This window comes from Thioalkalivibrio sp. ARh3 (genome assembly GCF_000377265.1).
GTDB classification, from domain to species: Bacteria; Pseudomonadota; Gammaproteobacteria; order Ectothiorhodospirales; family Ectothiorhodospiraceae; genus Thioalkalivibrio; species Thioalkalivibrio thiocyanoxidans.
On the sequence record NZ_KB897947.1, the window covers coordinates 886,102 to 941,858 of the forward strand.

General features: G+C 66.9%; 57 protein-coding genes (2 of these 57 only partly in view). 32 read left to right on the forward strand and 25 right to left on the reverse strand.

The genetic code is table 11. From position 1 onward, the window contains the following. The 3 genes from C995_RS0104205 to C995_RS0104215 form a co-directional block, all read left to right on the forward strand. A protein-coding gene (locus tag C995_RS0104205) for an FAD-dependent oxidoreductase (RefSeq protein WP_018863744.1) crosses the window boundary here: on the forward strand, positions 1-1,215 show its 3' portion. It extends 45 nt beyond the left edge of the window; only the last 1,215 of its 1,260 coding nucleotides appear in the window; its start codon lies beyond the left edge, outside the window; its stop codon occupies positions 1,213-1,215. Next, positions 1,212-2,405 (forward strand): FAD-dependent monooxygenase, encoded by a 1,194-nt coding sequence (locus tag C995_RS0104210; RefSeq protein WP_018863745.1) that lies wholly within the window; start codon positions 1,212-1,214, stop codon positions 2,403-2,405. Before C995_RS0104205 ends, C995_RS0104210 begins: the two co-directional genes overlap by 4 nt. Positions 2,406-2,962: 557 nt before the next feature. Beyond that, positions 2,963-4,042, forward strand: a complete 1,080-nt coding sequence (locus tag C995_RS0104215) for a porin (RefSeq protein ID WP_018863746.1) — start codon at positions 2,963-2,965, stop codon at positions 4,040-4,042. Positions 4,043-4,443: 401 nt separating this feature from the next. On the opposite strand, the gene C995_RS0104220 is transcribed toward C995_RS0104215, so the two are convergent. From C995_RS0104220 to C995_RS0104245, 6 genes are all read right to left on the reverse strand, one after another. Continuing rightward, positions 4,444-5,184 (reverse strand): secretin N-terminal domain-containing protein, encoded by a 741-nt coding sequence (locus C995_RS0104220; RefSeq protein WP_026278938.1) that lies wholly within the window; start codon positions 5,182-5,184, stop codon positions 4,444-4,446. A 61-nt stretch (positions 5,185-5,245) separates the two neighbouring features. Next, positions 5,246-5,728, reverse strand: a complete 483-nt coding sequence (locus tag C995_RS0104225; RefSeq protein WP_018863748.1) for a hypothetical protein — start codon at positions 5,726-5,728, stop codon at positions 5,246-5,248. A gap of 243 nt (positions 5,729-5,971) precedes the next feature. Further along, positions 5,972-6,430, reverse strand: a complete 459-nt coding sequence (locus tag C995_RS0104230; RefSeq protein ID WP_018863749.1) for a GNAT family N-acetyltransferase — start codon at positions 6,428-6,430, stop codon at positions 5,972-5,974. 204 nt (positions 6,431-6,634) lie between these two features. Next, positions 6,635-7,858, reverse strand: coding sequence for a cyclopropane-fatty-acyl-phospholipid synthase family protein (locus C995_RS0104235; protein WP_018863750.1), 1,224 nt, complete (start codon positions 7,856-7,858; stop codon positions 6,635-6,637). Next, positions 7,858-8,628, reverse strand: a complete 771-nt coding sequence (locus C995_RS0104240) for a DUF1365 domain-containing protein (RefSeq protein WP_018863751.1) — start codon at positions 8,626-8,628, stop codon at positions 7,858-7,860. Before C995_RS0104240 ends, C995_RS0104235 begins: the two co-directional genes overlap by 1 nt. Positions 8,629-8,637: 9 nt before the next feature. After that, on the reverse strand, positions 8,638-10,023 hold the full coding sequence (locus C995_RS0104245; protein WP_018863752.1) for an NAD(P)/FAD-dependent oxidoreductase: 1,386 nt from the start codon (positions 10,021-10,023) through the stop codon (positions 8,638-8,640). Positions 10,024-10,270: 247 nt separating this feature from the next. On the opposite strand from C995_RS0104245, the gene C995_RS0104250 reads away from it, so the two are divergent. From C995_RS0104250 to C995_RS0104270, 5 genes are all read left to right on the forward strand, one after another. After that, the gene (locus tag C995_RS0104250) at positions 10,271-10,729 is read left to right on the forward strand and encodes a glutathione peroxidase (RefSeq protein ID WP_196800085.1); all 459 of its coding nucleotides are present in this window, start codon (positions 10,271-10,273) and stop codon (positions 10,727-10,729) included. After that, on the forward strand, positions 10,726-11,541 hold the full coding sequence (locus C995_RS0104255; RefSeq protein ID WP_018863754.1) for a DUF3429 domain-containing protein: 816 nt from the start codon (positions 10,726-10,728) through the stop codon (positions 11,539-11,541). Before C995_RS0104250 ends, C995_RS0104255 begins: the two co-directional genes overlap by 4 nt. A gap of 29 nt (positions 11,542-11,570) precedes the next feature. Then, positions 11,571-12,224, forward strand: a complete 654-nt coding sequence (gene folE / locus C995_RS0104260) for a GTP cyclohydrolase I FolE (protein ID WP_018863755.1) — start codon at positions 11,571-11,573, stop codon at positions 12,222-12,224. Positions 12,225-12,467: 243 nt separating this feature from the next. Then, positions 12,468-13,070: a class I SAM-dependent methyltransferase gene (locus C995_RS0104265; protein WP_018863756.1), complete on the forward strand. Its 603-nt coding sequence runs from the start codon at positions 12,468-12,470 to the stop codon at positions 13,068-13,070. Between the two features lie 130 nt (positions 13,071-13,200). Continuing rightward, the gene (locus tag C995_RS0104270; protein WP_018863757.1) at positions 13,201-13,413 is read left to right on the forward strand and encodes a YjfB family protein; all 213 of its coding nucleotides are present in this window, start codon (positions 13,201-13,203) and stop codon (positions 13,411-13,413) included. 77 nt (positions 13,414-13,490) lie between these two features. Here C995_RS0104270 and C995_RS0104275 read toward each other — a convergent pair whose 3' ends face one another. The 9 genes from C995_RS0104275 to metG all read right to left on the reverse strand — a co-directional run bounded on the left by C995_RS0104275 (position 13,491) and on the right by metG (position 22,448). After that, positions 13,491-14,183, reverse strand: a complete 693-nt coding sequence (locus C995_RS0104275) for an electron transport complex subunit E (protein WP_018863758.1) — start codon at positions 14,181-14,183, stop codon at positions 13,491-13,493. 26 nt (positions 14,184-14,209) lie between these two features. Beyond that, on the reverse strand, positions 14,210-14,878 hold the full coding sequence (gene rsxG / locus C995_RS0104280) for an electron transport complex subunit RsxG (RefSeq protein WP_018863759.1): 669 nt from the start codon (positions 14,876-14,878) through the stop codon (positions 14,210-14,212). Next, the gene (gene rsxD, locus C995_RS0104285) at positions 14,871-15,932 is read right to left on the reverse strand and encodes an electron transport complex subunit RsxD (RefSeq protein WP_018863760.1); all 1,062 of its coding nucleotides are present in this window, start codon (positions 15,930-15,932) and stop codon (positions 14,871-14,873) included. Before rsxD ends, rsxG begins: the two co-directional genes overlap by 8 nt. After that, a complete protein-coding gene (gene rsxC, locus C995_RS0104290) occupies positions 15,932-17,557 on the reverse strand; it encodes an electron transport complex subunit RsxC (RefSeq protein WP_018863761.1) in 1,626 nt (541 codons plus the stop codon). The genes rsxD and rsxC overlap by 1 nt, the downstream gene beginning before the upstream one ends. Positions 17,558-17,589: 32 nt before the next feature. Continuing rightward, positions 17,590-18,174, reverse strand: coding sequence for an electron transport complex subunit RsxB (gene rsxB, locus C995_RS0104295; protein WP_018863762.1), 585 nt, complete (start codon positions 18,172-18,174; stop codon positions 17,590-17,592). Then, entirely contained in the window at positions 18,171-18,749 is a 579-nt protein-coding gene (rsxA, locus tag C995_RS0104300) for an electron transport complex subunit RsxA (protein WP_018862782.1), read from the reverse strand. Before rsxA ends, rsxB begins: the two co-directional genes overlap by 4 nt. A gap of 280 nt (positions 18,750-19,029) precedes the next feature. Next, entirely contained in the window at positions 19,030-19,725 is a 696-nt protein-coding gene (locus C995_RS0104305) for a hypothetical protein (RefSeq protein WP_018863763.1), read from the reverse strand. Beyond that, positions 19,722-20,342, reverse strand: a complete 621-nt coding sequence (gene mtnB, locus C995_RS0104310) for a methylthioribulose 1-phosphate dehydratase (RefSeq protein ID WP_018863764.1) — start codon at positions 20,340-20,342, stop codon at positions 19,722-19,724. The genes C995_RS0104305 and mtnB overlap by 4 nt, the downstream gene beginning before the upstream one ends. Before the next feature lie 69 nt (positions 20,343-20,411). After that, positions 20,412-22,448 carry a methionine--tRNA ligase gene (gene metG / locus C995_RS0104315; RefSeq protein WP_018863765.1) on the reverse strand — a complete coding sequence of 679 codons (2,037 nt, stop codon included), beginning with the start codon at positions 22,446-22,448 and terminating at the stop codon, positions 20,412-20,414. A gap of 460 nt (positions 22,449-22,908) precedes the next feature. On the opposite strand from metG, the gene apbC reads away from it, so the two are divergent. From apbC to arfB, 15 genes are all read left to right on the forward strand, one after another. After that, complete coding sequence (gene apbC / locus C995_RS0104320; RefSeq protein WP_018863766.1) at positions 22,909-24,000, forward strand: iron-sulfur cluster carrier protein ApbC; 1,092 nt, start codon at positions 22,909-22,911, stop codon at positions 23,998-24,000. Positions 24,001-24,029: 29 nt separating this feature from the next. Then, positions 24,030-24,596: a dCTP deaminase gene (dcd, locus tag C995_RS0104325; RefSeq protein WP_012983152.1), complete on the forward strand. Its 567-nt coding sequence runs from the start codon at positions 24,030-24,032 to the stop codon at positions 24,594-24,596. A 28-nt stretch (positions 24,597-24,624) separates the two neighbouring features. Beyond that, complete coding sequence (locus C995_RS0104330) at positions 24,625-25,530, forward strand: carbamate kinase (protein ID WP_026278940.1); 906 nt, start codon at positions 24,625-24,627, stop codon at positions 25,528-25,530. A 110-nt stretch (positions 25,531-25,640) separates the two neighbouring features. Further along, positions 25,641-25,850 (forward strand): fimbrillin family protein, encoded by a 210-nt coding sequence (locus C995_RS0104335; protein ID WP_018863768.1) that lies wholly within the window; start codon positions 25,641-25,643, stop codon positions 25,848-25,850. A 149-nt stretch (positions 25,851-25,999) separates the two neighbouring features. Then, entirely contained in the window at positions 26,000-27,718 is a 1,719-nt protein-coding gene (ilvB, locus tag C995_RS0104340; protein WP_018863769.1) for a biosynthetic-type acetolactate synthase large subunit, read from the forward strand. A gap of 22 nt (positions 27,719-27,740) precedes the next feature. Continuing rightward, complete coding sequence (ilvN, locus tag C995_RS0104345; protein ID WP_018863770.1) at positions 27,741-28,235, forward strand: acetolactate synthase small subunit; 495 nt, start codon at positions 27,741-27,743, stop codon at positions 28,233-28,235. Positions 28,236-28,326: 91 nt separating this feature from the next. After that, positions 28,327-29,343 carry a ketol-acid reductoisomerase gene (ilvC, locus tag C995_RS0104350; RefSeq protein WP_018863771.1) on the forward strand — a complete coding sequence of 339 codons (1,017 nt, stop codon included), beginning with the start codon at positions 28,327-28,329 and terminating at the stop codon, positions 29,341-29,343. A gap of 64 nt (positions 29,344-29,407) precedes the next feature. Further along, positions 29,408-30,076 (forward strand): phosphatidylserine decarboxylase, encoded by a 669-nt coding sequence (locus tag C995_RS0104355; protein ID WP_018863772.1) that lies wholly within the window; start codon positions 29,408-29,410, stop codon positions 30,074-30,076. Next, the gene (pssA, locus tag C995_RS0104360) at positions 30,073-30,882 is read left to right on the forward strand and encodes a CDP-diacylglycerol--serine O-phosphatidyltransferase (protein WP_018863773.1); all 810 of its coding nucleotides are present in this window, start codon (positions 30,073-30,075) and stop codon (positions 30,880-30,882) included. The genes C995_RS0104355 and pssA overlap by 4 nt, the downstream gene beginning before the upstream one ends. Before the next feature lie 3 nt (positions 30,883-30,885). Further along, positions 30,886-31,680 (forward strand): uracil-DNA glycosylase family protein, encoded by a 795-nt coding sequence (locus C995_RS0104365; protein ID WP_018863774.1) that lies wholly within the window; start codon positions 30,886-30,888, stop codon positions 31,678-31,680. 93 nt (positions 31,681-31,773) lie between these two features. Beyond that, positions 31,774-32,253 (forward strand): ribosomal protein S18-alanine N-acetyltransferase, encoded by a 480-nt coding sequence (rimI, locus tag C995_RS0104370; protein WP_026278941.1) that lies wholly within the window; start codon positions 31,774-31,776, stop codon positions 32,251-32,253. Positions 32,254-32,408: 155 nt separating this feature from the next. Further along, positions 32,409-33,212: a tetratricopeptide repeat protein gene (locus C995_RS0104375; RefSeq protein WP_018863776.1), complete on the forward strand. Its 804-nt coding sequence runs from the start codon at positions 32,409-32,411 to the stop codon at positions 33,210-33,212. A gap of 427 nt (positions 33,213-33,639) precedes the next feature. Further along, positions 33,640-35,232 (forward strand): peptide chain release factor 3, encoded by a 1,593-nt coding sequence (locus C995_RS0104380; RefSeq protein ID WP_026278942.1) that lies wholly within the window; start codon positions 33,640-33,642, stop codon positions 35,230-35,232. A 204-nt stretch (positions 35,233-35,436) separates the two neighbouring features. Beyond that, entirely contained in the window at positions 35,437-35,709 is a 273-nt protein-coding gene (locus C995_RS0104385) for a hypothetical protein (RefSeq protein WP_196800147.1), read from the forward strand. A gap of 3 nt (positions 35,710-35,712) precedes the next feature. Continuing rightward, positions 35,713-36,132, forward strand: coding sequence for an alternative ribosome rescue aminoacyl-tRNA hydrolase ArfB (gene arfB, locus C995_RS0104390; protein WP_018863779.1), 420 nt, complete (start codon positions 35,713-35,715; stop codon positions 36,130-36,132). Positions 36,133-36,472: 340 nt separating this feature from the next. Here arfB and C995_RS0104395 read toward each other — a convergent pair whose 3' ends face one another. After that, positions 36,473-37,198: an HAD family hydrolase gene (locus C995_RS0104395; protein WP_018863780.1), complete on the reverse strand. Its 726-nt coding sequence runs from the start codon at positions 37,196-37,198 to the stop codon at positions 36,473-36,475. A gap of 114 nt (positions 37,199-37,312) precedes the next feature. Here C995_RS0104395 and C995_RS0104400 point away from each other — a divergent pair, with 114 nt between their 5' ends. Further along, positions 37,313-37,894: a cytochrome b gene (locus C995_RS0104400; RefSeq protein ID WP_018863781.1), complete on the forward strand. Its 582-nt coding sequence runs from the start codon at positions 37,313-37,315 to the stop codon at positions 37,892-37,894. A gap of 13 nt (positions 37,895-37,907) precedes the next feature. Further along, the gene (locus C995_RS0104405; protein WP_018863782.1) at positions 37,908-39,503 is read left to right on the forward strand and encodes a hypothetical protein; all 1,596 of its coding nucleotides are present in this window, start codon (positions 37,908-37,910) and stop codon (positions 39,501-39,503) included. Here C995_RS0104405 and C995_RS0104410 read toward each other — a convergent pair. From C995_RS0104410 to arsS, 5 genes are all read right to left on the reverse strand, one after another. Next, positions 39,500-40,840: a TlpA disulfide reductase family protein gene (locus tag C995_RS0104410; protein ID WP_018863783.1), complete on the reverse strand. Its 1,341-nt coding sequence runs from the start codon at positions 40,838-40,840 to the stop codon at positions 39,500-39,502. The two genes, C995_RS0104405 and C995_RS0104410, sit on opposite strands and share 4 nt — an antisense overlap. 76 nt (positions 40,841-40,916) lie before the next feature. Continuing rightward, positions 40,917-41,987: a succinylglutamate desuccinylase/aspartoacylase family protein gene (locus C995_RS0104415; RefSeq protein WP_018863784.1), complete on the reverse strand. Its 1,071-nt coding sequence runs from the start codon at positions 41,985-41,987 to the stop codon at positions 40,917-40,919. After that, positions 41,987-42,892 carry a 30S ribosomal protein S6--L-glutamate ligase gene (gene rimK / locus C995_RS0104420; RefSeq protein WP_018863785.1) on the reverse strand — a complete coding sequence of 302 codons (906 nt, stop codon included), beginning with the start codon at positions 42,890-42,892 and terminating at the stop codon, positions 41,987-41,989. Before rimK ends, C995_RS0104415 begins: the two co-directional genes overlap by 1 nt. Beyond that, complete coding sequence (locus C995_RS0104425; protein ID WP_018863786.1) at positions 42,889-43,386, reverse strand: ATP-dependent zinc protease; 498 nt, start codon at positions 43,384-43,386, stop codon at positions 42,889-42,891. The genes rimK and C995_RS0104425 overlap by 4 nt, the downstream gene beginning before the upstream one ends. An 86-nt stretch (positions 43,387-43,472) precedes the next feature. Further along, positions 43,473-44,432 (reverse strand): arsenosugar biosynthesis radical SAM (seleno)protein ArsS, encoded by a 960-nt coding sequence (gene arsS / locus C995_RS0104430; protein ID WP_018863787.1) that lies wholly within the window; start codon positions 44,430-44,432, stop codon positions 43,473-43,475. A gap of 116 nt (positions 44,433-44,548) precedes the next feature. On the opposite strand from arsS, the gene C995_RS0104435 reads away from it, so the two are divergent. Then, a complete protein-coding gene (locus C995_RS0104435; protein ID WP_026278943.1) occupies positions 44,549-45,523 on the forward strand; it encodes a bile acid:sodium symporter in 975 nt (324 codons plus the stop codon). 96 nt (positions 45,524-45,619) lie between these two features. On the opposite strand, the gene C995_RS0104440 is transcribed toward C995_RS0104435, so the two are convergent. Beyond that, positions 45,620-46,120, reverse strand: a complete 501-nt coding sequence (locus tag C995_RS0104440) for a DsrE family protein (RefSeq protein ID WP_018863789.1) — start codon at positions 46,118-46,120, stop codon at positions 45,620-45,622. Positions 46,121-46,203: 83 nt separating this feature from the next. After that, positions 46,204-47,286 (reverse strand): protease SohB, encoded by a 1,083-nt coding sequence (gene sohB, locus C995_RS0104445; protein ID WP_018863790.1) that lies wholly within the window; start codon positions 47,284-47,286, stop codon positions 46,204-46,206. A gap of 50 nt (positions 47,287-47,336) precedes the next feature. On the opposite strand from sohB, the gene C995_RS0104450 reads away from it, so the two are divergent. The 4 genes from C995_RS0104450 (at position 47,337) to C995_RS0104465 (ending at position 51,082) form a co-directional block, all read left to right on the forward strand. Next, complete coding sequence (locus C995_RS0104450; RefSeq protein ID WP_018863791.1) at positions 47,337-47,726, forward strand: hypothetical protein; 390 nt, start codon at positions 47,337-47,339, stop codon at positions 47,724-47,726. A 142-nt stretch (positions 47,727-47,868) separates the two neighbouring features. Beyond that, positions 47,869-48,771, forward strand: coding sequence for a LysR family transcriptional regulator (locus C995_RS0104455; protein ID WP_018863792.1), 903 nt, complete (start codon positions 47,869-47,871; stop codon positions 48,769-48,771). 90 nt (positions 48,772-48,861) lie between these two features. After that, entirely contained in the window at positions 48,862-50,646 is a 1,785-nt protein-coding gene (locus tag C995_RS0104460; RefSeq protein WP_018863793.1) for an N-acetylglutaminylglutamine amidotransferase, read from the forward strand. A 7-nt stretch (positions 50,647-50,653) separates the two neighbouring features. After that, positions 50,654-51,082 carry a DUF488 domain-containing protein gene (locus C995_RS0104465; RefSeq protein ID WP_018863794.1) on the forward strand — a complete coding sequence of 143 codons (429 nt, stop codon included), beginning with the start codon at positions 50,654-50,656 and terminating at the stop codon, positions 51,080-51,082. A gap of 4 nt (positions 51,083-51,086) precedes the next feature. Here the strand turns inward: C995_RS0104465 and moaB are convergent, their stop codons facing one another. Next, positions 51,087-51,623: a molybdenum cofactor biosynthesis protein B gene (gene moaB / locus C995_RS0104470; RefSeq protein WP_018863795.1), complete on the reverse strand. Its 537-nt coding sequence runs from the start codon at positions 51,621-51,623 to the stop codon at positions 51,087-51,089. Between the two features lie 98 nt (positions 51,624-51,721). On the opposite strand from moaB, the gene rluB reads away from it, so the two are divergent. After that, positions 51,722-52,678 carry a 23S rRNA pseudouridine(2605) synthase RluB gene (gene rluB, locus C995_RS0104475; RefSeq protein WP_018863796.1) on the forward strand — a complete coding sequence of 319 codons (957 nt, stop codon included), beginning with the start codon at positions 51,722-51,724 and terminating at the stop codon, positions 52,676-52,678. Further along, positions 52,678-53,331, forward strand: coding sequence for an endonuclease III domain-containing protein (locus tag C995_RS0104480; RefSeq protein WP_018863797.1), 654 nt, complete (start codon positions 52,678-52,680; stop codon positions 53,329-53,331). The genes rluB and C995_RS0104480 overlap by 1 nt, the downstream gene beginning before the upstream one ends. On the opposite strand, the gene C995_RS0104485 is transcribed toward C995_RS0104480, so the two are convergent. Continuing rightward, positions 53,332-55,757, reverse strand: the 3' portion of a protein-coding gene (locus tag C995_RS0104485) for a diguanylate cyclase (RefSeq protein ID WP_051075140.1). Its footprint extends 280 nt past the window's final position; the window shows 2,426 of its 2,706 coding nt (coding positions 281-2,706); its start codon lies beyond the right edge, outside the window; the stop codon is at positions 53,332-53,334. It abuts the gene before it with no gap.

The following is a 55,757-nucleotide window of genomic DNA, read 5'->3' on the forward strand; positions in this document are numbered from 1 at the left end:
GTCGGTAGCCTGGCGGCCGCGACGCTCTCGCGGGCCGGCTACTCCGTGGCCCTGTTCGAGCGGGGCGCTGCGCCGAACGCTGGTACCACGCGCCCCGATACCCGCGGCTATGCCCTGGCCGCCGGCTCCGTCCAGCTGCTGGACGACCTCGGCTACTGGTCCTCCGTGGCCGAACAGGCCACCCCTATACGTTCCATCGTGGTCAGCCGCCGCGGCGGGCTGGGGCGGGTCCACCTGAACGCGCGCGACCACGGCCGCGCTGCGCTCGGCCAGGTCGTCCCGGCCGCCGCCCTCGACCCGATGCTGAACGAGGCCTGCCGCGCGGCCGGTGTGGACCTGCACTACGACTCGACCCTGGCCGGCCTCGATCCGGCCGAGGGCGACCGGCGGACACTGCACATCCAGGGAGCAAAGGGCGAGGCGGCTTGGTCCGCCCGGCTGATCCTCGCCGCAGATGGCGTGAGCTCCCCGACCCGCAAGGCCCTGGGCCTGCCGGTGCAGCGACTGCGCTACGACGCCGATGCTTTGGTGTTCGACGTACGCCCGGACCGCCCGCACAACGGCCAGGCCTTCGAGCGCTTCACCGACGAGGGCCCGCTGGCCCTGCTGCCGCAGGCCGATGGCCGCATGAACGTCGTCTGGGTGGCGCCGCCGCAGACCTGCGAGCAGCGCCTGGAGAGGAACGAGGCCGAGCGCCGGCGCGAGCTACAGGCCCGCTTCGGCTGGACCCTCGGGCGTCTGCGTCCGGCGGGGCCGGTCGTGCGTTTCCCGCTGGAGCGCGTCCACGCCCCGGAGCCGGTCGCCGAGCGTGCGCTGCTGCTGGGCAATGCCGCGCACTCCGTGCATCCAGTCGCGGGGCAGGGGCTCAACTTGTCGCTGCGCGACGTGGCGGGCCTGCTCGGTGCGCTGCGCACGGGGCGGCAGGCGGATGGAACCCCGACGTTTGCCGCCGACCCGGGTGCGGCGGCGGTGCTGGAGGCCTATGCGAAAGATCGGCGACAGGATGTGGGCAGCGTGGTCGCGGCCACCGATTTCCTCGCCCGGGGCCTGCTGCATGCCGCCGGGTTGCGCGGCCACGGGCTGGGGGCTGGCATGATGGCGGTCGATCGCCTGCGCCCGGCGCGCGATATGCTGGCCCGCTCCGCAATGGGGCTGGGTCCGCTTCCGCGCCACACGCTCGCCCATCTACCCGCAGCCGGGCAGGGCACGCCATGACGAAAGACGCCCACAACGAAACGCTGGACGTGCTGGTCGTGGGCGCGGGCGCCGTCGGCGGGGCGATTGCCCTGGGCGCCGCGCGGCAGGGCCTGCGGGTCGGCGTGCTGGAACGCAACGCCGCACCCCAGTTCGATCCGGAGACGACGCCGGTCACACGGGTCGCCACGCTCAACTCCGCCTCCATGGCCTTTCTCGGCGAACTGGGTGTGCGCGAGGCGCTGGAGCAGCGCCGCGCCCATGCGTTCTCTGGTATGTACGTCTGGGATGCGACCGGCCCCGGCCATATCCGCTTCGAGGCCGATGCGCTGGGCGTACCCGCGCTCGGCTGGACGGTCGAGCTCGCCGCGCTCGAGTCGGTGCTCTGGGCCGAACTCGAGGCCGCGGGCGTTGCCCTGTATCCGCAGACCGAATGGAAAGCCCTCGATCGCCGCCCGGATCGGGTCGATGTGTACGCCGATCACCGACAGCCGATCGCCTCGGCCCGCCTGCTGGTCGCGGCCGACGGGGCGCGTTCCCATGTCCGCGACTACGTCGGTATCCCGTTTACCGGCCACGACTACGACGCGAGCGGCATCGTCGCGACCATCACCACCGAGCACCCGCACCAGGACACCGCCTGGCAGCGCTTCGTCGAGGACCGCATTATCGCGCTCCTGCCGCTGGCGGACGGGCGCTGCTCCATCGTCTGGTCGCAGCCGGAGTGGCCGGCCGCCGAAGACACCCTGGCCCTGGACGACGCCGCCTTTTGTGCGACGCTTGAACAGGAGACCGATGGCTGCCTGGGCGCGATTACCGCCACGTCCCCGCGCGCCAGCTTCCCGCTCACCGCGCGCCACGCCAAAACCTACCACTCGGGACGCGTGGTACTGGCCGGCGACGCCGCCCACACCATCCACCCGCTGGCGGGGCAGGGCCTGAACCTGGGTCTGGCCGACGCCCGCAAACTGGTCGACGGGCTGCGCGGCCCCGCCCGCCGCGACCCGGGCGCCGAGACCGTCCTGCGCGCCTACACCCGCGCCCGCCGCCCGGAAAACGCCCTCATGCAACGCGCGATGGACGGCTTCAAGCTCCTGTTCGGCACCCAGGCCGCCGGGCTCCCCGAACTGCGCGGCCTCGGCCTGCGCCTGGTCGACCAGGCCGCCCCCATCAAGCGCCGCCTGGCCCTGCGCGCCTTCGGCCTCGACTAGCCCCGTAGCCCTGGCCCGACCCCTGTAGGAGGCCAGCCCTCTGGCCGATTGGGGGTCCGGCCAATGCCCAATCGGCCAGAGGGCTGGCCTCCTACGCCTCCGGTCACCCCCTCTGCATCCGCCCCGCTTCCGGACCGCTGCAACTGTCGGCTTTCCGCAACAAAAGCACCGACCTGGCCGTCCACCTTTCCTTTGTTGCACATCTGCAACGCTGTCTTGACTGCCGTATCTCATCCCCGAACCCGCCTGATCGCGTACGTTTCTACAACATAAGATCTAGCTTATATGGGGTACGGGTCACACTGGAGTGGTCGCCGCGAGGGTTCTCGTTCTCTCGTCTATTCAGGGGGTTGCGGCACCATGTTGCCCCGTCTTGCGCGCGTCTCCATGGCCTTTTTCGGGTTGCTGCGGGGCAAACTTCCAACGGCGTCGACATTTTTTCGCCACAAGGGGTTGAAATGCGACACCGTGGTGTATATAAAACACCTGTCATTCGCGGGATACGCCCAGCGAATGCAGGCGTAGAAACACACCAATTCTCCTGGGAGATACGCAACATGAAAAAACAGATTCTCGCAGTCGCCGTTGCCGGCGCCTTCGCGGTCCCGGCCTTCGCCGCCGCGGACTCCAACGTCACCCTGTTCGGCCAGCTGCAGACGCAGATCGTCCACCACAGCGGTGGCGACCTCGATTCCGGCTTCCGTATGCACGACGGTGGCTTTGTCGGTGGTTCGCCGGAAGGTCGTCTGTTTGGCGCCAATCCGAACCGCATCGGTGTGATGGCTAGCCATGACCTGGGCAACGGCATGAAGGCCTTCCTCAAGGTCGAGCAGGACGTCGACACCCGCCAAGGCATGAACCGTGGCGCCCGTGACCAGTTCGTCGGCCTCGAAGGCGACTTCGGCCGCATCCAGGCTGGCCGCATGGCTTCTCCGTACGTGACCGCCGGCAAGGACCCGCTGAACGCGACCTTCATGCAGGCCCGTACCAACGGTGGCCGCCTGAACCCGCAGACCTTTGGTGGCCTGGGTGAAGGTTCCTACCTGAATGAAGGGATCGCGTACAGCAACAGCTTCGGCATTGTCAGCCTCAATGTTGGCGCGTTTGTCGACAACACCGACGACAGCAACAGTGCTCTGGCCGGTCGCCTGAACTTCGACCTGGATCCGGTTGAACTTTACATCGCCCATAACCACGCGAATGACTACCGTGCGTCTCTCGGTGGTGATTTCCGTGCCACCAAGGTCGGTGTGGACTGGAGCACCGGTCCGTTCCGTCTGGTTGGCGAAGTGACCGACTTCAAGGCAGACGACGCCGCTGGCAACAACTGGCTTGATGGAAACACCTACTTCCTGTCGGGTACCTACACGATGGGCCGTAACGACTTCGTGCTGAACCTGGGTCATACCCGTAACAGCAACGATGTGGGCGGTGACGGCAACATTGACTACGCCGCGATCGCTGTCAAGCACAACTTCAGCAACCGTGTGATGGGCTTCGCTGGCGTGTCGTACTCCGACTATGACAACGATAGCCCGGCTATGACCCGTAGCATCGACGGCGGTGTGTTCACCGGTGATGCCGGTAGCTCCACCTCCTTCACCGGCGTGGGTGCTGGTCTTCGGGTGTCCTTCTAAGCCCGAGCACTGCTTACAAGCGGTATAACAACAAGCATCAAGCTTGTTTTACGGGGCCCCCAGGGGCCCCGTTTTTTATGCACGACCTTCGGCCCCGTTTGGGGCTTTTTTGTGTCTGGCGTTCTCGGGTGTTGTACGGGTCCCCAGTCAACATTGGCATTCCCGCTCAACGCATCGGGTCCCTGTCATCGCTGCGGGGACGGTCGCTCTTCGTCATCCCGGCCCCAGCGAAGCGGAGAGCCGGGATCCCCGGCATCGCGACTGGCAAACGGTGAGTTTACTCGCTAGTGGAGAGATCCCGGATAACCGCTGCGCGGTTTCCGGTATGGCGGTCAGTGGGCGTTGGGGGCAGCGTGCGGGACCCGTGCGCCATCGAAGGCTCGGCGTCCCTTGGGGGGTGCTCAGTCGACAGGGTCGACTCGTATCTGAAGGGACAGGGCGTCGCGTTCGCGGGTGGTGCGACGGGAGGCAATGCCGCGTTCCTCGAGGTCGATGGTGCGGCCGACCCCGGCGAGGTCGTGCCATGTGCCGGGCTCGATGGTGATGGAGGACTCGACGAACTGGCGTTCCACGCGGCCCAGGGTGGCGGCGGGCGGTTGTTCGTGGAGCTGATAGATATCCACGCGGATGCGACCGTCCGGCTGGGCTTGGGGCTGCACGCGGAATCCGCGGCCGGTGTCGCGGAAAACCGGTTCCATGCCGAAGCCGGCGCGACCGGCGAATACGCGGAAGCCGTGGGCCTCGGTCTCGCCGACCAGGATCACGGCCTCGGTGCCTTCGCGCAGGCGGATCTGCTGGGTCTGGTCGTCGCGGGGGGCGGTGGTCCAGCGCCGGGCGGTACCGCGGGCCTGGGTCCCGTCCGGGCCGGATTCGATGTCGATCCCTGCTTCGGTTTCCTGGCGCGGGCGCTCGCTGCTTCGGCGTACCGACAGGACAAGATCCTGGGTGCTGTGGTCGAGCTCGGCCACGACTTCTCGGATCTGTTCGAGGGTCCGCGCGTCGGCGCGTACCAGGAGGCGGAAGCCATCGGCGCGCAGCGTGGCTGCATTCCCGAACAGGCCCTGTAGCTCGGGCAGGATTTCGGCGGCCGGTCTGTTCTGCAGGGGGAGCACAGCCACATCGGCCTGCGGGTCACGGGCCAGGGCGGGTGCCGAGGCTCCGGCCAGCAGCAGGCTCCCCGCCAGAATGCGCAGGGTGTGGCGTCTAGACCATGAGCCGGCGCAGTACGATCGCTTCATCGCTTAGACTCCAGTTCGCCTCGAAATCCAGGGCGGCTCGTTGGGTGCCCGCGCGATCATCGACGTTCCCGCGAAGGATCCGTTGCCCGCCGGCCTGAGTCAGCTGCATCCAGCCGCTGTGATCCGCGATCGCGGTCAGCGTGAGGGGGCTCTCCTCGGCGGCATCCAGCCGTCGCACGGTCACGGCGGTGGGCAGGCGCTTGATGCTCTCCACCAGTCCCGGGATGCGCTCGCGCAGCGCCAGATCGTCATCGACCAGGATGCGGATATCGGTGTGGCGGTGGCGCTGGGCGATGTTGGCCAGGTGCGAGCCCAGCTCCAACGCGCGGAACTCCGCCAGCAGCTCCACGCGCGCATGGAGCCAGAAGCGCCGCCGGGTCTGGTCGAGCAGTTCCCCCAGCAGGGCAGCCGCATCTTCTATTACGGGATCGGTGGTCGGTTCGGCCATGCAGTCGCCTCCGGGCAGGGTCTCTACTCAGCATAGGCAACTAGTGCCCTTCACGCATCTAGCCCGGGGTGCATGTCGAGAAACGAGCGACCATCGCGGCACGATTGGAGACACGATGCGGTGTTTCCCCTGGCCATTGCATGCCGAGGGGGCGCTTGTTCATTCAAGGGCTCGCGTTGGGGTGCAGGGCAAGGCGGCTTGCCTGACGGACGCACTGACCAGGCGGGCTTGAAAGCCCGCCTGTTAACCGGCCCGGGCCTGGGCCAGGGGCTGGCGGATGCGGCGGAGCATGCGACGGTGGGGGATGCCGGCGTCCTCGAAGGTGTCGGAGATGATGAAGAAATCGTGCTGGGCGTAGAAGCCCAGGCGGGTGTTCTGGGCGTTCAGCCAGACCTCGCGCCAGCCGTGTCGTATGGCCGCCTCGACGGCGTAGTCGAGCAGGCGCGAGCCGATCCCGTGGCCGCGCCAGGGCTCGCGTACGGCCATGCGCCCGATCTGGCCGGAGGGCAGCATGCGGAGGGTGCCGATCGGTTCGCCACCGGGGCCGATGGCCAGCCAGTGCAATGCGGTTGCATCCAGTCCGTCGAACTCCAGGGCCTTTGGGACACCTTGTTCCTCGATAAAGACCTCGCGACGTACTGCGGAGATCGCTTCGGCGTCTGCGGGCCAGCTGGCCTCCCGGAACTGAATGCGATGTTGCATGGTGACCTCCCCAACCATTCGGGATTGTTGTTGAGCAAGCGCCGGTTTGCGCGAAGCCGGAAATTCGGATTCTAGTTCACGACTCTGGAACCGTCCTGTGAATTGCGTCCCAAGAAACTAGTGATTGAGTACCAAATTTCGCTCATCGGTGGGGAAAGATCGAACGATGATTGGACGATTAGCCGTTCAAGTGGGGCGCGATGTTCAGTGGCCGTGATGCCGCAGAACGACCTGCATGAGGTCGACCCGCTGCTGCTCGAAGCCCACCTCGCAGTAGGCAAGGTAGTAGCGCCACATGCGCAGGAACTCGGGGGTGTATCCCAGTGCCTCGATGACCGGTTCTGCCTGGCGCACTTGGCGATCCCAGCGGCGCAGGGTCTCGGCATAGTCCAGGCCGAAGAACCGCTGATCGCCGATCGCGAGGCCCGCTCTGCGCGCCGCCTCGTTGAAGCGGGGGACCGAGGGCAGCATGCCGCCCGGGAAGACATAGAGCTGGATGAAATCGGCATTGTTGCGGTAATACTCGAACGCGCCCTCGTCGATGGTGATGACCTGCAATGCGGCGCGCCCGCCGGGGCGCAGGCAGGTGCGAACGGTCTCGAAGAAGCTCGGCCACCATTGCTGGCCGACTGCCTCGAACATCTCGATCGAGACGACGTGATCGAACTGGCCGCGCAGATCCCGGTAGTCCTGCAGGCGCAGCTCGACACGGTCGGCGACGCCGGCGCGTTCGATCCGCTCGCGTGCATAGTCGAGCTGTTCCTGCGACAGGGTAATGGCCGTGACGCGATGGCCCCGTCGCGCGGCCAGTTCGGCAAAGCCGCCCCAGCCGCATCCGATCTCGAGGATGTGCGCGCCCGGGGCGGCATCGAGTTGCTCCAGTAGCCGCTCGTACTTGCGCTGCTGGGCGCTCTCGAGTGCCTCGTCGCCCTGGCTGAACAGGCCCGCGGAGTAGGTCATGCCCGGATCCAGCCAGAGCCGGTAGAAGTCGTTGCCGAGATCGTAGTGGAAGCGGATGTTGGCGCGACTGCCGCGGCGACTGTTGCGGTGCCACCAGTGGCGCAGGGCGTCGAACTGGCGCTGGATCACGGGGCGGGCCGCGAGATCGGCCAGTGCGGCCTCGTTGTCGGTGGCCAGGTGCAGCAGGCCCTTCAGGTCCGGCGTGCCCCAGTCGCCGGCGATGTAGCCCTCGGCAAAGCCGAGATCCCCGTGGCGCAGGATGCGCAGCAGCGCTCGCCAGGGCCGCTTGAGGTGCCAGATGGCTTCGCGGTCGGGGCGCGGGCCCCGCACGACCTCCCGTTCCCCGCGAGGGCCGACCAGCGTCAGTTGTCCCTGTTCGAGACCGCGCAGGGTCCGGGCGATCAGCTGCAGGGCCCAGTGCCGGCGGGTGGCGAACTCGGTGGTCGCGCTTCCTTGTTCGGCGGACATCAGTGTATCTCCTGTTGCGGCGGCGCGGGGCGCGAGTGATAGCGCCCGCCACGCAGCCAGATCTTGAGCGCCTGCCAGTGGATCAGCGGCAGGATCTTGAGGGTCATCCAGGGCTGGTGAAGCAGCGCGGCCAGCAGCGTTCGGTCGCTGAAGTTGCGAAGGCGGCCGTGCTGGGTCGCGACCAGGAACGGCGAACCCGCCCGGGTCTCGCGGATTGCCAGCCGCACCCTGGCGCCGCGTTCGAGCCGCGCGGGCGAGATGGCGAAGGCGTAACGCGCATCCATGTCGATGAACGGGGACACGTGAAAGGCCTTGTCCTTCTCCTGGCGTACCGGCGTGGTCATGGCGCGACCGTCTTCGTGCAGCAGGTAGTGGTGGTGCTCGCCGAAGGTGTTGCGGACTTCCAGCAGTACGCCGCGCAACCCGCCATCCGCGTGATAGGCGAACCAGACGCTGAGCGGATTGAACGCGTGTCCGAATACGCGCGGCATCGCGAGCAGGTGGATCGCGCCGCCCGCGAGCTCGATGCCGTGCTCGGCGAGAGAGGACTCGATCCAGGGCCGCCAGGGGCGTCCATCGCGGGGACCATGGTCGCGGGTATGCAGGCTGAACAGGTTGAAACGGTCCAGCGAGAAAAGCCGGCAGCGCGCCGCGGTGGCGTCCAGCCGATCGATGTCGTACAGCGCGGCGATGACCGGATAGCGAAAGCGGTACGCCGGCGGCGCGATGCGCTGATGCATGACCGATGTGTAGACCAGGGCCGCATCCATGCCGGTGCCTCAGATATCCTCGGGTCGTGCGGCGGGTGCCGCGGCCGGCGTTGCCCCGCCCCCGTTGATCGGCTTCGGGCCTTCGGGCATCGCAGCAGGTTTGGCGGTGGCCGGTGCCGCAGGCGCGGAATGCCATGGAGGTGCGATGCCCATCGCCTCGCCGATGGTGACGGCGGAGCGCAGGCCGTCCTCGTGGAAACCGTCGCCCATCCAGGCCCCGGCGAAATAGAGCCCGTCCTGTCCCTGGCGATCCATCAGACGCTGGCGAGCGGTCTCGGCGGGGGCATCCATCACCGGGTGTTCCCACAGGTGCTCGCCGAGCACCGTGGTGGGGTGGGGCTCGCGCCAGGGGTTCAGACTGATCACGTAGTCGCGGCGGCGTTGCAGTTCATGCAGGCGGTTCATCCAGTAGGAAACCGAGACCCGTTCGCCGGGCTGTGTGGTGCGCCCGCTCAGGTAGTTCCAGGAGGACCAGACTCGGCGCGAGCGGGGCATCAGGGCCGGGTCGGTATGGACGACCGCGCGGTTCTCCTGGAAGCGGCAGTCTGCCAGCAGGCGGTCGAGCGAGGGCATGGCCCGCCCCAGGAGGCGGCGGGCGTCGTTGGCATGACAGGCAAAGACGACCTGATCGAATCCCTCGGAGCGTTCCGCGGTCAGCACGCGCCACTGTCCGTCTTCGGGAATCACGGCGCGGACGGCCTCGTGGACCACGCTGCGTGGCTCGAGCTGCGCCGCCAGGCGTTGCACGTATTCGCGGCTGCCCCCGCGCACGGTGCGCCACTGCGGGCGGTTGCGCAGGTCCAGCAGCCCGTGGTTGCGAAAGAAACGCAGGAAGCTTGCGGCCGGGAATTCGCGGATGGATTCCGGCGGCGCGGACCAGATCGCGGCGGCCATCGGCAGCAGGTAGTCCTCGATGAAGCCCCGGCCGAAACGGTGCCGCGACAGGAAACGATTCAGGGTGCCCGCCGGGACCTCGCCGCGCTCGAACAGCCGGTGGCCCAGGCGGTTGAAGCGGAGGATGTCGGCTCCCATGCGCAGAAAACGGGGGCTGAGAAGGTTGCGCCGCTGGGCGAACAGGGTGTTCAGGTCGCTGCCGGCGTACTCCACACCATGGGGCTGGCGGGAACAGGAGAACGACATGTCAGTGGGCTGGGTTGGCACGTCCAGGTCGCTGAACAGCCGGGTCAGCAGCGGATAGTTGCGCTCGTTGTACACCACGAAACCGGTGTCGATCCGGGCAGGGCCCTCGGGATCGGATACCTCGATGGTGTGCGCGTGGCCTCCCAGTTCCGGGGCCGCCTCGAACAGGCATACCGGGTGGCGCGACTGCAGGATCCAGCTGCTGGCCAGCCCGGCGATGCCGCCGCCGATTACGGCGATGCGAGAGGTACTCATGGCGGCGACTCCGGTTCGTTCAAGGGGGGTGATGTACACCTTATACAGTACCTGTACAATGCCTGTAAATGGTGGCGGTCCTGATTAGTGCGTACGGTGGGGCTCAAGGGCCCCGGACGTGGAGGGTGTGACGATGCGTTCAGGTAGTCGGTTGCTGGGAGTGGTGTTGCTGGTCTGGGCTGGTGTGTGGTCCCACGTGGCGGCGGGCGAGGCTGGGGCGTCATGCCCCGCCAGTCTGGACTTCGAGCTGCGCCCATTGGCGGCCTCGGAGCCGGTGCGCCTTTGCGATCGCCATGCCGGGCAGGTGCTGCTGGTGGTCAATACGGCCAGCCAGTGTGGCTTTACGCCTCAGTACGAGGGTCTGGAGGCGCTGGATGCAGAGCTGCGGGATCGGGGGTTCCACGTGGTCGGTTTCCCCTCCGGTGACTTTGCCGGGCAGGAGTACGAGGACGAGGCGGATATCGCCGAGTTCTGCCGGTCCAATTACGGGATCCAGTTCCCGATGTACGAGAAGGTGCACGCCTCGCGGCGTCACGCGGTGCCCGGCACGCTTTATCACTACCTGGGGACGGCCGCCGGCGAGTTTCCGTCCTGGAATTTTCACAAGTACCTGATCGGGCGTGACGGCGAGGTGCTGGCCTCGTTCGGCACGCGAGTGACACCCGAGGACCGGCGCCTGCGCGCCGCGATTGAGGCCGCGCTATGAACGACACCGCACAGGGCATGAGCAGCTGGCCCAGGGAGCTACGCGAGGCACTGGAGGAGCACGAGGTCGTGGCGATCACCTCCGGGTTGTCCGACGTGCGCGAGGCCGAGGCCCTGCTGGATGCGATGCTGCCCGGTCAATGGGTGCGTCTGGAGTGGGGGATGGGATCCGCGCACAACCGCGAGCAGTTCCACGTCCTGCAGCAGGCGACAGGGGCCGATGTGCTGCCGTTTTTCGTGGCGCGGGACGGGCCGGTCGGAGGGCTCCCCGAGTTGCGCGAGTATCTGGGCGCGCGGGCGGTCACGGCCGGCGCCAGCCGGGGGCGGCATGGCGTGGCCGAAGCGGTACCGTCATCGCAGCAGGCCGCGGAAGGTTCGGCGCCGGTGCTCCAGGTGCTTGGATACGGTGGTCTGATCCCCTTTGTGGCGCTGGGCTTCGGCGCCTGGATGGCCCAGCCGGAATGGCAGGTTTTCGCGCTGGAGGCCCTGGCGTTTTATGGTGCGGTGATCCTGTCGTTCCTGGGGGCCATCCACTGGGGGCTTTATCTGGCGGATCGCGGCCACCGGGTGGGGCCCCTGTCGGCACCCGTGTGGGCGGTGGTACCGGCGATCCTTGCCTGGCTGGCGTTGCTGCAGCCCCTGCCCGAGGCGCTGATGACCCTGGCCGCCCTGTTTCTGGGCGTGCTCTGGGTGGATCGCCTGAGCCTGCGCGGCAGGTGTCTGCCGCGCGGCTATATGGGTCTGCGCATGGCGCTGACAGCGGGGGCCATCGTGTCGCTGGCCTCCGGACTGGCCGTTATTATGGCGGGCTGACACGCCTGCGCCCCCAAGGAACGCCGAAGATGGCACACAACAAGGACCTATCCATGCAAGCAGATCCCCGAACCGTGGATGAGCCCGAGGCCAGCAGTGCCGACGGGCGTCCGCTGCCGGCCCCCGAAGCGCTGGCCCGTCATTACCGCGAGATCCTCGCCGGCCTGAACGAAGACCCGAACCGGGAGGGCCTGCTGGATACGCCGATGCGGGCGGCCAAGGCGATGCAGTACTTGACCCGCGGGTATCACCAGGACCTCGACACCATCGTCAATGGGGCGTTGTTCAGTTCCGACAATGACGAGATGGTGCTGCTGCGCGACATCGAGCTGTATTCGCTGTGCGAGCATCATCTGCTGCCGATCATCGGCAAGGTGCATGTCGCCTATCTGCCCAATGGCAAGGTGATCGGGTTGTCCAAGATTGCGCGGATTGTCGATATGTACGCCGCGCGTCTGCAGATCCAGGAAAACCTGACGCGACAGATTGCCGAGGCCCTGATGCAGGTCACCAATGCCAAGGGTGTGGGTGTAGTGGTGGATGCCAAGCACATGTGCATGACCATGCGCGGGGTGGAAAAGCAGCACTCGTCGATGGCGACCTCGGTGATGCTGGGTGCCTTCCGCGAGGATGCGCGCACCCGCCGCGAGTTCCTGAATCTGATCCACAGCTCCCGCGACTGAACCCCGCCGGCTGCATTTGCCCGGAACACGGGCAAAAAAATGGCCCGGTGGGAGTCCGGGCCGAACGTTCAGACAACCGTGTGATGGAGTCTTCTAGTCTGAACGGCGGACCTGCGGCTTCCGTTGCCAGGAACCGCTCTATCCGCTCTTGCCTCCATGGACAGGGGTGTGATGCACAGGTTCCGTTCGGATCCGGGTATCACGTCAACGCGTTCACATTTTGCGCCGCGTACAATGATTCTTATGCGCGGAGTGGAACAGATTCCCTGGCTTTATGACGCCCTGATGGGGCTGGCGGACGCGCTTGGGTTCCGGGGCTGGCGCCGGCGTCTCGTCGCGGGGGTGCGTGGAGGCGTGCTCGAGATCGGTTGCGGCACAGGGCGCAATGTCCCTCTTTATCCGGACGCGGCGCAGGTCGTTGCGCTTGATCCGGATCTGGCGGCCCTGCGTCGGGCGCGCAAGCGCGTCCCCGAAGCCTTGTTTGTGGTCGCGCGGGCCGAGGCATTGCCCTTTGCCGATGCGCAGTTCGACACGGTCGTCTCGGGGCTGGTGTTCTGTTCGGTTCAGGATCCGGACCGGGGACTGGGGGAGATCCGCCGTGTGTTGCACGCCGAGGGTCAGTTGCGCATGCTCGAGCACGTGCGGCACCGGCGCCCGAGCCTGGCCTGGGTGCAGGATCAGGTGCAGCCGGCCTGGACCTGCGTGACCGGCGGCTGCCACCCGAACCGCGACACCGAGGCGGCGGTGGAGCGCGCCGGGTTCGTGATCGAGGCAGAGGACCGCGAGGCGCGCGGGGTCATGCGGCGGTTCGCGGCCCATCCCCGCTTGCCGCGGGACGCTGGCTGAGGCAGTCAAAAAAATTTTCAGCGGACCCTAAAGTCTGCGCGCGTCTGGTCGTCACTTCAGGGGAGTCAGGCCCGAAATCGCATCGCGAATGCCCGGCGGGCCGGCTCCACATTCGAATCAGGAGTGAACGATGGATGCCAGTGCGATTGCCAGCCAGGCCACGCAGATGAGCCAGCAGAATATTGCCGCGCAAAAGGACGTCGCGGTGCAGAAGAAGGCCATGGAATCGGAAGAGATGGCGGCACAGGGCCTGTTGCAGGCCATGCCGAACATCAGCGAGATGCAGGCGACCTCCCAGGGCCTGCCCGACCACGTGGGCAATCACGTCGATACGAAGGCCTGATCGCCCATACGGTCGCCGCCCCGCCGGATTTCCCCGGCGGGGCGTTTTTCGTTATGGGTTCTGCGTGATGCGCGGGATCAGGCGGTTTCGGAGGCCTCGGCGCGGGATTCGTCCGTAGTGGGTTCCGGCTCGGTCGCCGTGTGCTGGTCGATCCAGTTCTTGGCGGCGATCAGCAGGCCCATGGCCATGAACGCGCCCGGCGGGAGCAGGGCGAGCAGGAAGCCGTGCTCGGATGGGTAGATCTGGATGGTCAGGTTATGGCCCCACTCGCCGAACAGCAGGTGGGCGTTGTCCATCAGCGTACCCTGGCCGAGGATCTCGCGCAGCGCGCCTAGCGCGATCAGTACACCGGTAAAGCCCAGGCCCATCATCAGCCCGTCCAGCGCGGCGCGCGGGACCGAGTTGCGCGAGGCGAAGGCCTCCGCGCGGCCGATGATCGCGCAGTTGGTCACGATCAGCGGGATGAAGATACCGAGGATCAGGAACAGGCCGTGGAACCAGGCATTCATCGCCAGTTCGATTGCGGTCACGATGGAGGCGATGATCAGCACGTAGACCGGGATGCGGATCTCCGGGCGGGCGTGGCGGCGGATGGTCGAGACCAGCACATTCGACAGCAGCAGCGTCAGGGTGGTCGCGATGCCCAGCCCGATGGCATTGACCATGGTCCCGGAGATTGCCAGCAGCGGGCACAGGCCGAGCAGCTGGACCAGGCCCGGGTTGTTGTTCCACAGGCCGTCGCGAATGATATCGGTCAGGGTCGGGTTCATCGGTCGTCCTGTTCCGTGTACATGGATCAGTCTTTCCCTATGGGTTCGACCATCGCGCCTGCGTCTTCCTTCGGCGCGCTCGCGAGCAGGTCGTCGCGGTAGTCGTCGAAGTATTCCAGTGTGCGGCGTACGGCGCGAACCACCGCACGCGGGGTAATGGTGGCCCCGGTGAACTGGTCGAACACGCCGCCATCGCGGCGCACGGCCCAGTTGTCGGGCTCGGGGTCGTTGAGCGAGCGGCCCTCGAAGCCGTGGATCCAGTCGGAGCGTTCGGCCTCGATGGCGTCACCCAGCCCCGGTGTCTCGCGGTGGCTGGAGACGCGCACGCCCAGCAGTTCGCCGTCGCGGTCCACCCCGATCAGCAGATGGATGTCACCGCTGTAGCCGTCGCGTGCCACGGCCGAGAACACGATACCCATGACGTTGTCGTCCGCGTCGCGGGCGAACCAGGCGGGCAGCTCCTTCCCGCCCAGCCGGTCGCTGCTGAGCGCCGCCGTATCGTGCACCGGGTCGTTCGCATAATCGAGGTCCCCTGTGAGATCCGCGATGCGGCTGCGGTTGACCTCCATGCGGTTGTCCGCGATGCGTGCCTCCGTGCCCTCCTGTACCAGCGCGACCAGCCCCGCGCCGGCCGCCGCGAAGCCGGCCAGCAGGACGGTGGCGATCAGGATATCGCGCGGCTTCAGGTCAAGCATGGCCGTCCCCTGGCGGCGGCCCGCCGCGAGTGCGCCCGAAGACGCGCGGTCGCGTCAGGTGGTCGAGCGTCGGGGCGACCATGTTCATCAGCAGTACGGCGAAGGCCACCGCATCCGGATAGCCGCCCCAGGTGCGGATCACGAAGATCAGCACGCCGATCCCGGCCCCGTAGAGGATGCGCCCGAGCGGGGTGGTGGAAGCGGAGACCGGATCGGTGGCGATGAAGAACGCGCCGATGATGACCGCCCCGGAGAACACGTGGAAGGCCGGCGAGGCGAACGAGTCGGGGTCCAGCAGCCAGAAGAAGCCGGCCGGGATGGCCACGCCCAGGATTACGGCCACCGGGATGTGCCAGTGGATGATGCGGCGGAACAGCAGATACAGCCCGCCCAGCAGGAAGAAGTTGCCGACCCATTCCCAGCCGGTCTCGGTGAAGGTGCCAAACAGCGGGCTGGCCGTGATCTCGCCCACCGTGCGCCCGGAGACCAGTCCCTCGCGCATGGCGTCCAGTGGTGTCGCGCGTGTGACGGCGTCCCACTCCTGGGCGCCGGGGAGGCTGCCGGTCAGCACGGTCTGCAGGCTCTGCCAGAGGGTGAGCGGGGATTCCGGCAGCGTGGTGGCGGCCGGCCAGAGCGCCATCTCGCGCGGGAACGAGACCAGCACCACGACATAGCCGACCATCGCCGGGTTGAACGGGTTGTAGCCCAGCCCGCCGTAGAGGTGCTTGGCGACGATGATCGCGAACGCAATGCCGATCAGCGTGACCCAGAAAGGCGCCAGCGGCGGGATCGCCAGTGCGAACAGCCAGCCGGTCACGATCGCGGAGTTGTCCGCCAGCGTGGCCATGACCGGCCGCTTGCGCGCGGCGACCATCGCCGCCTCGAAGGCCACCGCGAACAGCACGCCCAGCAGCACGTTGACCAGCACGCCCCAGCCGAAGAACCAGGTCATGGCCAGGGTGCCGGGCACCAGCGCCATCAGCACCTGCCGCATGACGCCGCCCACGGAGTGCGCCGGGATCACATGGGGGGAGGATTGCGTACGAAAGCGCATCAGCGGTCGTCCCCGTCCCGGGTGTTGTCTTTCGTGGAGGTTTCCTCGCCGCTCGTCTCCGGGCCGGACGCCTGATCGCTGTCCTGCGCGGGCTCTTCCGCGCGGGCCGCCTTTTTCTTCTGTGCGCGTTCCAGCGCCGCCTGGATCGCGGCCTGCTTGTCGCCGTCGCTTTCCTTGTTCTTCAGCGCGGCCTTCTTCTTCGCCAGGCGTTCGGCCTTCTCGCGCTCCTCGCGCTCGATGCGCTCCTGGCGGAATTCGTAGCGCTCGCGCGCGATGTCCGACTTCTGGCGTTCCTTCTCCCGCGCCCAGATCTCGTTCTTGGCATAGCGGTAGTACTGCACCAGCGGGATGTTGCTGGGGCAGACATAGGCGCAGCAGCCGCATTCGATGCAGTCGAACAGCCCGTAGTCCTGGATTGCGTCGAAGTCCTTGGCCTTCGCCTGCCAGTAGAGTTGCTGCGGGAGCAGCTGCGCCGGGCAGACGGCCGCGCACTCGGCGCAGCGGATGCAGGGCATGACCGGGCCGGGCGAGGGCGTATCCTGGGGGCGCGTGGCGAGCAGGCAGTTGGTGGCCTTGATCACCGGGATGGAGTCGTCATGGACCGCGAAGCCCATCATCGGACCGCCCATGACCAGCCGGTCCACGCCTTCGGCATAGCCGCCGGCCGCCTCGATCACGTCGGCGAACGGGGTGCCCAGCAGCGCCTCCACGTTGCGCGGGTGTTTTACCCCGGGGCCGGTGACAGTGACGATGCGCGACAGTAGCGGGCGGCCCTGGATCACCGTGTCGCAGATTGCCTTGAAGGTGCCCGGGTTGTGGCAGACCATGCCGAGGTCCGCGGGCAGCCCGCCGCTCGGGACCTCCTGGCCGGTCAGCACCTTGATCAGCTGGCGTTCGCCACCCGTGGGGTAGATCGAAGGGACCGACACCAGCTCGATCAGGTCGCGCAGCTCGGTCGGCAGGGTCTCGGTCAGTGCCCGCATGGCCTCGGGCATGTTGTCCTCGACCGCGAACAGCACCCGCTCCACACCCAGCAGGCGGGCGGTGATCCGGATGCCTTCGAATACCGCCTCGGGCGCGGTACGCAGCAGCATGTCGTCGGCACTGATATAGGGCTCGCATTCCGCCCCGTTGACCACCAGCGTATGGATGCGCTGGCCGGCGCGCGGGTTCAGCTTGACCGCCGTGGGGAAGGCCGCGCCGCCCAGCCCGACGATCCCGCCGGCGCGCAGGCGCTGGCGCAGTGCGCGCAGGTCGCGGGTGTCCCAGTCCAGCCAGGGCTCCATGCGGGCATCGCCCCATTCGTCGCGCCCGTCGGGTTCGATGACCACGCAGGGGGCATTGAGGCCCGAGGGGTGGGGTACGGGGTAGAGGTCGATGTCGACCACCTTGCCGGAGGTGGGCGCGTGCACATGCGCGGCGATGTAGCCCTTGGACTGGCCGATGCGCTGGCCCTTGGTTACGTGATCGCCGACCTGGACACAGGCCTCGGTCGCCTCGCCGATATGCTGGCCGAGCGGTACCGTCAGCTTCGCGGGCACGCCCATCACCAGCACCGGCTCGGCGGTACTGGCCTCGGTCTCATCGGCCAGTTTCAGGCCTCCATGGAAGCGGTGCAGCTGCATCGGCGTATTCTAACGTTTCGCGGAAAAGCGGCTTAATGGCCGCTGCGCGAGACGTCCGCAATCGCGTGTATGGGCCGCTCGATGGGCGAGGGTTCCGGTTCCTCCCAGCGCCACTCGGTGATGTCGGTCTGGATCGGCACCATGCTGATGCAGTCGACCGGGCAGGGCTCGATGCACAGTTCGCAGCCGGTGCACTCCTCCTCGATTACGGTATGCATCTGCTTGGCCGCGCCGAGAATCGCATCCACCGGGCAGGCCTGGATGCACAGGGTGCAGCCGATGCAGATGTTCTCGTCGATGACGGCGACGGCCTTTTCCTGTTCCTCTTCTTCCAGGGGTGTCGGCTCGCGATCGAGCAAGTCGGCCAGGGCCTGCACCGTGGCCTGCCCACCGGGCGGGCAGCGGTTGATGTCCGCCTCGCCGGCGGCGATCGCCTCGGCATAGGGGCGGCAGCCGGGATAGGAGCACTGGCCGCACTGGGTTTGCGGGAGCAGGGCATCGATCTGGTCCACTACCGGGTCTTGTTCGACGCGAAAGCGCTGTGCGGCAAAGCCGAGGATCAGCCCGAACGCGGCGGCCAGACCGCCGATCGCGAGGATGGCGTAGACGACACTCACAGCCGCACCAGCCCGGAGAAGCCCATGAACGCCAGCGACATCAGGCCCGCCGTGACCATGGCCACCGCACTGCCACGGAACACCACGGGCACATCGGCCACCGCGATACGTTCGCGAATGGCGGAGAACAGGATCAGCACAATAGAGAAGCCGACCGCGGCGCCGAAGCCGTAGAGCGCGGATTCGACGAAGTTGTGCGCCTCCTGGACGTTGAGCAGGGCCACGCCCAGCACCGCGCAGTTGGTGGTGATCAGCGGCAGGAAGATGCCCAGCACGTTGTAGAGCAGGGGGCTGGTCTTGCGCACCACCAGCTCGGTGAACTGCACCACGGCGGCGATCACCAGGATGAACGCGATGGTGCGCAGGTACTCGAGCCCCAGCGGGGTCAGAAGGTATTCGTTGATCACGTAGGAACTGACCGCGGACAACGTCAGCACGAAGGTCGTGGCCAGGCCCATGCCGGTGGCCGTCTCGACCTTGCGCGAGACCCCCATGAACGGGCACAGGCCCAGAAACTTCACCAGTACGAAGTTGTTCACGAGGATCGTACTGATGAGGATCAGGACGTATTCCACGTTAATTCCGAGTCGTCAGGTCAACAAAATAGTATCAGGGACCGCTTATCCCGACTCAACCCTTGCGGGGTGCGGGTTTTGGGTGGGAGCAGGCCTGTCCGGGCCACTTCAGTGGTCGGGGCTTGGTGGAGTCATTCGCGGGCAAGCCCGCTCCCACATGGCCCGCTCCCACATGGCCCGCTCCCACAAGGCCCGCTCCCACAAGGCCCGCTCCCACAAGGCCCGCTCCCGGAAGGGCCCCAGTCAGGCCGATGCCCGACCGGCCCTCAAAGGAAAGAGTCTAGCCGCCTGCCGGGAGGAACGCGTCCAGGCTGTATCGTGGGTGATTGTCTGCGGCAGCCGGGTCATCGAATGGGCGGGCGGTCTGCAACCAGGCCTGGTGCGCGGCGTCCAGCTCCTCGCCGCGCACCGACAGCAGCATGATCGCCTCCGGCGCGATGCCGATCTCGTCCGCCAGGCGGCGGTAGCTGCCGGCATCGCGCCGCCCGCCGATGCGGGTATCGAACAGCCCGGTCAGGCGCTGTTCCACCTCCGGGTGTGGGCCGTGGCGCAGCCAGTCGCGCTGGACCGGGGCCGGGCTCGCGCCAAAGCTGTACAGGGCCACGCCGGCATCGTCCAGCGCGATCAGCGCCTGGGCCGTGTCATCCGACAGTTCCGGCCGCAGCATCGAGGCCTCCAGCGCATCCGCCCAGATCAGGCCCTGGAGTTGGCGCAGGGGCGTGATGTCCTGTCCGCCGCGGATCCAGGCGCGGATCTGCGCGAGCAGACCGTCGACGTCCAGCTCGCGGCCCGAATAGGCGAGGATGTCCGCGAGCACGCGCTGCACCGCGGTGCTCTCCGCGTGGCGCTCGAGAAAGCCCGGCAGGGCCTCCAGCGAATAGGGCTCAAGCGTGTCGCGCAGCACGCCGGGCGGTGCCAGGACCCCCTCGAACGCGAGGATCAGGGCCTGGGGCGCGGGATTCGGTGACGTGTTCATCGGCTCATCTGGTGTGCGAGCGTCTCGCACTGGAACATGAATTCGAAGGCCTCGACGCGGTGCAGCGCCAGCTCCACGCTTGCGCCCCAGGTATAGAGGCCGTGGCCGCCGATCAGGAAGCCGGCGAGATTGGGCTCGCGGGACATCGCGGCGTCGACGCGTGCGGCCAGCTGTTGCACGTCGGGTTCGTTCGCGAACACGGGAAGGTCCAGGCCCCGGGCGGGATTGTCCACGCCGGGCAGTTCCCGCAGGACCTCGTAGTCGCGCAGGGCGAGAGCGCCGGGGAACTGGCGCGACAGGACGGTCGCATGTACCGAGTGCGTATGCAGCACGGCGCCCAGCTGTGCGTCGTGACGGTACATGATGATGTGCAGAAAGGTCTCCGGGGCCGGCTCTTCGCTGCCGGCGACCACGTGGCCGTCGAGGTCGACCACCAGGAAGTCATGGCGATCGAGAAAGCTCTTCTCGCGATTGGGTGCGGTGACCGCGATATGCCGGTCATCCAGGCGCGCGGAGAAGTGTCCGGTGCGCGCGGGCAACCAGCCGCGCGCCGAGAGATCACGGCCTGCTTCGGCCAGCAGGCGTACCTGTGCCAGGAATTCGGGGCTTTGGTCCATGCGTCCGGGTATCGGCAAAAGAGCGGCAGCTTACGCGAGCCGTGGGTGCAAATCCATGACGCGGGCGGCCTATTTGACCCGCATTCCGGGTCGAGCGCCGTCGTCCGGGTTCAGGATGTACAGTTCCGAGCCGCCGGGGCCGGCCGCCAGGACCATGCCCTCGGATACGCCAAAGCGCATCTTGCGCGGCGCGAGGTTGGCCACCATCACGGTGTGGCGGCCGACCAGATCCTCCGGCGCGTAGGCGGACTTGATGCCGGCAAAGACCTGACGCGTCTCCGAGCCGATATCGAGGGTCAGCTTCAGCAGCTTGTCCGCGCCTTCCACGTGCTCGGCACTGGCGATGCGCGCGATGCGCAGGTCCACCTTCGCGAAGGTGTCGAAGTCGATGGTCTCGGCGATGGGGTCCACGTCGGGTTCCGCTTCGGCGATGGGGGCGGACTCGGGTTCGGGCGTGGCCAGGGTGGCCTTCGAGGCCTCCAGCAGCTTGTCGACGGTCTCGCCCTCGATGCGCGTCATCAGCGGCCTGAACTTCTCGATCGAGCGCCCGACCAGCGGTGCGCGCGTATCCCAGGCCAGGCTGTCCAGCCGCAGGAAGGCCGCGGCGTCGGCCGCCAGTCGCGGCAATACCGGGGCGAGATAGACGATCAGGATGCGGAACAGGTCCAGCCCCTGGGTGGAGATCGCCTGCACTTCGGCCTCGCGGCCTTCCTGCTTCGCCAGCACCCAGGGCTGGGCCTCGTCGATGTACTGGTTGGCCTGATCGGCCAGCGCCATGATGCGGCGGATGGCCTGGGCGTATTCGCGGTTCTCGAACGCGGCCGCGATGGCCTCGCCCTCGGCGACGAAGGCCTCGTGCAGGTCCGGACGCGGCAGCTCGGCCGCCAGCTCGCCGTTCGAGCGCTTGGTAATGAAGCCGGCGCAGCGGCTGGCGATGTTGACCAGCTTGCCGACCAGATCGGAGTTCACGCGCTGGACGAAGTCGTCCAGGTTGAGGTCGAGGTCGTCGACCCCGGCACCCAGCTTGGCCGCGAGGTAGTAGCGCAGCGACTCCGGGTTCAGGTGGTCCAGGTAGTCGCGCGCGCGGATGAAGGTCCCGCGCGACTTGGACATCTTCTGCCCGTTGACGGTCAGGAAGCCGTGGCAGAACACCGCGCTGGGCGTGCGAAAGCCCGCGCCGTGCAGCATGGCCGGCCAGAACAGCGTATGGAAATACGCGATGTCCTTGCCGATGAAGTGATACAGCTCGGCGTCGGAGTCCGCGCCCCACCAGGCGTCGAAGTCCAGGCCCTGCTGTTCCGCGTAGGCGCGAAAGCTCGCCATGTAGCCGATCGGCGCGTCCAGCCAGACGTAGAAGTACTTGCCCGGGGCGTCGGGGATCTCGAAGCCGAAGTAGGGGGCGTCGCGCGAGATGTCCCAGTCGGTCAGGCCCGCGTCGAACCACTCGTCCAGCTTGTTGCGGATCGCGTCCTGCAGGCGGCCGGAGCCGGTCCACTCGCGCAGGAAGGCCTCGAAGTCGCCGAGCCTGAAGAAGTAGTGCTCGGACTCGCGCGATTCCGGGCGGGCGCCGCTGATCGCGGAGACCGGGTCTTTCAGGTCCAGCGGGCTGTAGGTCGCGCCGCAGGCCTCGCAGGAATCGCCGTACTGCTCCTCGGCGCCACATCTCGGGCAGCTGCCCTTGATGAAGCGGTCAGGCAGGAACATCCCGGCCTCGGGGTCGTAGGCCTGGTCGATGGTGCGCGTCTCGATATGCCCGGCGTCGCGCAGTGCGGTGTAGATGCGGGCAGCGAGTTCGCGGTTCTCGTCCGAGTGTGTCGAGTGGTAGTGGTCGAAGCCGACCAGGAACTCACTGAAGTCGGCCTCGTGCTCCTGGCGCACCCGTGCGATCAGCTCCTCGGGCTCGATGCCCTCGGCGCGGGCCTTCAGCATGATCGGGGTGCCGTGCGCGTCATCCGCGCAGACGTAGATCACCTCGTGGCCGCGCGCACGCTGGAAGCGCACCCAGATATCGGTCTGGATGTACTCGACCAGGTGCCCCAGATGGATCGGCCCGTTGGCATAGGGCAGGGCGCTGGTGACCAGGATCTTGCGCGGCGTGTCAGTCATCGTCGGGCTCGTGCCTCGGTAGCGGCGGGCGGCGGAATGCAGGGGCGTTATTGTCGGGGCTGCCAGCCGGGTTGTCGAGGCGCGTCGCGCTTGCCGCGGCCTTTTCCACAGAAGCTGTGGATAACTCTGTGGGCAACACGGTGGAATTCATCGCCAGGCCTTGTCACGCAAGGACCCCGTACAGATTGGTCAAAAAACGTTCAATTTATTTTTTTCAATTATAAACAGCAAGATGCGGGTTCTTTGTAGAGCAGTTTCGGCGCTGTTGTCGCTATCTGGGGCGTTTGCCGGTCGTGCGAAGATTCATGTGTATAAAACGGGGCGGAAGGGTTGACAGAACGCTCGGCACCCCTCTCGAGGCATACGGCAAAGGACTGCCGACGTGTGGTGCCATTGGCGTGCCGATTTGCGCCCAGTAGAATCGCGCGATTACTCCCAACCGCTGGATGGAACGAACGCCATGTCCGAACTCTCGCGCGAGCAGATCGAAAACGCCCTGAAGACCGTTCAGGACAAGTACCTGGAACAGGACCTGGTGGCCGCCGGTGCGGTCAGGGATATCCGCGTTGAGGGCGCGCGTGCGGTCATCAGCATCGAGATGGGCTACTCGGCGGACGGCTATCACGACGAGCTGCGTGCCGCGATCCAGGGCGCGCTGGCCGGCGTGCCCGGTCTCGAGTCCTCCGAGGTCACCATCGGTACGAAGGTGACCGCCCACGCGGTGCAGAAGAGCCTGAAGCCGATGCCCGGCATCAAGAACATCATCGCCGTGGCCTCCGGCAAGGGCGGGGTGGGCAAGTCCACCACCGCGGTCAATCTGGCCCTGGGCCTGGCCGCCGAAGGCGCGCAGGTCGGAATCCTGGACGCGGACATCTACGGCCCCAGCCAGCCGCGCATGCTGGGGATCAAGGATCGTCCGGAGTCGAAAGACGGCAAGTCCATGGAACCGCTGGAGCGCCATGGCGTGCAGGCGATGTCCATTGGCTTCCTGATCGAGGAGGACACGCCGATGATCTGGCGCGGCCCGATGGTCACCCAGGCCCTGGAGCAGCTGCTGAACGAGACCAACTGGAAGGATCTCGACTACCTGGTGATCGATCTGCCGCCGGGTACCGGCGACATCCAGTTGACCCTGTCGCAGAAGATCCCGGTCTCCGGTGCGGTGATCGTCACCACGCCGCAGGACATCGCCCTGCTGGATGCGCGCAAGGGACTGCGCATGTTCGAGAAGGTGGAGGTGCCGGTACTGGGCATCATCGAGAACATGAGCATCCACATCTGCTCGAAGTGTGGCCACGAGGAGCACATCTTCGGCCAGGGCGGTGCCGAGGGCATGGCCGAGGAATACGGCGTGGACATGCTCGGCGCGCTGCCGCTGGACATTCACATCCGCGAGCAGGCCGATGGGGGCGAGCCGACCGTGGTCGCCGCACCGGACAGCCGCATCGCCGAGATCTACCGCGAGATCGCACGTCGCACGGGCGCCAAGCTCGCGGAGCAGGCGAAGGACTACAGCAGCAAGTTCCCCAACATCGTCATCCAGAACAACTGATTCGGCGATCACAACCAGGGACAGGGCAGATGAGCATCAAGTCGGACCGCTGGATCCGGGAGATGGCCGAGACGAAGGGCATGATCGAGCCCTTCGAGCCCGGTCAGGTCCGCTATCACGACGAGCAGCGCATCGTCTCCTACGGTACGTCCAGCTACGGCTACGACGTGCGCTGCTCGGACCATTTCAAGATCTTCACCAACATCAACTCGAGCATCGTCGACCCCAAGGGCTTCGACGAGGGCAGCTTTGTGGACGTGCATTCCGATGTCTGCATCATCCCGCCCAACTCGTTTGCGCTGGCGCATACGGTCGAGTACTTCCGCATCCCGCGCGACGTGCTGACCATCTGCCTCGGCAAGTCGACCTACGCGCGCTGCGGCATCATCGTCAACGTGACCCCGCTGGAACCCGAGTGGGAAGGCCACGTGACGCTGGAGTTCTCCAACACTACGCCGCTGCCGGCCAAGATCTACGCCAACGAGGGCGTGGCGCAGATGCTGTTCCTGCAGTCCGACGAGGTCTGCGAGACCTCCTACAAGGACCGCGGCGGCAAGTACCAGGGGCAGCGTGGTGTGACCTTGCCCCGTACCTGACCCCCACCGACCCGCGAAGGAGGCCACCATCCGCATCGTGATCGCGCTGGGCGGAAACGCCCTGCTGCAACGCGGCGAGACCCCGTCGGCCGAGGCCCAGCGGCGCAATGCCCGCGCCGCGGCGCGGGCTGTCGCCGAGGTCGCCAACGAGCACGAGGTCGTCGTGACCCACGGCAATGGTCCGCAGGTGGGCCTGCTGGCCAGCCAGGCGGAGGCCGATTCCATTCACTGGCCACTGGACGTGGTCGGCGCCGAGAGCCACGGGATGATCGGCTACATCCTTGCGCAGGAGCTGCACAACGCCCTGGGACATGACCGGATCGCCAGCCTCCTGACGCAGACCGAGGTGGACCCGGACGATCCGGCGTTCGCCCGCCCCGAAAAATTCATCGGCCCGGTCTGGGATGAATCCCGGGCGCATGCCCTGGCCGAGGCACGCGGCTGGGATATCGCCCGCGACGGTGACGGCTGGCGGCGCGTGGTCGCCTCGCCGGAGCCGCAGAAGGTGCTGGGCGTGGAGGCCGTACGGACCCTGGTCGACGGCGGATCCCTCGCGATCTGCGCGGGCGGCGGCGGCGTGCCGGTCGCGCGTGATGATGAAGGTCGGCTGTACGGCATCGAGGCAGTGGTGGACAAGGACCTGACCGCCGCACGCCTGGCGGTGGAGCTGGGCGCGGACTGGCTCCTGATGCTGACGGACGTCGACGGCGTCTACTGGAACTGGGGCGAGCCCGATGCCACGCGCCTGAAGGCATTGCTGGTCAGTGCGGTCGCCCCTGAGACCTTCCCGGCCGGATCGATGGGCCCGAAGATGGAGGCCGCACGGCGCGTCGCGGAATACGGTGCCTGTGCCGGGATCGGGGCGCTCGAGGACGCTGCCGCGATTGTTGCGGGGCAGGCCGGGACGCGGATACTGCCGGCGAGGGTGTCGTAGGGTCCGGACCCGCGCGGGAATCAGCGTCTCGCCGTGGTGGATTGTTGCCAAGCCATTGGTCTCGCGGCAAGCTCGCCCGTTCACGCCCCTGTATCGCAAGGAAGAACACTATGTATCGCCATGCCCGCATCACTGGAGTCCTCGTTCTGCCGGTTGCCGCCGCGCTTGTGCTGGCCGGCTGCGGAGGCGAGGAAGAAGAGGTGAACCCGCCGCAAGGGCTGGAACAGCAGATGGCGCCGCAGGACATGTCCAGCGACGATGCCCGCCGCCCGACCAATCCCGGCCTGCCCGCGGCGGACGTGAAGAAGTCGGACGACTGAAGCCTCTGCGCCTTCTCCTGGACGGTTTCGCGTGCGCTGCGTGCTGGGAAAAATCGTCATTTCATATTAGGATGCTGGGCTATTTTGATTCCTGCTGGGTGATCCCGCCACGATCACGCACGAGCCCTTAGGTAAGGAAGTCGACCACCATGTCCGAGACCGCAAATTCCTCCACCGCCATCACCGGCGCCGAGATCTTCTGCCGCAGCCTGCAGGCCGAGGGTGTCGACGTCGTATTCGGGTATCCCGGCGGGGCGGTACTGCACATCTACGATGCGCTGTACCGCCAGGACAAGGTCTCGCACGTACTGGTGCGCCACGAACAGGGCGCGGTACATGCGGCCGAGGGCTATGCCAAATCCTCCGACAAGCCGGGGGTTGCGCTGGTCACCTCCGGCCCCGGCGCGACCAACGCGATTACCGGGATCGCCGATGCCTACATGGATTCGGTGCCGCTGGTCGTGTTCACCGGCCAGGTGCCGACCAGCCTGATCGGCAACGACGCCTTCCAGGAAGTGGATACCGTGGGGATTACCCGCCCCTGCGTGAAGCACAACTTCCTGGTCAAGGACGTGAAGGACCTGGCGACCACGATCAAGAAGGCCTTCTACGTGGCGACCACCGGTCGCCCCGGCCCCGTGGTCGTGGATATCCCGAAGGATGTGACCGCGGCGAGCTGCGAGTTCGAATACCCCGAGTCCATCCACATGCGCTCGTACAACCCGACCTTTGGCGGTTACACCGGCCAGATCGACAAGGCGGTGGACCTGATCCTGTCGGCGAAGCAGCCGATGATCTACACCGGCGGGGGCGTGATCCTGGGCAAGGGTTCCGAGGCGCTGACCGAGTTCACCCGCAAGCTCGGCTACCCGATCACCAACACCCTGATGGGGCTGGGCGGCTATCCGTCGTCGGACAAGCAGTTCCTGGGCATGCTGGGCATGCACGGGACCTACGAGGCCAACATGGCCATGCACCACGCCGACGTGCTGATCGCGATCGGCGCGCGCTTCGACGACCGTGTGACCGGCAACATCGAGAAGTTCTGCCCGCACGCGAAGATCGTGCATGTCGATGTCGACCCATCCTCGATTTCCAAGAACGTGAAGGTCGACGTGCCCATCGTTGGCGAGGTGGAGCCGGTGCTGCGCGCGCTGATCAAGGCGCTGGACGCGGCCAACGCGAAGCCGGACCCGGCGGCGCTGGATGCCTGGTGGAAGCAGATCCGCGAGTGGCAGTCGCAGGACTGCCTGAAATACGACCGCGAGTCCGAACTGATCAAGCCACAGTACGTGGTGCAGAAGTTCTGGGAGCTGACGCAGGGCGAAGCCTTCGTGACCTCGGACGTTGGCCAGCACCAGATGTGGGCCGCGCAGTTCTACGGCTTCGACAAGCCAAACCGCTGGATCAACTCGGGTGGCCTGGGGACGATGGGCGTCGGCCTGCCGTTCGCGATGGGCGTGCAGTTCGCCCACCCGGACGCGACGGTCGGCTGCATCACCGGCGAGGCCAGCATCCAGATGTGCATCCAGGAGCTGTCGACCTGCTACCAGTACCAGCTCCCGATCAAGATCCTGAACCTGAACAACCGCTACCTGGGCATGGTCCGGCAGTGGCAGGAATTCTTCTACCAGGGCCGTTACGCGATGTCCTACATGGACGCGCTGCCGGACTTCGTGAAGCTGGCCGAGGCGTATGGCCATGTCGGCATGCGTATCGACAAGCCGGGCGACGTCGAGGGCGCGATCAAGGAGGCCCTCGCGCAGAAGGAGCGCCTGGTGTTCCTGGACTTCATCACCGACCAGTCCGAGAACGTCTATCCGATGATCCCGGCCGGCGCCGGCCAGAACGAAATGATCCTGGTCTGAACCGGGTACAGGGAAGAGCCGTATGCGTCATATCATCAGTGTCCTGCTGGAAAACGAATCCGGTGCCCTCTCAAGGGTGGCCGGCCTGTTCTCCGCGCGTGGCTACAACATCGAATCGCTGACCGTCGCGCCGACCGACGACCCGTCGCTGTCGCGCATGACCATCGTCACCAGTGGCTCCGACGAGATCGTCGAGCAGATCACCAAGCAGCTGAACAAGCTGGTCGACGTGATCAAGCTGCTGGACATGACTGCGCATCCGCACATCGAGCGCGAGATGGCACTGGTCAAGGTACGCGTCGGCGAGGCCGCCGATCGGGAAGAGGTCAAGCGCCTGACCGATATCTTCCGCGGTCGCATCATCGACGTGACCCAACAGACCTACGTGATCGAGATCACCGGCGAGGGCTCCAAGCTGGATGCCTTCCTCGAGGCGGTCTCGCCGTTCCCGGTGCAGGAGGTCGTGCGCTCGGGCGTGATGGGCATCGCCCGCGGCGACGTCGCGCTGCAACTGTAATCGTCTTCGCTTTCGTCCGTGTCCGCCGGGCACGGGCTGTTAATTCGTCATGGGCCTCCTGGCGGGGCCCGTTGCCAAGGAAATGACTGCCATGAACCTGTATTACGACAAAGACGCCGACCTCTCCATCATCCAGGGCATGAAGGTCGCGATCATCGGCTATGGCTCGCAGGGGCACGCCCATGCGAACAACCTGAAGGATTCCGGTGTGGACGTCACCGTCGGCCTGCGTGGCGGGTCCAGCTCGCGTGCCAAGGCCGAGGAGGCGGGGCTGAAGGTCGCCGATGTCGATACCGCGACCGCCGGTGCCGATCTGATCATGGTACTGGCCCCGGACGAGTACCAGGCGGCCCTGTACCGTGACGTTCTGGAGCCCAACCTGAAGCAGGGCGCGACCCTGGCCTTCGCCCACGGCTTCGCGATCCACTACAACCAGATCGAGCCGCGCAAGGACCTGGACGTGATCATGATCGCGCCCAAGGCCCCGGGCCACACCGTCCGCTCCGAGTTCGTGCGTGGCGGCGGTATCCCCGACTTGATCGCGGTGCAGCAGGACGCCTCCGGCAAGGCCCGCGACATCGCGATGTCCTACGCCTCTGCGATCGGCGGCGGCCGCACCGGCATCATCGAGACCACCTTCAAGGACGAGACCGAGACCGACCTGTTCGGCGAGCAGGCCGTGCTGTGCGGCGGTGCGGTGGAGCTGGTCAAGGCGGGCTTCGAGACCCTGACCGAGGCCGGCTACGCCCCGGAGATGGCCTACTTCGAGTGCCTGCACGAACTGAAGCTGATCGTCGACCTGATGTACGAGGGCGGCATCGCCAACATGAACTACTCGATCTCCAACAACGCCGAGTACGGCGAGTACGTGACCGGCCCGCAGGTGATCAACGAGGAGTCGCGCTGGGCGATGCGCGAGGCGCTGAAGAACATCCAGAACGGCGAGTACGCCAAGCAGTTCATCCTGGAAGGCGCGATGAACTACCCGTCGATGACCGCCAACCGTCGCCTGAACGCGGCCCACGAGATCGAGCAGGTGGGCGAACGCCTGCGTGCGATGATGCCGTGGATCAAGGCCAACCAGCTGGTCGACAAGTCCCGCAACTGATCCGTCGGGGGCGGCCCGGGGCGCAGGCCCCGGGTCGCGCACCCGCGCCCCCTCCGAGAACCCCATGCTGTTTCCGCTCGCCCCCGAAGGCCGTCTGTTCGTGATCATCGCCGCCTGGATGGCGGTGATCTCGCTGCTGGTCGGAGAGGCCGAGCTGGGCCTGTTCATGGTGCTGCTGACCGTGGCGCTGATGGGGGTGTTTCGGGATCTGCGGCGCAAGGCGGCGGCCCCCGCACTGGGCGTGATCGCCCCGGCCGACGGCACGGTGGAGGCGGTCGACGAGACGACCGATCCGTTTACTGGCGAGCCCGCCCGGCGCATACGCATTCGCCAGCGGCGGCTTGGGGAATACAACGTTCATGCCCCGCAGGAATCGAAGGTGGTCGAGCGAAGCTGGCCGGGCAAGGAGACGGACAGCCCGCCGGACGGGCAGCTGGGTCACCGTCTGGCATTTGCGCTGACGACCGACGAGGGTACGCGTCTGACGCTCGCCCTGTCGGTCAATCACTGGCCACGGATGATCCGTCTGCAGAACGTGGTGCCAGGCAATCGCCTCGGGCGCGGCAAGCGCATGGGTTTTGCCGGATTCGGTGCTACCTTCGAAGTCTGGCTGCCGGCCGGGTCCCAGGTGTTGGCCCAGGTCGGCCAGAAGGTACTGGCGGGATCGACCGTGATTGGCGGTCTGCCGGAGTCCAGTGGTGACGAGGAAGCGACCGTGGAGGTGCTGGAGTGACGCCGGATGACGAGGGCTCAAGCGACATCGACGAGATGAACGGGGCCGACGACCGGCACGAGGGGCGTGCCCGGCGTCGTCGCGGCATCTTTCTGCTCCCCAACCTGTTCACCACCGGGGTCCTGTTCTCCGGGTTCTTCGCCATCGTCTCCGCGATCAATGGCGAATTCACGACCGCCGCGATCGCGGTGTTCGTCGCCATGGTCCTGGATACCCTCGATGGCCGCGTGGCGCGCATGACGGACACGCAAAGCGAGTTCGGTGCGCAGTACGACTCGCTGTCCGACCTGGTCTCCTTCGGGGTGGCCCCGGCCCTGGTCGTGTATCTGTGGCAGCTCCAGGATCTGGGCAATCTCGGCTGGGTCGCGGCCTTCTTCTTTGCCACTGCCGCGGCGTTGCGCCTGGCACGCTTCAACAGCCGACTGGCCGTGGTGGACAAGCGATTCTTCCAGGGGCTGCCGAGCCCCGCCGCCGCGGCTCTGGTGGTCGGGATGGTCTGGGTGCTGGAGGACCTCGGTATTCCGGCGGATCTGGCCGACCCGTACGTAGTCGCCATCCTGATCGTGACGGTGCTCGCGGGTGCAGCGATGGTCAGCAATCTGACCTATTTCAGTTTCAAGGACATGGACTTCAAGCATCGGGTGCCGTTCCTGGCGATTGTCGGGGTGGTGGGCGCACTGATGCTGCTGGCGCTGGATCCGCCCAAGGTCCTTTGGGCGGGCTTCGTGATCTATGCCCTCTCCGGGCCCCTGCTGACGCTGGAACGCTGGCGCCGCCATCGTCGTCGTACGCCCCCGGGGGACTGACGCGTGGACCTGTCGGCACGCAAACGCCGTATCCTGGCCGACATCGGGATCCCCGTCTGGCGCGCCCGGGACGGCGCCTTCCCGGGCGTTCCGGCGGCAGCACCGGCCGCCGAGCCGTCCGCTGCGCCGCTGGTGCCCGAGGTAGAGTCCAGCCAGGTGCCCAGCGCCCCCCTCGAGTCGTCCGAAGCGCCAGCGATCCCCGCGAGCGTGCCAGCCGAGGGCGGAGTCGAGTCCCTCGACTGGCCGGAACTCGAGGCGCGCGTACGCGATTGCACGGCCTGTGCCGAACTCGCCGGTCAGCGTACGCAGACGGTGTTTGGCGTGGGGGATCGCCGCGCCCGCTGGCTGCTCGTGGGCGAGGCCCCCGGGGCCGAGGAAGACCGCCGGGGCGAACCCTTCGTCGGACGTGCCGGCCAGTTGCTGGATAATATGCTCGCCGCACTGGGACTCGATCGGCGGCAGGATGTGTTTATCGCCAACGTGCTCAAGTGCCGCCCGCCGAACAACCGTGACCCCAGTCCGGAGGAATCCCGGGCCTGTCGCGGCTTCCTCAACCGGCAGATCGCGCTGGTGCAGCCGGAGGTGATTGTTGCGCTCGGGCGTATCGCCGCCCAGCATCTGCTGGAGACCGACCAGCCCTTGGGGCGCCTGCGTGGCAGCCTGCATCGGTATCGTGAGGTCCCGCTGGTCGTGACGTATCATCCCGCCTATCTGTTGCGGAAGCCGCAGGACAAGGCCAAGGCCTGGCAGGATCTGCAGCGTGCACGGGCCTGCCTGACGAGTGCGTCCGGAGGGTAACCCTTCGGACTGTAGGAGTTAGGGAATGCAGCGAACGCGTACACGCCTATATGCTCAGCCCAGGAATGAACTCAGGAGAGCCAGCCCGACGCCATGAGTGCCGAGCCGCAAGTACAACCCCGGATGCGCCGCATGCTGGCCGAGGATGTCGAGCGTGTAATGGCCATCGAGCGCGAGGCCTACCACTACCCCTGGACTGCGCGCATCTTCGAGGACTGCATCCGGGTCGGCTATGACTGCTGGGTGCTGGAGGTGGACGAGCGCCAGGTGGGGCACGCGGTGCTGACCGTGGCGGCCGGCGAGGCGCATCTGCTGAATATGACGGTCGATCGGCGCTGGCAGGGGTACGGGCTGGGTCGCTTTCTGCTGCGCCGCCTGCTCGACTATGCCTGCGACCAGAAGGCCGAGGCCCTGTTTCTGGAGGTGCGTCCGTCCAATGTCGCGGCGGTGCAGCTCTATCGCTCGGAGGGCTTCGCGCACATCGGGACCCGGCCGCGCTACTATCCGCTGCACAGCGGGCGCGAGGACGCCTGGGTGCTGAGTCGCCGGTGCGATGGCCCGGCCGGGGCCTGAACCCGAGGCTGTGTGACGGCCGGCACGTTTTCCCGCGTCTCGAGGCCGTTTTGCGGCCTGGGGTTCACGTCCCGCTGGCGCCGTTTTGCGCATGGTCAGGGTGCGGTCTATGATCGTAACCGGCATTGATGCCGGAATCCCCGTGAGGTAGTCCCATGTCCCGATCGTTGCGTGCCCTGTTTTTCTCGCTCCCCCTGACGCTGCCCCTGGCCTTCGGCACCGGCGTGGCGCAGGCTCAGGACTATGGTTACGACGAGGTCGAACGCCAGCAGGAGCTGCTCGGCGTCTGGTACGAGATTCGCGAAGGCAATGCCCAGCGCGGCGATACGCGTGCCATGTTCGATGTGGGGATGGCCAATTACGTTGGCCGGGGTACCGACGTGGATTACGACGCGGCGCTGCACTGGTTCGCGCGTGCGGCGGACGACGATCATGCGGGCGCCCATTACTACCTTGGCTTCATGTTTGCCGCCGGTCGCGGGACGGCGGCGGATGGAGACAAGGCCCTTGAGCACTACACACGTTCGGCGGAACTGGGGTACGCGGACGCGCAATACTGGCTGGGCAGCCACTACGCCCGCAACGATCAGTCGCACAGCGAGGCCCTGGAGTGGCTGGGCAAGGCGGCACAGCAGGGGCAGGTCTCGGCCAAGTACTACTATGGCTTCCTGCATGAGAGGGGGCAGGGGACCAGTCCGGATCCCGCCGAGGCAGCCCGCTGGTATACCAAGGCTGCCGAGCGCGGTGATCGCAATTCGCAGATCGGCCTGGGTCGTCTTCATCAGAACGGGCAAGGGGTGGAACGCGACCTGGTCGAGGCCTATGTCTGGTATTCCCTGGCCGAGGACAACGAACGCATCGAGGCCGTCAAGACGCGCATGAATCAGCGCGACCTGGATCTTGCCCAGAGCCGACTGGACGAACAGTCCTCGGAGATTCAGCGGGCGGCCGCACGCTAGGGAAACACTGATCAATGTACACGCTCGCGTTGGTACCCCAGGTTTTCCGAGACTAGGCGCGTCGTGCAGCGGGTAGTGGTTCTACCCGCAAGCGGCGCAACGCAGGATCGGGGAACCTGGGGTGCCAACCCCGAAGGGGCTCGGCCGCCCGTTGTTGATCAAAAACGGGCGTGGGAACGGCGTTGCGGTTACCTTGTGCAGAATGGCTGCACGGCAGTCACTGCGCCTTGTTCGCACGCAAAAGCGACGAAGCAGCGAGCGTGTACATTAATCAGTGTTTCCCTGGCCTTCGTACGAGTCCTCAGGGCGCAGGTGAAAGATGGCCCCGGATCTTCTCCGGGGCCATCTGCATTGGGGGCAGGGGGAAACGCGAACGCCGTACGGTTTCGCGTTAAACTGCCGCGCTTCATTCATGCGGCCCAAGACCATGACCTTTCTCGAGGAAACCGCCCGGCGCCGGACCTTTGCGATCATCTCGCATCCGGACGCGGGCAAGACCACCATGACCGAAAAGCTCCTGCTGTACGGCGGCGCGATCCAGCTCGCCGGTACGGTCAAGGGGCGCAAGGCCTCGCGCCACGCCACCTCCGACTGGATGGAGATGGAAAAGCAGCGCGGCATCTCGGTGACCTCCTCGGTGATGCAGTATCCCTACAAGGGCCGCATCGTGAACCTGCTGGATACGCCGGGGCATGCGGACTTCTCCGAGGACACCTACCGCACGCTAACCGCCGTGGACTCCGCGCTGATGGTGATCGACGCCGCCAAGGGCGTGGAGGAGCGCACCATCAAGCTGATGGAGGTCTGCCGGCTGCGCGACACGCCGATCATGACCTTCGTCAACAAGATGGACCGCGAGGGCCGCGACCCGATCGAACTGCTCGACGAGGTCGAACAGGTGCTGAAGATCCAGTGCGCCCCGATCACCTGGCCGATCGGTTCCGGCAAGCGTTTTCGTGGTGTCTACCACCTGCGCCGCGACGCGGTGCACCTGTACGATCCGGAAGAGGGCGGTAAGCGGTCCACCGGCGAGATCATCGACGGCCTCGACAACCCGCGCCTGGACGAGGTGCTCGGCAACCAGGCGCAGGAACTGCGCGACGAACTGGAGCTGGTGCAGGGTGCCTCGCACGAGTTCGACCCCGAGGCCTACCTGCGCGGCGAACAGACCCCGGTGTTCTTCGGCTCCGCGATCAACAACTTCGGCATCGAGGAACTGCTGGACGACTTCGTCGAGTACGCCCCGGGTCCGCTGCCGCGGCCGACCCATTCGCGCCGGGTCGAGCCCACCGAGGAGAAGTTCACCGGCTTCGTGTTCAAGATCCAGGCGAACATGGACCCGAAGCACCGCGACCGCATCGCCTTCATGCGCATCTGCTCCGGTACCTTCGACAAGGGCGCGAAGCTGCGCCATGTGCGTATCGGACGCGACGTGAAGATCCCCGACGCCCTGACCTTCATGGCCTCCGACCGCGAACATGTGGAGACCGCCTATCCCGGCGACATCATCGGCATCCACAACCACGGCACCATCCGCATCGGCGACACCTTCACCCAGGGCGAGGAGCTGACCTTCACCGGCGTGCCCAACTTCGCCCCGGAGCTGTTCCGTCGCGCCCAGCTGAAGGACCCGCTGAAGATGAAGCAGCTGGCCAAGGGGCTGCAGGAGCTGTGCGAGGAGGGGGCGACCCAGCTGTACCGCCCGCTTACCAACAACGACCTGATCCTCGGCGCGGTCGGCGTGCTGCAGTTCGACGTGGTCGCCGAGCGCCTGCGTACCGAGTACAAGGTCGAGGCGCAGTTCGAGAACGTGAACGTCCAGACCGCGCGCTGGGTCGAATGTGACGATCCGAAGAAGCTCGAGGAGTTCAAGGCGAAGGCCGCGGCCAACCTGGCCATCGACCACGGCGGCGATCTGGTCTATATCGCCCCCACGCGGGTGAACCTGCAGATGGCGCAGGAGAAATGGCCGGAGATCCGCTTCGAGGCCACCCGCGAGCACGGCCAGCCAACGGAGTAGGGGCGACCCCGGAGCCCTGCGTTGGCACCGTCATCGCGAGGAGCGTAGCGACGTGGCGACCTCCATCCGAAACCAGTGGTTCGTGGCTTGACGCCAGCTTGCGACTGCTGCGGCGCCTGCGGTGCCTCGCAATAAAGGTGCATACGACTGACGCCGGAGGGCTGTATGGCACGAATACTTCGATGGATGCCCGTAGTGGCGGTGATGCTGGCGCTGGGGACAAGCGGTTGCGCGGTGCACAAGACCGAGACGCGAGCCGATGGACCGGAGCCGCGCCCGGGGACGGTCAAGCAGATGAACCCGTTTCTGCATTTCCTGGAGACCCGGCCAAGCCCCGAGGAGTTCGAACGCGTCTATCCGGACGTGACGCTCGTGCTGCCGGGCGAGATCGCGACCCACGAGTACCGCCAGGACAACTCGCGCTTTTTCGCCGAGCTGGACGACAAGGGCCGAATCAAGGACGGCGACTTTCGCTAAGCCATGGCCCTGCGCATCTCCAACAGCGTCGCGGTGCCCGAGGACGAGGTCGAGTTGACCGCGATCCGAGCCCGGGGCGCGGGTGGGCAGAACGTGAACAAGGTCGCCTCGGCCATCCATCTGCGCTTCGACATCCGCGCCTCCAGCCTGCCTGACGTTTACAAGCAGCGCCTGCTGCGCCGTCGTGACCAGCGCATCAGCAAGGATGGCGTGGTGGTAATCAAGGCGCAGCAGTACCGCACCCAGGAGGCCAACCGCGAGGATGCGCTGGATCGCCTGGCCGAACTCCTGCGCGAGGCCGGTCGTCCGATCAAGACACGCAAGCCGACCCGTCCCACCCGCGCGTCCAAGCTGCGCCGCCTCGAGGGCAAGACCCACCGTGGCCGCAAGAAGGCCCTGCGCGGCCGGGTCGATCCCGATTGAGGGGGTGGGCTGCGGCGATAGACGCCTAGGGAGACGCTGATTTAATCGCACGTCCGCGCTCGAGTCGCTTTTGCGTGCGAACAAGGCGCGGTGACTGCGGTGCAGTCGTTCTGCACAAGGGAACCGCAACGCTGTGCGCGCGCCCGTTTTTGATCAACAACGGGCGGCCGAGCCCCTGCTTTAAATGGATTGTGGGGTTGGTGCCCCCTGTTCCCCGATCCTGCGTTGCGCCCCGCATTCATCAAAAACGGGCGGGTAGAACCACTACCCGCTGCACGACGCGCCTTGTCTCGGAAAACAGGGGGCACCAACGCGGACGTGCGATTAAATCAGCGTCTCCCTAGTCGATCCCGAGATGCCGCGGCAGCTGTCCCAGCCGGCCCAGTGTCAGCACCGGCCGGGGCCGCCCGTGTTCCCAGGGCAGCGCGTCGGGATTGAACCAGGCGGCCTGAAACCCCGCGTTCAGGGCTCCCAGGACGTCGCTGGTGCTGTCATCCCCCACATGCAGGATCTGCTCGGCCTCGACGCTGGCCTGCTCGCGGGCCTGGGCGAAGATCACCGGGTCGGGCTTGGCCGCGCCGGCCTCGCCCGCCGCGATCGCAAAGTCGAAGTGGCGCCCCAGGGGGGTGCGAAAGACATCGGCATTGCCGTTGCTGATGGCGCCCAGTCGGAAGTGACGCGACAGCGTGGCGAGTACGCCGTCGGCCTCGGGGAACGGGGTCACCTCGTTGCGCGCATGCCAGAACACCTCGAATCCCTCTTCGGACAGCAGATCGGGACAGCAGCCGCAATCCGTGGCCAGCTCGCGGAGCCAGCGCTTGCGCAGGCCGGTCAGGTCGTGGCGCTCGTTTTGCGGGGCCGCGCGCATGAAGGCGGCACGCTCCGTGACCAGGGCCTGCGGATCAAAGCGCTCGCAGACCACCGGCGCATGCTCGCGCAGCCAGGCGTAGAAGCGCGCCTCCGCATGGTGGATCACCGGCATCACCGGCCACAGCGTGTCGTCGAGGTCGAACGTCAGGCAGCGTACGCCGGTCAGTGACGTCGGGTTGGGGGTGGAGGATCGCATCCTCAAAGCATAATGGCCCGGTACGGCCAATGCGGGATATCGTCAGCCAGGCTGGGGTTGCGGGCATCCCCTGCGGGCGGCATGTTGGGGGGCATACACGAACGGGAGCGCGACATGGAGACGGACAATGCCGGAGTGTGGCCGCGTTACGCCCTGAGCCAGCGGATCGTGCACTGGGCGGTCGCCGTGCTGGTGCTGGGTGCGCTGGCGCTGGGTGGGACCATCGGCTGGTATGGCTTCGAGGGGCTGCAGGAGCGCTTTGGCGAGGGCACGACCGACACCATCTACACCTGGCACAAGAGCTTCGGGGTGCTGGTTTTGCTGCTGATGCTGGTGCGTGTGGGCCTGCGGCTGCGTCACGGCAAGCCGCCCTACGCGGTTGCGTTGCCGCCCGCCCAGCGCATCGCGGCCGAGTCGGTCCACGGGCTGCTGTATCTGCTGCTGATCGTGATGCCGGTGATCGGCTGGTGGGCGACGGCGGCCGGCGGTTACCCGGTGCAGCTGGGTCCGTTGATCCTGCCGGGCCTGTTCCCGGAAAACGAGGCGCTGTCGGAGACCCTGTTCGCATGGCACCAGATCCTGGGGATCACCATTCTGGTGCTGGCGCTGGGTCATATCTCGGCGGCCCTGTACCACTGGCGTGTCCGTCGGGATGGTGTCCTGCAGCGGATGACGTTCGGTTCCCCGCGGCGCTGATGCGCGTCTGTCCGTGATCCGACTGCTGCTGACCCTCGCAGCGCTCAACGTCGTGCTGCTGGGGCTGGCCGTGCCCCGGTACGCGGGGATCGGGCCCTACTGGCTCGCCTGGGAGGCGGTCTTGCTGGTTGGCCTGTTCGCGCTGCTGCCCGCCGGGCGGCTGGTGCGCGCCCTGGCCTGGGGGGCGGGTTTCGTTCTGCTGGCGCTGGTGGTGCTGGCGCTGTTCGACGCCCTGACCCGCGTCAGCCTGGTGCGCCCCCTGAACGTGATGCAGGACTGGATCCTGCTGGATGCGGTCTGGCGGCTGGTGACCGGCAACCTGGATGCCTGGGTCACCGTGGGGCTGGTCGCCGTCCTGATCGCGGGGCTGGTCGCGGTGATCGCGGGCGCCGCTCGCGGCCTGTTCGCGTTGACCGTGCAGCCGGCGCAAGGACATCGGATACCCCTGTCTGTCGCGGTCGGGCTGTTCACGCTCGGGCTGGTGGGGGCGGTCGTCTCCGCACGGGGCGCGGCATTGCCGGGCACGGCCGCCCCCGGGCTCGTCTCGGTCCACGAGCAGATCGTGGCCGGGCAGGGGGCGCTGGTGGAGAACCGCACGTTTCGCGAGCGCCTGGAACAGACCCGCGAACAGGCCGAGGGGCGTCCCCTGCCGGGTCTGGCTGACGTGGACATGATCGTGGGGCTGGTGGAGTCCTACGGGGTCTCGGCCGTGTTCGACGAGCGCTATGCGCCGGGGATCGTGCCGAGCCTCGAGTCCATCGGCGAGGCACTCGAGGACGCGGACCTGCATGTGGTGACCGGCGTACTGGAGGCCCCGATCGCCGGGGGGCAGTCCTGGCTGGCCCAGGCCTCGCTGCTGACGGGTCTGCAGGTGCGTTACGCCGGGCATTACGATGCGTTGCAGGCGCAGACCCGCGACACCCTGGTGCAGGACTTTCAGGCGACCGGGCACGAGACCACCATGCTGGCGCCGGCGATCCAGCTCGACTGGCCGGAGGGGCAGTGGTTTCGCTGGGACCGGATCGTCGACAAGCACGGGTTCGACTACGCCGGGCCGCCGTTTTTCTGGGTGACCATGCCGGATCAGTACACCTGGTCGTTCTTCGAGCGCGAGATCCGCGGGCCCTCGGAGCGCCCGGTATTCGCGATGCTGGCCCTGATCAGTTCGCATGCGCCGTGGACGCCGATCCTGCCGGTGCTGGAGGACTGGGAGGCGATCGGGGACGGCGCGGTCTTCGACGAGTGGGCGGGCAAGGGGCCGAGCCCGGAGGCGCTGTGGCGGGACTTCGATCGCGTGCGCGAGTACTACGCGGAGTCCGTGCGCTATTCGCTGGAGGTGACCGGGGGCTATGCGGCGCGGTATGCCGACGAGGACACGTTGTTTTTCATGCTGGGCGATCACCAGCCGGCGGCCCTGGTAACCGGGCAGGAGGCCAGCTGGGCAGTGCCCGTGCACATCATCAGTGGCGATCCGGCCTTGCTGGAGCCGTTTCGCGAGTACGGGTTCGTCCCGGGCATGCAGCCGCCCTCGGAGCGCGCGGAACACGGTTTTGACGCCCTGCGCGACTGGCTGCGCGAGGCGTTCGGGACGCCGCCCGGTTCGGACTAATCTACGCCTTCCGGGGCTTCGTAGTCTTCCTCGAGCAGCTCGCGCATCTGGTCGACGACGCCGGGCTCGGTCCACTCGATCGCGCCGAACAGGTAGTAGCGCAGGTTGCCCTGGCGGTCGACGACATAGCTGGTGGGATAGGCCATCGCGCGCCAGTCGTTCAGGGACTCCTGGTCCGGATCGAGCAGGATGGTGAACTCGGTTTGCACCTCGTTCTCGATGAAGTCACGGATGGTCTCTTCGTCTTCGCCAAGATTTACCGCGAGGATGCGAAAGCCCTCTTCGCGCAGCTCGTCTTCCAGCAGCTGCATCGACGGCATTTCGTGCACACAGGGCGGGCACCAGCTGGCCCAGAAGTTGATCAGCACGACCTCGCCGCGATAGTCCTCCAGACGGTGCTCCTCGCCTTCCAGATCCGGGCGGATCAGCTCGGGGGCCGCGACCGGTTCGTCCAGCGCATCCAGCTGGACGTCGCTGCCGGTGGGCGTGTTCACGCTCAGGTCCAGGTCGTCGGGTGCGGCGGCGGTGCGCGCGGCCGGCAGGCGGCGCAACAGGTCCATGCCGTAGACGAGCTCCTGGTGAAAGATCTCGCGTGCCAGGAGCTCAGCCTCCATTGCATCGGGGCGGAAGAAGAACCGGTCACGCAGCTCGGGCAGCAGGCGCGCCCCGACGGAGCTGCCCCCGTCGCTCAGGGTCGAGCGGATCAGCCCGAGGTGCTGGAATTGCGGGGACAGCATCGGCTGGATGATGTAGATCGGCAGGTTGGTGACGCCGACGATGGGTTGCATCTCGGCCTCGTCGGTGTCCACGCCGGTATGCAGGTACGGGCTCATCATGATCAGCCCCGCGAGGTGTTCTGCTTCCGGGTGTTCTTCCTGCCAGTGATACAGGCCCGTGAGCAGCCAGGGCAGGGCGCGATCGTTGCCGAACACGAACACCGCGCGTTCGTCCTCCGCGTGCGCGGCCTCGATCAGGTCGCCCACGGTCTCGATCGGCATCTCGTCGAAGCTGGAGGCGGCCTCCGGCAGGAAATGCCCGGCGAACGGGTCCGCCAGCCAGACCTCGACAACGGCAGCCTGAAGCGCCAGGGCTTGCTGCCGGTGGCCGTCCAGCAGCCCGTGCTCGGACGGGAACCACAGCAGCACGGCCTCGCCATCGGCGGGGTAGCGCTCGACCGGGATCTCGGCCCCGCCCGCATCGATGCTGGTGGCAGCGGAGACCGCGCCGGTCTGGGCATCGTCCGGGGTCTCTTCGGCAATCTCCTGGGCCAGGGCGGGGCTGGCACACAGGGCGCCCGTCAGGAGCAGCGCATGGAGCCACAGGGGCAAACGGGTCATGGAGAGAGGTCTGGTTGAATGAGTTCAAGCCGTAGACGCAATACGGGTGCGTTTTGATCCCCTCATTGCGTGAACGTCAGGGCGTTTCCGGGCGCGGGGCGTCGGCGTAGGGGTAGTCGCTGGCCTCGAGGTTCTCCTGGAAGGTCTCCAGGCGCTCCACCGCCAGGTCGGTCCGGTTGAACTGCGCGATATGAAACAGGGCGTCGCCCTCGTTGATCAGGGGCAGATTGAGCTCGCCGATGATGATCCCCGAGGCCGGGGCGAGGACCTCGGTCTCCGTCTCGCCGAAGGGATCGGAGACGATCGCCAGGCGGGTCTGGTCGCGGACCACGCGTTCGCCCTGGCGCACGAAGCTGCGCAGGATGCCGCTTTGCGGGGCGCGCACCCAGCCGCTGGTGCGGGCCATGATCGGCTCGCGCGGGGTGCGGCGCCGGCTTGCCGGCAGCATGCCGAGATGCCGCATCACTTCGATGATGCCGTGCACACCGCCGCGGATGGACAGCTCGTCGAAGCGCAATGCCTCGCCGGCCTCGTACAGCAGGATCGGGGTATCCCGCTCCGCCGCGGCCTCGCGCAGGGAGCCGTCGCGCAGCGCGGAATTCAGGATCACCGGCGCGCCAAACGCGCGTGCCAGCGCCTGCGTCTCCGGGTGATCGAGGTTGGCGCGGATCTGCGGCAGATTTGAGCGATGGATCGCCCCGGTGTGCAGGTCGATCCCGTGGGTGCTGCGGTGGACGATCTCGCGCATGAACAGCCGCGCGACCCGGGCCCCTAGCGAGCCCTTGGGGGAGCCGGGGAAGCAGCGGTTCAGGTCGCGGCGGTCGGGCAGGTAACGGCTCTGGTTGATGAAACCGTGCATATTGACCACGGGAATGGCCAGCAGCGTGCCGCGCATGCGGCGCAGCGCCGGGACCTTCAGCAGGCGGCGGATGATCTCCACGCCGTTGATCTCGTCGCCATGGATGGCGGCGCTGACGAACAGCACCGGTCCCTTGCGCCGGCCGCACAGTACCTGCACGGGCATGTTGGTCGGGGTGTGGGTATACAGGGCGCTGAGCTGCAACTCCACCGTGCGCCGCTCACCGGGACGGACGGTCGTCCCGCCGATGGTGATCGCGTCGTTGCGGTCGGCCCGGGGTGTGGCCATCAGCCGCGGCCCTTGGTCTTGGTGCGGTTGGGCTTGGCGTTTTTCTCGATGAATTCGATGATCATGCCGGCGACGTCCTTCCCGGAGGCGTTTTCGATCCCCTCCAGACCCGGCGAGGAGTTGACCTCCATCACCACCGCGCCGTGGTTCGAGCGCAGGAGGTCGACGCCGCAGACGTTCAGCCCCATCACCTTGGCCGCGCGCACCGCCGTGGCCCGTTCCTCGGGGGTGATGCGGCACAGGCTGGCACTGCCGCCGCGATGCAGGTTGGAGCGAAACTCGCCTTCCTTCGCCTGGCGCTTCATCGAGGCGACGACCTTCTCGCCGATCACGAAACAGCGGATATCCGAGCCCTTGGCCTCCTTGATGTACTCCTGCACCAGGATGTGCTGCTTCAGACCCATGAAGGCCTGGATTACGCTCTCCGCCGCCTGCTTGGTCTCGGCCAGCACGACCCCCAGGCCCTGGGTGCCTTCCAGAAGCTTGATCACGCAGGGTGCGCCGCCGACGGTGGCGAGCAGGTCGTCGATATCGTCGGGGGAGTGGGCAAACCCGGTCACCGGGAGCCCGATGCCGCGGCGCGAGAGCAGCTGCAGGCTGCGCAGCTTGTCGCGCGAGCGTGAAATGGCCACCGACTCGTTCAGCGGATAGACGCTCATCATCTCGAATTGGCGCAGCACGGCGCTGCCGTAGAAGGTGATGGAGGCGCCGATACGCGGGATCACCGCGTTGAACTGGTCGAGCACATCGCCCTTGTAGTGGATCTGGGGCTTGTGCGCGGTGATGTTCATGTAGCAGCGCAGCGGGTCCACCACGCGGATTTCGTGGCCGCGTTGCTGGGCCGCCTCCACCAGACGCCGGGTGGAGTAGAGCTTGCTGTTGCGCGAGAGGATTCCGAGCTTCATTCGGGCGTGGATTCCGGTGTTGCAAGATGTGGAGCGGGACGGCCGAGCAGGAACGAGGCCTGAGGGTCCACCAGGAAGCGCCCCCGCATGGCCTCGCGCCCGAGCAGCATACGAAAGCGCATGGTATCGCGGCTGGTCAGGGAGAGTTCCAGAGGAACTACTCGATCACCGATTTTTGCCCGGGTCGCGATGAAGTAACGCTCGCCGGTATGGCCGCCGGAGTCCGTGACATTGCGGACATCCAGCACCGGGGCCTCGCACCAGACTTCGGTCTGGTCGTCGTGCTGATACGGGTGGATGCCGAAGCGCACCCACTCGCGCCCCGCTTGGGAAAAACTCTCGACATAGAAGGCATGCAGCGCGGAACTGCGTGCGCCGGTATCCACCTTGCACTTGATGGCCCCGAGGCCCAGATCCGGCAGGCCGACCCACTCGCGCCAGCCGAGCACATCTTCGGCACGTGCCGAGGGATTGAAATGAGGCGGGCGATCCATGAGTCCCCCGGCTGAATTGGGTCCGGCCCCCACTATAACGAATCGCCCGCGGGATGCTGACGCCCGGTGCCTCCCGATCCGTTCCCTTATAGCGCCCCGCCGCAACTGGAGCCCTGGCCGGCCGTGCAGCCGTAGCAGTGGTCGCCCACCGCGATCGGTGCCTGTGACAGGTATGAGGGCGTCAGCTCGCTGATGTGTACGGGGTGGCCATCGCCGGCGCCCAGAGGGATATTCAGCATCTGGTTGAAATCACAGTCGTGCACATAGCCTTGCCAGTCGACCGAAACGAGTGTCCGACACATGACGGCTGCAAGGTTGGACGACTGATGGGCGCTGCGCAGTGTCTGCATGTACGTGTTGTAACGGCCTTCACGCGCAAGTGTTTTGGCAAAGCGGTGGATCGGCATGTTGGTGATCGTGAACAGCGCGTTGAAGCGGATGCCGTACTCGCGCTCGAGATGCTCGTGGTAGGCGGCCTCCAGTTCGGCCTGCGGGGGCGGCAGACTGGGGCCCTGCGGGTTGTAGACCAGGTTGAGGGTGAGACCACTGTCGGGCAGGCCATAGCCCAGGGCATTGAGCTGCCTGAGGCCCGCGATACTGCGTTCGAACACGCCGTCGCCGCGCTGGGCATCGACGTTCTCTTCCAGATAGCAGGGCAGCGAGGCCACAATCTCGACGCCCTGTTCGGCCAGAAAGGCCGCCAGGTCCTCCTGCCCGGGCTCGCCGAGGACAGTCAGGTTGCAGCGATCCATCACGTGTATCCCGCGCTGGCGCGCGGCGCGGACCAGGTGGCGGAAACCGGGATTCAGTTCCGGGGCGCCGCCGGTCAGGTCGAGGGTCGGGATGTCACAGCGATCGCAGCAGGCGAGCAGTTCGTCGATCACCTCCGGCGGCATGACCTCGCGCCGGTTCGGTCCGGCGTTCACATGGCAGTGAAAGCAGGTCTGGTTGCAGACATAGCCGAGGTTGGCTTGCAGGGTCTCCAGCCGGGTGCGCGTCACGGCAGGGAAATCGTGGTAGGCAATCAGGGGCTCTTGCTGGGACATGACATCGGCTGCCGGCTGGGGCTGTATTGGTACAACGAGTATCTCCAAGCCTGAACCGTCCCGGTGCCCCGGGCAACGAAGCCGGATGCCGGGTGGGGTTCTGGTACCGTGGCTCGATGCTGGAGCGCCTTCAGGTCTGGATCTATCTCGCCGCCATTTTGATGGGGCTGGTGCTGGCCGGCCTCTGGCCGGGGTTTGGCGAGGGGCTGACCGCCTGGGTTTGGGCCGTGCTCGGGCTGTTGCTGTTTGTCACCTTCGCGCAAATCCCGTGGGAGGCGATCCGACTCGCCTTTAACGACCGTCGCTTCCTGGCTGCCGCGCTGGTAGGGAATTTCGTGCTGGTGCCTCTGGTATTGCTCGCGCTGCTGCCGCTGGCGCCCGACGACCCGGCGATACGACTGGGCATCCTGCTCGTGCTGCTGATGCCCTGCACCGACTGGTTCATTACCTTTGCCCGACAGGGCGGGGGCGATGGTGCGCGTGCCGCGGCGTTCACGCCGGTGAGTCTTGCGGCGCAGTTCCTGATGCTGCCGGTGTATCTGACTATCATCCTGGGCCCGGGCGAGGCCCTGGGCCTGATGTCGGCGACTGTGTTCGCCGCGGCGGCGCTGCTGATCGGGCTGCCGCTGCTGGCGGCCGTCCTGCTGGAGCAGGCGCTCAGGATGCGGGGTCGCGTGGAGGTCTGGCAGAACCGCTTCGCGATTGCCACCGTTCCGCTGCTGGCGCTGGTGGTGGGGCTGATCGCGCTGGTGGAGGCCCCGCTGGTGTTCGCGGGTGGGCGGGATCTGCTGGGCGTGATCCCGGTGTACGCGCTGTACCTGCTCGGGGCGGCAGCGCTGGCCTGGGGACTGGCCCGGGCCTTCGCCCTGCCCGGCGAGCAGGGGCGCACGCTGGCCTTCAGCCTGGGTACGCGCAACTCGTTTGTCGTGCTGCCGGTCGCCCTTGCACTGCCGGAGGTGCTGCACGCGGCGGTCATGGTCATCGTGCTGCAGTCGCTGGTCGAACTGTTTGGCATGCTCGTCTACCTGCGCTGGATGCCGCGCCTGTTTCCTCCCGCGCAGGGATGCTCGGCACAATCCGGGTCGAGCTGACTGGTCCGGGGTGCGGTCACCGGCCCACCGTGCGTCGGCCATGACCAGCCAGAGGGTCGGGTATCAGCCCGGGGTGATGCGCTCGCCAGGTGGGCCTTACTGCATCAGCAGGTAGCCCTCGTGCTGCAGTTCGATGATCTCGGCGTCGGCCATGGGCACCAGGTTCACGAAGCCATGGACGTCATCGTGATCAATGCCGCGCAGCCGTGCGGAGGCCTCGCACATCCGGAACTCCACCACGCCACCTTCGGTGAGGGACTTGGCCCGGCGCATGGTTTCCTCGCGTTCGTCAAACTCGTCGCGGGTGAAGAACGGGACCTCCTGGCCATGCAGGACCAGCACGATGTGGGCCTCGAACGGATCGGACTCGTAGACGTTGTTCAGCATGCTGACGCGGTCGAGTACGCTGTTCAGCTCGTCTTCGGTATCCACGTAGACGTCGTAGACCACCTTCCTCGGTTCGTATTCGCGGTCCATCATCTCGGCCGAGCCCCAGGGCATTTGGTCATCGGCGGCCGCCTTCAGCGGCAGGGCCAAGAAGGCCAGGCTGGCGAGCAGACACAACAGCAACGCAGGGGTGCGGGAACGGTCTTGCATGGTCATATCCTCCGAATCGGTTCTTTGCATGGTGGACGGCTGGTGATGGGGGCTTCTTCCCCCGAAGGTCGAGTCTGTCCGGCTCATAGGCGCGCCTCGGGGCCCTGAGCGCGCAGCACACGCTCGACGATGGACTCCATCGCCAGCGTGATGCGTCGGCTCAGACGCTGCGGCCGGGTATAGGTAATCTCGAACAGGTCGGCCTCGCGGCTGATCTCCAACAGCAGATCATCGCTGGTTCGCAGCTCGTCGGCCAGGCCCATCTCGTGCGCCTGTTCGCCGTACCAGTGCTCGCCGGTCGCCACTTTTTCCAGGTCCAGGGACGGGCGGTAGCGGGAAAGAAACGTCTTGAACTGGTCGTGGGCCTCTTCCAGCTGTTCGCGGAACTTGCGCCGGCCCTCGTCCGTGTTTTCCCCGAGTACGGTCAGGGTGCGCTTGTATTCACCTGCGGTCAGCAGCTCGACATCGATGTCGTGGCGCTCCAGCCAGCGGTGCAGGTTCGGAATCTGGGCCACGACCCCGATCGAGCCCAGCACCGCGAAGGGCGCGGCCACGATCCGGTGCGCCACCGCGGCCATCATGTACCCGCCGCTGGCCGCGACCCGATCCACGGCGACGGTCAGGTCCAGCCCGGCTTCGCGCAGACGGGCCAGTTGCGAGGCGGCCAGGCCGTACGACGGGACGAGCCCGCCCGGGCTTTCCAGGCACACGATCACCCGGTCCTGTTCGGGGCGGGCCAGGGTCAGGATTGCGGTCACCTCCTCGCGCAGGCTGTCGACGCTGGAGGCGCGGATGTCGCCGGTGAAGTGCAGCACATACACCCTGGGCCGTTCCTGGTCGTCGGAATCCTCGCCGGGGTGTTCGGTCGGGGTATCCGGCTTCGGGGGTTCGCTGGACGCGTCCTTGCCGGACGAGGAGTCACCACGGGGCCATCCAAGCTTCTTGCGCAGCCGCGCTCGCCAGCCTGCACTTCCCTCGACCGCGTGCCGAATGGTCTTCTCCATGCGTCGGTAGCGATCGTTCAGTTTGCGCACCGTCAGGCGGTCGGGCCGTTTTTCGCGGCTGCGGGCGAGTACGCCGGCAAAGGCCCCCATGAGTACCAGCAGCGCAACGACTGCGGTAACCACCTTGGCGAGAAAAAGTCCGTACTCCTGCAGCAGTTCCATCCGTGTCGTCCTGTTCCGTCGGCCGGCTTCCGGCATGCCATAATGCCAGCATGAGGATCGAAAGCGACGAAGACCCCCGTAGTGCAGGACTGTTTCTCGGGCGCGAGGGTTCCGCCAGTGCCACCCCGCCGGACCCGATCATCCACGCGGGATACGCCACCCTGAGCCTGCGCCAGATCGACGAATGGAACGGTGTGCCCAAGGGCACGGCGTTTCGCCTGTTCAAGGCACAAAAGGATCAGTTGCGCGAGGGGCAGGACTTTTTCTACATCCCCGAGGGCAAGGACCCGGAGCTGACCGAGACCCTGCGTCTGGATGGCCGGATCTATCCCTCCACCGTTCATGTGTTGCTGATGACCACGACAGCCTACGCGCGCATCCGCGAGGAGTGGCATCGGCGCATGCACAAGCCCGGCTGCGGGTGCCCCGGGGAGCATTAGGGAAACACTGATTAATGTACCCGATCGTGCTCGGATCGATGTTGCTGGCGGACAAGACACGGCCTCCGTCGTACAGCCTTTTGCCGGCACGGGAACGCCGCGGCGGATTGCGAAATCCCGGGTGTCGACGCAGGCGGGTCCATTGATCCGCGTCTCCCTGGAACAGTGGCGCATGCTGCAGGCGGTGGTGGCCGCCGGTGGTTTTGCCCGTGCCGCGGAACAGGTACACAAGAGCCCCTCCAGCGTGAACCATGCGGTGCAGAAGCTGGAGGAGCGCCTGGGTGTCGAGGTTTTCGAGGTGCAGGGCCGCAAGGCGGTCCTGACCCCGGCGGGCGAGGCGCTGCTGCGCCGTGCCGAGCACCTGCTGGAGGAGGCGGCCGAGATCGAGGCCCTGGCCGGCGCGCTCGCGGCCGGCGTGGAGTCCGAGGTCCGACTGGCGGTGGATCAGATCCTGCCGCGGGAACCGGTGATCCAGGCGCTGGAGCGCTTTTCCCGTGCCTATCCGTCCACGCGTGTCCAGCTGGAGGAGGTCGTCCTGACTGGTGGACCGGAACTCCTGCGTGAAGGCCGGGTGGACATCCTGATCGCGCCGGAACTGCCGGGTGGCTATCTGGGTACCTGGCTGGCGGACCAGGTCATGGTCTGCGTGGCACATCCGGAACACCCGCTAGCGGGTCGCCCAGGGCTGACGCGTCGGGACCTGCAGGCCCAGCGCCAGATCGTGGTTCGTGATTCCGGCGAACAGCAGGCCGGGGAGGGCGGCTGGGTCGACGCCGACCAGCGCTGGACCGTCTCACACATGGGCACCGCGCGCGAAATTCTGTGCTCCGGGATCGGCTTCGCCTGGCTGCCGCTGGATCGCATCGCGGAGGATCTTGCGCAGGGGCGTCTGGTCGAACTCAACCTAGAGGCGGGCACGCGCCACGAGGTGCCGTTCTACATGGCGCACGCGGATCGCGACCGCGCCGGGGCCGCCAGCCAGGCCCTGATGGAGGCCCTGGAGGCCGCCTTTGGCGGAAGCTCGTCAGAGCCCTTCGAACGGTAGGAGCCTGCTTGCAGGCGAAGCCCCTGCCCGCGCCGGGCAGGGACAGGCCGGCTCCAAACCCAAGCCACCCAACCAGCAAGGAAAGAATCGATGTGCGGGATCGCGGGAGAATTCGTCTGGGGTGAACGGCGCGCCTGCGGCGAGGCCGTGGCGCGCATGCTGCCCTGTCTGGAACGGCGCGGGCCGGATGCCGACGGGCTGTGGGCCTCCGGGCGGGTGGCGCTGGGGCACCGGCGCCTGTCGATCCTTGACCTGTCGCAGCGCGCGCACCAGCCGATGTTCGACCCGGAGACCGGGCTCGCGCTGGTGTTCAACGGTGCGATCTACAATTTCCGCGCCCTGCGCAGCGAGCTGGAGGGCCGCGGCCATCGCTTCTTCTCCACCGGCGATACCGAGGTCATCCTGCGCGGCTACGCCGAGTGGGGCGAGGGTATCGTCGCCCGGTTGCACGGGATGTTCGCCTTTGCACTGTATGACGGCCATGCCCAGCGCCTGCTGCTGGCACGCGACCGCATGGGCATCAAGCCGCTGTACCTGGCGCGCAGCGGCGACGGTATCCGCTTCGCCTCGAATACCCAGGCGCTGCTGGCGGCGGGCGACGTGGACACCGAGCTGGATGCCGAGGCGCTGCACATGCTGTTCTCGCTGCACGCGGTGGTGCCCGCGCCGCGCACCGTGCTGCGCGGCATCCGCAAGCTGGAACCGGGGCATTACCTGAGCATCGATGCGCGCGGCCAGGAGCGGTTGCACCGTTACTGGACACTGTATGCCCACCGCCCGAACGAGGCCGTGTCCGACGCCGAGTGGCAGGAGCGAATCGAGCACGGTCTGCGCAGCGCGGTGCGCAAGCGCCTGGAGGTGGCCGACGTGCCGGTGGGCGTGCTGCTCTCCGGCGGCTTGGATTCCTCCCTGCTGGTGGCGCTGGCGATGGAGGAGGGGGCGCAGGACCTGCGCACCTTCACCGTCGGGTTCGAGGACCAGCCGGAGGAGAAGGGCTCGGAGTTCGAATACTCCGACCCGGTCGCCGAGCGCTACGCCACCGACCACCAGGCAACCCTGATCCCCAACGACCAGGTGCTGGCCCGGTTGCCGGAGGCGGTGGGTGCGATGGCTGAGCCGATGTTCGGCCAGGATGCGGTGGCCTTCTACCTGCTCTCGGAACAGGTCTCGCAGCATGTGAAGGTGGTGCAGTCCGGCCAGGGCGCGGACGAGGTCTTCGGCGGCTACTTCTGGTACCCGCAGATGGCCGAGGACCGTCACGGCGGCTGGGTGGAGCGCTTTCGACGTCACTACTTCGACCGCGACCATGCCGAGATGGCCGAGATGCTGCGCCACCCGCCGGCGAACGACGTGACCGGCGACTGGCTGCGCGAGCAGTTCGCCGAGCTCGAGACCGACCGCGCGGATTCCTTCATCGACGCCGTGCTCGCACTGGATGTGACCACGCTGATCGTGGACGATCCGGTCAAGCGGGTGGACAACATGACCATGGCCTTCGGCCTGGAGGCGCGGGTCCCGTTCCTGGATCACGAGCTGGTGGAGACGGCCGCCGCGATGCCGCCGCACCTGAAGCTCGGTGACGGCGGCAAGGACGTGCTGCGCCGCATCGCCCGCGGGCGCCTGCCGGACGCCGTGCTGGACCGGCCCAAGGGGTACTTCCCGGTGCCGGCCCTGAAGTACGTGCGCGGCGATTTCCTCGAGTTTATGCGCGACATCCTCACCGCGCGCGCCTCCCGCGAGCGCGGGCTGTACCAACCGGCCTACATCGACAAGCTGCTGGACGCCCCGGACCAGTACTTCACCCGTATCCAGGGCTCCAAGCTCTGGCACGCGGCCCTGCTCGAATACTGGCTGCAGACCCACGTGGACCGGTAGGTGCGGCATGGAACGGGTGCGGATCCGGCGCGTCCACGATCCGGTTGATCCCGACGACGGGTACCGCGTGCTGGTCGATCGCCTGTGGCCGCGCGGGGTCAAGAAATCCACGCTCGCACTGCATGCCTGGGAAAAGTCCATCGCGCCGTCCGCGGACCTGCGCCGCTGGTTTGCGCATGACCCTTGTCGCTGGCGCGCGTTCTGCCGCCGTTATCAGGCGGAACTGGATGCGGCCCCCGAGGCCTTTGGCCGGTTGCTGGGGTATGCCCGCCACGGCTGCCTGACGCTGCTGACAGCCACGCGGGATGTGGAACACAGCCACGCGGTGGTGTTGCGCGATCTCCTTGCTGCCGAGCGGGCCGAGGAGGAGCGACCCGGCGAACGTGCTTCGCCGGTGTGCTTCGCGCCCGACGAGCCCGGGGCAGATCCGGATTGATCGCTCAGGACTCCTTCAGGCGAGGCATCAGCATGGTCAGGTTGCAGGGCATGGTGCGGTCGTCCAGTTGGGCCTGGATGATGCGGTCCCAGGCGGTGCGGCAGGCGCCGGTGGAGCCGGGCAGCACGAAGACATAAGTGCCGTTGGCCACGCCCGACAGGGCGCGGGACTGCAGGCTGGAGGTACCGATCTCTTCATAGGACAGCATGCGGAACAGCTCGCCGAAGCCCTCGATGGTCTTGTCCAGCAGCACCGAGGCGGCCTCCGGGGTGCCGTCGCGGCCGGTGATGCCGGTGCCGCCGGTGGTCAGCACCGCGTCGATCTCCGGGTCGGCAATCCAGCGGGAGAGTTCGGCGCGGATCGCGTAGATGTCGTCCCGGACCACGCGGCGCTCGGCCAGCCGGTGCCCTGCGCCCTCCAGTCGCTCCACCAGGGCATCGCCGGAGCGGTCCTCGGCCAGCGTTCGGCTGTCCGATACCGTGAGGACGGCGATGTTCAGCGGGGTCTGGACGGGGGTGGTTTCCGGGCTCTGGGCGGTCATGGGCAACGTCCTGTTGGTGTATCGTGAGCGCCCATCATAATGAATGCGGGTCCGGTCGCGGCAATGCGGCCGGGTCGAGACGTCTGGAGTCAGCAGGAATGTCGGAGCGGGTACAAAAGGTCCTGGCGGCGCGCGGCCTCGGTTCGCGGCGCGAGATCGAGGGCTGGATCGAGCGCGGCGAGGTGAAGGTCAACCAGCGCACGGCCAAGCTGGGCGACCAGGTCGGGCCGAATGACGTGATCCGCGTGCGCGGGCGCGTGATCCACATGGCGGAGCATGCCCATCGCTGGCTCGTGTATCACAAGCCGGTCGGCGAGATCTGCAGTCGCAGCGACCCCGAGGGCCGCAAGCCGGTGTTCGCCAGCCTGCCGCGCCTGAAGGGGCAGCGCTGGGTGGCGGTCGGGCGTCTCGACCTGAACACCTCGGGTCTTTTGCTTTTCACCACCGATGGCGAACTGGCCAATCGCCTGATGCACCCCAGCCATTCGCTGGAGCGCGAGTATGCGGTGCGGGTGCTGGGCGAGGTCCCCGACGATACGCGGCGCATGCTGCTGGAGGGGGTCGAGCTGGAGGATGGTCCCGCGCGCTTCGATGTCCTGGAAGAGCGCGGCGGCGACGGCGCCAACCACTGGTTTCATGTCGTGGTCAGCGAAGGCCGCAACCGTCTGGTGCGCCGCCTGTGGGATGCGGTCGGCGTGACCGTGAGCCGACTGATCCGGGTGCGCTACGGGCCGGTGGTGCTCGGGCGTGGTCTGAAGACGGGCGCTTCGCGAGATCTGGAGGTGCGTGAGGTCGAGGCCCTGTACGAGGCAGTCGAGCTGCCCGTGCCGGAGTCCATTCGCGAGCGGGGGCGGCGCCGCGGGCCGGGCCGCAACACCCGGCCCGCGCGCGGCAAGCGGGCCAAGTCGGGGGGGCGCGTACGCGAAGCGGATCGCTGGACCTCCACCAAGCCGGGGAGCGGCCCCGGCAAGGGCGGCAAGACCGGACGTTCGGGGCCGGGGCGTTCCGGGCGCAAGGGCGGGCCGCGCAAGCCGGGTGGTCGGGCGCGTTCCTGATGGCCTTGCGGGTGTCCGAGGTCCGGCAGCGCCTGCAGGGCGCCTACGGCGACCTGCAGTGGTGGCCGGCGGAGTCGGCGTTCGAGGTCATGGTGGGCGCGGTGCTCACGCAGAACACCAGCTGGACCAATGTCGAACGCGCGATCGCCAATCTGCGCGCGGCGGATGTGCTGGACCCGGAGTCCCTGTTGGAGCTCCCGCACGAGACGCTGGCCGAGCACATCCGCCCGAGCGGCTACTTCAACGTGAAGGCCGAGCGCCTGCGGCACCTGCTGCGCTTTCTGGAACAGCAGGGCGGGGTGGAAGCCCTGGCCCGCATGGAGACCGAGGCCCTGCGCTCGGCCCTTCTGGGTGTGAAGGGGGTCGGGCCGGAGACGGCGGACGACATCGTGCTGTATGCGTTCGAACGGCCGGTGTTCGTGGTCGATGCCTATACCCGGCGGCTGTTCGAACGGCTGGGCCTGCCGCATGCCCGCGGCGCCTACGACGACCTGCGGGCCTGGGTGGAATCGGAACTGGGGCCGGATGCGCAGGCCTTCAATGATCTGCATGCCCTGATCGTGGAACACGGCAAGCAGCGCTGCCGACCCAAGCCCGTCTGCCAGGACTGTCCCCTGAGCGACGTCTGCCCGGGGCGTGTGGCGAGCCAGTGATCAAGCGTCCCCGGCCACGAGCCGGTCGCGTCCCTGTTCCTTTGCGCGATACAGGCGCTCGTCGGCCAGATCGATCAATACCTCGGGTGTCAGGTGCGCGGGATCGCACTCCTCGGACCATGCCAGCCCGGCACTGACGGTGAATGGCAGCGATTCGCCCTCGAAGTGTATGTCGAGTTCGCGGGTGGCCTGCAGCAGTCGTTCGATCGCGATGGTGGCGGCCTCGTGATCCACGTGGGTGAGTACCACGATGAACTCCTCGCCACCGAAGCGCGCGACGATGTCGAAGGCCCGGTGCTCGCGTCGCAGCACATCGGAGAAATTGCGCAGGACCTCGTCGCCGGCCAGGTGCCCATGGGTGTCGTTGAGTGCCTTGAAATGGTCCAGGTCCAGTATGACGAGGGCAAAGTTGTCGCCATGGCGGCGCCAGGCCTCGATCTGCTCGCGCAGGCGTTCCATCAGGTAGCGTCGATTGTAGAGACCGGTTAGCGGGTCCGTAATCCCCAGGTCGCGCAGCTGGACTTCGAGGTGGTTGCGCTGAAGCGCCTCCGAGATCACGTTGCCCAGGACCAGTAGCAGCTCCGTCTGGTCCTCGCGCCAGGTGCGGGGGCGGAGCATGTCCATGCCGAGAAAGCCGGTCACCTGCTGGCCGGTCAGGATCGGCACGCAGATCAGGGTCCTGATCCCCTGCCGGCGGAACAGTTCGCGCTCGATGGCGGCCTCCTCGGGAAGGTCGTCCACCGAGGCGATCATCACCGGTGTGCGGTGTTCGAACACCTCCAGCATGCGTGTGCGCCACCAGGGCAGCTTGACGAGGTCCACGTGGCGCAACTGGTTCATCACCGAGAACACGCCGGGGGCGCACCACTCGTGGGTGTTGTCCATGTGTTCGCCGTCCGGTGACAGCTCGAACAGGTAGCAGCGGTCGCTCTCGAAAAAGCGCCCGATGTCGGCCAGGGCGGCGTCCAGACGTTGGTCCATCAGATCGGTGCTGGCGGTCACGAAGTCCGAGGACAGGCGCGCGAGCATGGCGTTGAAGCGCGCCTGATACTGAAGCTCGTCGTGCATTCGGCGGCGATCGGTGATGTCCCGGGCCACACCCACATATCCGGTGATCCTGCCGTTCGAGTCGCGGATCGGGGCGCCGCTGGAGACGTGCCAGCGCCACTCCCCGTTATGGTGGCGGATGCGGTACTCGATTTCCTGGCCATCATTCTCCGAGCGGATGGTGCGTTGCAGAAAGCGGCCGCACTCGCCGCGGTCGTCGCGGTGGACGTAGTCGATAATGGGCGTGCCGGTCACGTCCCTGGCGGCATAACCCAGTACGCGCGTCCATTGGGGGGAGACATAGGAGAGGATGCCGTCCGGCGTGAGGGTGTAGATGATGTCGCCGATGTTCTCGACCAGCTGACGGTACTGGGCCTCGCTCGCACGCAGCTGATCCTCCAGCAGCCGTCGGTCGGTGATGTCGTACATCGTGCCGATACTGGCCGGACCGTTTTGCAGTTCCACGCGGCCGGCAGTTAGATCCACCCAGCGGGTCTCGCCTTCGCCGGTGATGACCTTCATCTCGTAGTGATCCGGTACCTCCTTGCCCGCGATCCGGTCGCGGGCCCGTCGGGTAATGGCGTCGCGTTGTTCCGGGTGGATCACCTCATAGAAAGGCTGAGTCAGCAGCCAGGATTCGGGACGTCCAAGGATGCGCGAGAGGGCCGGATTGACGGTCTGGAAGCGGTCATTCTGGAGGATGAATACGCCCGCCGCGGCATGTTCGGTCAGGGTGCGGAACAGCTCGCGCTCGTCCTCGAGTTCCGTGGTGCGCTGGCGCACCCGTGTCTCCAGCGTGCGCCGCTGGCGCAGTAGCAGCGCCATGTACAGCAGCGTGGCCAGCAGGGCCGCACCAATGACAGTGGGTGTGAGCCAGGCCGGGATGACCTCGATGGTGTCCGAATGAATCCAGCGCTGCGTGATCTGGCGCAGCAACTCGTCGTCCAGCCGAGCGATGGCCTCGTTGATCTCGTCCAGCAGTGCCTCGTCACCAGGGGCGACAGCAGCGCGCAGGGGCTGCTCGTAGAGCAGCTCGAGCGGGTGGAACATGCCTGCTTCGCCATGGCGGTCCAGCAGATACATGGCGACCGGGTAGTCGCCCACAAAGACTTCGATGGTGCCGTCCACTGCGGCGCGCACCATCTGCTCGTTGTTGTCGAAGATCTGCAGGGGCTGTTCGGGATGTTCGCGCTGCATGAACTCGAGCTCGAAGCTGCCGTCCACCACGCCTGTCGGTTCGTCCGCGAGTTCGTCCAGTCGGGCCACGGGGGCGCCGGTGCGCACGAAGGCGAAGGTCCGCAAGGGGAGCAGCACGTCGCTGAAGATCAGCGTTTGTTCGCGCTCGGGTGACTGGATCAACCCGCCGTGGATATCGGCCT

Excerpts from the sequence above, each read along its gene's own strand:
- C995_RS0104270 (WP_018863757.1), top strand. The coding sequence starts at position 13,201 with ATGGATGCCAGTGCGATTGCCAGCCAGGCCACGCAGATGAGCCAGCAG.
- ilvB (WP_018863769.1), top strand. The coding sequence starts at position 26,000 with ATGTCCGAGACCGCAAATTCCTCCACCGCCATCACCGGCGCCGAGATC.
- moaB (WP_018863795.1), bottom strand. The coding sequence starts at position 51,623 with ATGACCGCCCAGAGCCCGGAAACCACCCCCGTCCAGACCCCGCTGAAC.
- rsxD (WP_018863760.1), bottom strand. The coding sequence starts at position 15,932 with ATGCGCTTTCGTACGCAATCCTCCCCCCATGTGATCCCGGCGCACTCC.
- ilvN (WP_018863770.1), top strand. The coding sequence starts at position 27,741 with ATGCGTCATATCATCAGTGTCCTGCTGGAAAACGAATCCGGTGCCCTC.
- C995_RS0104245 (WP_018863752.1), bottom strand. The coding sequence starts at position 10,023 with ATGAGTACCTCTCGCATCGCCGTAATCGGCGGCGGCATCGCCGGGCTG.
- rsxG (WP_018863759.1), bottom strand. The coding sequence starts at position 14,878 with ATGCTTGACCTGAAGCCGCGCGATATCCTGATCGCCACCGTCCTGCTG.
- C995_RS0104265 (WP_018863756.1), top strand. The coding sequence starts at position 12,468 with ATGCGCGGAGTGGAACAGATTCCCTGGCTTTATGACGCCCTGATGGGG.
- C995_RS0104255 (WP_018863754.1), top strand. The coding sequence starts at position 10,726 with ATGAACGACACCGCACAGGGCATGAGCAGCTGGCCCAGGGAGCTACGC.
- C995_RS0104435 (WP_026278943.1), top strand. The coding sequence starts at position 44,549 with ATGCTGGAGCGCCTTCAGGTCTGGATCTATCTCGCCGCCATTTTGATG.
- C995_RS0104460 (WP_018863793.1), top strand. The coding sequence starts at position 48,862 with ATGTGCGGGATCGCGGGAGAATTCGTCTGGGGTGAACGGCGCGCCTGC.
- C995_RS0104375 (WP_018863776.1), top strand. The coding sequence starts at position 32,409 with ATGTCCCGATCGTTGCGTGCCCTGTTTTTCTCGCTCCCCCTGACGCTG.
- C995_RS0104225 (WP_018863748.1), bottom strand. The coding sequence starts at position 5,728 with ATGGCCGAACCGACCACCGATCCCGTAATAGAAGATGCGGCTGCCCTG.
- C995_RS0104215 (WP_018863746.1), top strand. The coding sequence starts at position 2,963 with ATGAAAAAACAGATTCTCGCAGTCGCCGTTGCCGGCGCCTTCGCGGTC.
- C995_RS0104275 (WP_018863758.1), bottom strand. The coding sequence starts at position 14,183 with ATGAACCCGACCCTGACCGATATCATTCGCGACGGCCTGTGGAACAAC.
- rsxC (WP_018863761.1), bottom strand. The coding sequence starts at position 17,557 with ATGCAGCTGCACCGCTTCCATGGAGGCCTGAAACTGGCCGATGAGACC.
- C995_RS0104425 (WP_018863786.1), bottom strand. The coding sequence starts at position 43,386 with ATGGATCGCCCGCCTCATTTCAATCCCTCGGCACGTGCCGAAGATGTG.
- metG (WP_018863765.1), bottom strand. The coding sequence starts at position 22,448 with ATGACTGACACGCCGCGCAAGATCCTGGTCACCAGCGCCCTGCCCTAT.
- mtnB (WP_018863764.1), bottom strand. The coding sequence starts at position 20,342 with ATGGACCAAAGCCCCGAATTCCTGGCACAGGTACGCCTGCTGGCCGAA.
- C995_RS0104395 (WP_018863780.1), bottom strand. The coding sequence starts at position 37,198 with ATGCGATCCTCCACCCCCAACCCGACGTCACTGACCGGCGTACGCTGC.
- C995_RS0104305 (WP_018863763.1), bottom strand. The coding sequence starts at position 19,725 with ATGAACACGTCACCGAATCCCGCGCCCCAGGCCCTGATCCTCGCGTTC.
- C995_RS0104450 (WP_018863791.1), top strand. The coding sequence starts at position 47,337 with ATGAGGATCGAAAGCGACGAAGACCCCCGTAGTGCAGGACTGTTTCTC.
- C995_RS0104230 (WP_018863749.1), bottom strand. The coding sequence starts at position 6,430 with ATGCAACATCGCATTCAGTTCCGGGAGGCCAGCTGGCCCGCAGACGCC.
- rimI (WP_026278941.1), top strand. The coding sequence starts at position 31,774 with ATGAGTGCCGAGCCGCAAGTACAACCCCGGATGCGCCGCATGCTGGCC.
- rimK (WP_018863785.1), bottom strand. The coding sequence starts at position 42,892 with ATGAAGCTCGGAATCCTCTCGCGCAACAGCAAGCTCTACTCCACCCGG.
- C995_RS0104335 (WP_018863768.1), top strand. The coding sequence starts at position 25,641 with ATGTATCGCCATGCCCGCATCACTGGAGTCCTCGTTCTGCCGGTTGCC.
- C995_RS0104385 (WP_196800147.1), top strand. The coding sequence starts at position 35,437 with ATGCTGGCGCTGGGGACAAGCGGTTGCGCGGTGCACAAGACCGAGACG.
- apbC (WP_018863766.1), top strand. The coding sequence starts at position 22,909 with ATGTCCGAACTCTCGCGCGAGCAGATCGAAAACGCCCTGAAGACCGTT.
- sohB (WP_018863790.1), bottom strand. The coding sequence starts at position 47,286 with ATGGAACTGCTGCAGGAGTACGGACTTTTTCTCGCCAAGGTGGTTACC.
- arsS (WP_018863787.1), bottom strand. The coding sequence starts at position 44,432 with ATGTCCCAGCAAGAGCCCCTGATTGCCTACCACGATTTCCCTGCCGTG.
- C995_RS0104235 (WP_018863750.1), bottom strand. The coding sequence starts at position 7,858 with ATGTCCGCCGAACAAGGAAGCGCGACCACCGAGTTCGCCACCCGCCGG.
- C995_RS0104440 (WP_018863789.1), bottom strand. The coding sequence starts at position 46,120 with ATGCAAGACCGTTCCCGCACCCCTGCGTTGCTGTTGTGTCTGCTCGCC.
- C995_RS0104415 (WP_018863784.1), bottom strand. The coding sequence starts at position 41,987 with ATGGCCACACCCCGGGCCGACCGCAACGACGCGATCACCATCGGCGGG.
- dcd (WP_012983152.1), top strand. The coding sequence starts at position 24,030 with ATGAGCATCAAGTCGGACCGCTGGATCCGGGAGATGGCCGAGACGAAG.
- C995_RS0104210 (WP_018863745.1), top strand. The coding sequence starts at position 1,212 with ATGACGAAAGACGCCCACAACGAAACGCTGGACGTGCTGGTCGTGGGC.
- C995_RS0104400 (WP_018863781.1), top strand. The coding sequence starts at position 37,313 with ATGGAGACGGACAATGCCGGAGTGTGGCCGCGTTACGCCCTGAGCCAG.
- folE (WP_018863755.1), top strand. The coding sequence starts at position 11,571 with ATGGCACACAACAAGGACCTATCCATGCAAGCAGATCCCCGAACCGTG.
- ilvC (WP_018863771.1), top strand. The coding sequence starts at position 28,327 with ATGAACCTGTATTACGACAAAGACGCCGACCTCTCCATCATCCAGGGC.
- C995_RS0104355 (WP_018863772.1), top strand. The coding sequence starts at position 29,408 with ATGCTGTTTCCGCTCGCCCCCGAAGGCCGTCTGTTCGTGATCATCGCC.
- rluB (WP_018863796.1), top strand. The coding sequence starts at position 51,722 with ATGTCGGAGCGGGTACAAAAGGTCCTGGCGGCGCGCGGCCTCGGTTCG.
- C995_RS0104480 (WP_018863797.1), top strand. The coding sequence starts at position 52,678 with ATGGCCTTGCGGGTGTCCGAGGTCCGGCAGCGCCTGCAGGGCGCCTAC.
- arfB (WP_018863779.1), top strand. The coding sequence starts at position 35,713 with ATGGCCCTGCGCATCTCCAACAGCGTCGCGGTGCCCGAGGACGAGGTC.
- C995_RS0104380 (WP_026278942.1), top strand. The coding sequence starts at position 33,640 with ATGACCTTTCTCGAGGAAACCGCCCGGCGCCGGACCTTTGCGATCATC.
- C995_RS0104465 (WP_018863794.1), top strand. The coding sequence starts at position 50,654 with ATGGAACGGGTGCGGATCCGGCGCGTCCACGATCCGGTTGATCCCGAC.
- C995_RS0104410 (WP_018863783.1), bottom strand. The coding sequence starts at position 40,840 with ATGACCCGTTTGCCCCTGTGGCTCCATGCGCTGCTCCTGACGGGCGCC.
- C995_RS0104240 (WP_018863751.1), bottom strand. The coding sequence starts at position 8,628 with ATGGATGCGGCCCTGGTCTACACATCGGTCATGCATCAGCGCATCGCG.